Origin of the sequence: Alloyangia pacifica, assembly GCF_003111685.1 — a bacterium.
GTDB lineage: Bacteria > Pseudomonadota > Alphaproteobacteria > Rhodobacterales > Rhodobacteraceae > Salipiger > Salipiger pacificus_A.
The window spans coordinates 974,123-1,029,028 of sequence record NZ_CP022190.1 but is presented as its reverse complement, the minus strand read 5'-3'; the positions used below and the strand labels follow the sequence as shown (position 1 = coordinate 1,029,028).

Sequence of the window (54,906 nt, the reverse complement as noted above, 5' to 3'; positions counted from 1 at the left end):
TTTGTAGGCCTTGGCGATATTGAAGGCGATGTTGGTGGCGAGCGAGGTTTTCCCCATCGACGGGCGCCCGGCAAGGATCAAAAGGTCCGAGGGGTGCAGCCCGCCCAGCTTCTTGTCCATGTCGATGAGCCCGGTGGAGACCCCCGCCAGGCCGCCTTCGCGCTGGTAGGCGGCGTTGGCCACGTTCACCGCATCGGTCACGGCGCGCAGGAAGGACTGGAAGCCGCCCTCGGTCTGGCCCTGCTCGGCCAGCTTGTAGAGCGCTTGCTCGGCCTGCACGATCTGCTCGCGCGGCTCGGATTTCACGTCGACCTTGGTGGCCCGGTCCGAGATGTCGCGGCCGAGCCGGATGAGGTCGCGGCGCACGGCCAGATCGTAGATCATCTGCGCGTAGTCGCGCACGGCGAAGCTCGAGACCGCGGCGCCCGCAAGGCGGGCGAGATAGGCTGGCCCGCCCAGCTCCTTGAGGCCCTCGTCATCCTCCATGAACGCCTTCAGCGTCACCGGCGATGCGAGGTTGTTCTTTGCGATGCGCGCGGCAGCGATCTCGAAGATACGGCGGTGGACGGGGTCGTAGAAATGCTGCGGCCCGAGAATGGCCGCGACCCTGTCGTAGACGTCGTTGTTGGTCAGGATCGCACCAAGCAGCTGCTGCTCGGCCTCGATCGAATGCGGCATCGTGTCGGCCTGCTCGACCTCGACACCGGTCGCGTTGAATACGCTCTGATCGTTCATGCCTGTCCCCTTGGCCCTGACCCTACGGCCCCGTCGTTGCGGCCGATTGCCATGGGCCCGACGTTGTTTTCTGTCCCTGTGATCTCCCCACCGGCTCCCCCGAGTCCCGCAGGTGCGAGCGTCTTAACGCGCCGCGGGAGGCGGACCAATCTGGAAATCTCTGTGGACTATTTCGGGATAACCGGAAATGCGTCCGGCGCCCCGTGCTGCTCTTGAAGATATCGTAGCAGAGCCGGGAATTTTCGCAACATTTGGTGGAAGCACGCGAGCGGGGCGCCAAGGCCCCGCCCGCGAGAAATCTGCTTATGCGCCGTTTTCCGCCTGCCATTTGCGCGGGTCTTCGAGGAAGGCCTCGACCGCCGCCAGCGTCGCCGGCTCGAAGCCGCCGCGCGCCTTGGCCTCGGCCAGAACGTCGTGCCACGTGCACAGATAGTGCAGCTCTACGCCATGATCGCCGAGGGTCTTCGTCGTCTCGGGGAAGATGCCGTAGTAGAAGATCACCGCGGTATGCGCGCAGGTGGCGCCGGTCTCGCGGATGGCGTCGACGAAGCTGAGCTTGGAGCCGCCGTCGGTGGTCAGATCCTCGACCAGAAGCACCCGCTGGCCCTCGGTCATCTTGCCCTCGATGCGGGCGTTGCGGCCGTAGCCCTTGGGTTTCTTGCGCACGTAGGTCATCGGCAGCGCCAGCCGCTCGGCCACCAGTGCCGCAAAGGGGATGCCCGCGGTCTCGCCGCCGGCGATGTTGTCGAAGGCTTCGAAGCCGGCATTGCGCATGACGGTGACGGTCAGGAAATCCATCAGCGTCGAGCGGATGCGCGGATGCGAGATCGGCGTGCGGCAGTCGATGTAGACCGGCGAGGGCAGGCCGGAGGCGAGCTTGAAGGGCTCGTCGCCCATGAAATGCACCGCGCCGATTTCCCAGAGCATCCGGGCCGTCAGCCGGGCCATTTCTTCTTGCGAGGGATAGGACGAGGGGATCATGGGGCAGCTCCTTTGAAAAACCGCGCCCGCCTTAGCGCGAAAGCGCGGGTTCGGGAAGGGCGCATGGCACGGCACCGCGCTCTTTCGGCTTTTCCCGAAACGGATGGGGGCAGGGGGCAGAGCGCCCCCTGCGCAAAGCTCAGGCCTCGACCCGCCAGTGCAGCGGCATGCCGGGGTCAAAGACGGTCACCGGTCCGGCGCCAGTGTCGATCTTGGCGGGATAGGCGACGGGTTCACCCTTGGTCAATGTCACCGTCTCCTCGCTCACCGGCAGGCGGTAGAAGGCCGGCCCGTTGCGCGACGCGAAGGCCTCGAGCCGGTCCAGTGCGCCGTCCTGCTCGAAGACCTCGGCAAGGATCGACAGGGTGTTGGTCGCAGTGAAGCAGCCGGCGCAGCCACAGGCGCTTTCCTTGGCCGGATCTGCATGGGGCGCGCTGTCGGTGCCGAGGAAGAAGCTGGCATCGCCCGAGGTCGCGGCCTCGCGCAGCGCCAGCCGATGCTCCTCGCGCTTGGCAACGGGCAGGCAGTAATAGTGCGGCTTGATGCCGCCGACGAGGATGTGGTTGCGGTTGATCACCAGGTGGTGCGTGGTGATCGTCGCACCGAGATCGTCGCCGCCGGACCGGGCATAGTCGACGCCCTGCTTTGTGGTGATGTGCTCCATGACCACGCGCAGGCCCGGGGTGGCGCGGCGGATCGGGTCGAGCACGCGATCGATGAACACCGCCTCGCGGTCGAAGATGTCGACGTCGCTGTCCACCACTTCGCCGTGTACGCAGAGCGGGATGCCCTTCTCGGCCATCAGCTCGAGCACCGGGCGCACCTTGTCGAAGTCGCGCACGCCCGAGGCGGAGTTGGTCGTCGCACCCGCCGGGTAAAGCTTCAGCGCGGTGATGATGCCCGCGTCATAGGCCGCGGCGACATCCGCAGGATCGGTTGTCTCGGTCAGGTAGAGGGTCATCAGCGGGGTGAAGCGGCTGCCCTCGGGCAGCGCCTTGAGGATGCGACCCCTGTAGGCGGCGGCCTGATCGCCGGTCACCACGGGGGGCACGAGGTTGGGCATGATGATCGCCCGGCCGAAGTGGCGGGCGGATTCGGGGGCGATGCCGGCCAGCATCTCGCCATCGCGGAGGTGCAGGTGCCAGTCGTCGGGGCGGCGGAGCGTGATCTGGGTCATGCCCCGCGCGTTAGCACGCGCGCGCGCGCCGGGCCAGATGGCATGCGCAAGGCTGGGTGCGGAAGCCGGTGTCAGGCTCTCGCCGCGCCCGCCGGGCGTGCCACCGAGACCTGGGCGAAACCAACCGGCTCGCCGCTGAAACCTTTGCAACCCGACTGTGGGCGCGCCACGGCCCGCTTTGGGGTAAGGTGACCAGAGGGAAGCTTCACAGGGAGAGAGACCATGGACGCATCGACACCCGCAGAAACCATCGGCCGCGGCCGGCTCTACGACAGTATCGTCGACACCGTGGGCAACACGCCCGCCGTGCGGATCAACCACCTCGCGCCCGAGGGGGTCGAGATCTACGTGAAGGCCGAATTCTTCAACCCGGCCGCCTCGGTCAAGGACCGGCTGGCAATGAGCATCATCGAGACCGCCGAGAAAAACGGCACGCTGAAGCCTGGCCAGACCGTGGTCGAGGCGACCTCCGGCAACACCGGCATCGGGCTTGCCATGGTCTGCGCCGCCAAGGGCTACCCGCTGGTGGTGACCATGGCCGACAGCTTCTCGATCGAACGGCGCAAGCTGATGCGGATGCTGGGCGCCAAGGTGGTTCTGACGCCGCGCGCCGAGAAGGGCTTCGGCATGTACCGAAAGGCGGCGGAACTGGCGGAGGCGAACCGCTGGTTCCTCGCCCGCCAGTTCGAGACCGAGGCCAATGCGGCGGTGCATGAGGCGACCACCGGGCGCGAGATCGTCAATGACTTCGCCGGCACGCGGCTCGACTATTTTGTCACCGGCTATGGCACCGGCGGCACGGTCACCGGCGTTGCGCGCGTGCTGCGCAAGGAGCGGCCCGAGACCAGGATCGTGCTGTCGGAGCCCGCAAACGCGCAGCTCGTCGGCAGCGGCATCGCGCAGGGCCGGACCGCCGACGGGGCACCCTCGGAAAGCCACAGCGCCTTCGAGCCGCATCCGATCCAGGGCTGGACGCCCGACTTCATACCTGCCGTGCTGCAGGAGGGGCTCGACGCGGGCTGCTACGACGAGCTGATCCCGGTCGCGGGGGCCGACGGCATCGCCTGGGCAAAGAAGCTGGCGATGAAGGAGGGCATTCTCACGGGTGTCTCCGGCGGCTCCACCTTCGCCATCGCCATGCAGCTGGCCGAGAAGGCCGAGCCCGGCACGGTGATCCTCGCCATGCTGCCAGATACCGGCGAGCGCTACATGTCCACGCCGCTCTTCGAGGGCATCGTCGAGGACATGGACGAGGCGGAAAAGGCGCTGTCCCTCTCCACCCCGTCAAGCCAGATGGCTTGAGTTGGACAGAAAAGGCGCGAGACTGCCGCGCCCTTCTACGCGTTTGAAATACGCACCTCCGACCGCTGCTGACCGCGGACGCGCCGCCTGTCAGTGCCGCGTGGCGGTCAGCGCCACGTTCACCTGCACGTCGAAGCTGAGCTGCTCCGGATCGGCCATGCTCTCGCCAATGGCGTAGTTGCGGCGGTCGAGCGTGGTGCTGCCCTGCATGGTGGCCGTCTCGCCCTCGAGGGTCAGCTCGAAGGGCAGGGTGACCGGCACCTCGGCGCCCTTCAGCGTAAGCGCGCCCTGTGCTTCGTAGCCGGTTTCGCCGCGCAGGATCTCGGCCTGAAAAGTGGCGGTGGGGTAGTCCTCGGCGGCAAGGAAATCCGCGCCCAGGGCCTGCTTGCTCACCGAGCCGAGGGTCAGCGTCGGGATAGCGATCTGCACGGTGACGTCGCCGGCCTTGCCGGGGGTCTCGCGCGGCTCGAAGGCGATCTCGGCGGTCCAGTCGGCGAAGCTGCCCTCGATCTCTTTGCCCATCTGCACGAGGCTGATGCCGAGCGTGCCCTCGGTCACCTGCCAGTCGGATTGTGCGGCCTCGAGCTTCGGAGTCTCGGCGGCGTCCTCGCTGGCGAAGAGACCCGCGGCAGCCCCGCCACCGAGGAGGGCGGCCCAGGCGGCGACGGCCAGAAGCAGCGGGCGGACGACGCGGTGCCCGGCAGAGGGCGTGCCGGCGGAGGCGCCCTTCAGCATGCGCGCCAGCGTGCCGTCGCGGTCGATGATGACATGTTTCAGCGCCCCGGCGACGTGCAGCGCCAGCGCGGCGACCAGCAGCCATTGCGACAGGAAGTGCACCGAGGCGGCGGTCTCTGCCAGGTTGTCGGAATTTGGCACGAAGGGCAGGTCCTGCCCGAAGGGCCAGAGGATCGGCGCGAAGCCCTCGGTGGCAGCGTGCTCGATCCAGCCCGAGAGCGGCACGATCACCAGCGTCGAGTAGAGCAGCCAATGCACCGTTTCGGCGGCGAAGTTCTCGGCCCTGCGCTCTGGGTGCAGCGGCGCGGGTTTCGGCTGGCTCAGCGCCCAGAGAATGCGGACCAAGGCGAGGAAGAAAAGCGTCACGCCGATGGTCTTGTGCACCGAGAAGAGCTGCGCCTTGGTGGCGAGCTCGGCCTCGGTGGCCCAGGGCGAAAGATGGGCGATCCAACCGAGCGGGATCATGATCAAAATGCCGAGCGCGGTCAGCCAGTGCAAGCTGCGGGTGACGGCACCATAGGCGGTCTTGGTGTTGGCGAGGGACATCGGCGGTCTCCGGGCTCGGGATAAGGTTTTGCCGAAGATCGGCGATGCCGCGCCGCAGCGCAATTTGCGCGGATGCACAGACCCCGTGCGCGCGGCAGCCCGCCGAGGCTCAATAATGGTACCCGAGCGCCGCTTCGAGGCCAGGCTCGAGACGGCTGCGCAGGAAGTCCAGTTCTTCAGCGCAGAGTTGCCCGGGCGGCTCGGGGCGCGGCTCGTCCACCGCGGGTTTGAACCGGCTGCCGAGGCGCTTGTGCACCGGGCATGAGGGGCAACTTCGGGCAGGTTGAAACCGGCGCGGAGGTCGGCGAGGAAGTTCTTCGGGCGCGCCTGCACAGCCTCGAGCGGGCAGAAGAGCAGGGCGCAGCCGCGGTTGAAGAAGCTGGTGAGCCCCATGAGCTGCACGCTCCGCGGGGCAAAGTGATCGGGAAAAGGCCCGCCGCTGCATCTCGGGCGGGCAATGCCAAGGCTTGGCATGCATGGAGCGCGCCCAGTCAACCGCGTTGCGGGTGACGCAGACGACGAGCGCGTCCGGCGGCACCGCGGTCATCTGCGGAAACCCGTGTTTCCAGCCGAGCTCCCCGGTCGGCGAGAGCGGCGTGTTGCGCCCGATCAGCCGCTTGACGAAATTGGTGCCCGAGCTGCGCTCGCCGAACACTTGGTAGCGGGTGATGCCGGGTGCGGGGCGTACGATTTCACGCGGCCGCGTCGGAGGATGCACCGCAGCTGGTCGCCGCGCGGTGAAACCGGATATTGACAGTTCGAGCGGTCCGAGCCGGATCGGCAATACGTCTTGCCGGAAAGAGTCCACGGGTTCTTCTGAGCCAAGGCCTCATACGGGGGGCCGTGATCCGGCTGGGTCCCTCATCCTGTGGCTCGGGGCAAGCCCCTAGGCTCAATTGCCGAGCGAGGAGACGAAAGTGGTGGCGCGGATGTCGAGGCCGGCAGTGGCGCGCACCGAGGTGCCGGCCGAGGCGATCACGTTGCGCGAATTCTCGTCGAGCAGGCCGAGGCCGGCCACATAGGTCTGCGAGGGGATCATGCTCATCACCGTGGCGGCGCCGATTCCGACAAGGATGCCGGCCGAATTGCTGCGGGCCGAGCCGCGGCGGCTGACCATGCGCAGCAGGTGCATCATCACCATGACGCCGGAGACCGCGAGCAGCGCGGAGAGGGCGCCGAAGACATAGACGTGGTATTCGCGTGGGAGGCTGCCTTGGAGCAGGCTTGCCTCGATGGTTTGCTGGTTGCGGGCCACCGCGATGACCACGCCAGCCCAGAGGAAGCCGACGATGCCCGAGACGATCGGGCGCTTGGAGGTGCGTGCGACCTTGCTTGCGTCGCTTGCGCCGTACCGGGCGAACTCAGGATCGATGCGCCGGATGCGGGCTTCGAAATCTGCGTGCGTCATTTTCCGGACTGCGTAGGCTCTCATGATCCTAGCTCCTTCTGCCAGATGCCGCCGGCCTTCTGCCAGCAGAGGGCTGTGCAAGCTCTCGTCGGAATCGACGCTAGGAATGGATTGTGGCGAAATGTGGCGGCGAATGTGGCTTGGACCGGATATCTTCTTGGCGAAGTCTGGCATCCGTTCGGGCCGCCCACCTATCCGTTCGGATTGGTGTGCCGCGAAGCCCTAAAAACAAGGGGTTTGAGAAATGTCGTCCATTTGACAGGCATTTATGAATTTATCGTAAACGCAGATGGTTGGCGGGGCGGAAAACAGCCGCCCCGCCGGAGAAAGGCTCATGAATCAGGCAGCGCTGGCCATGGCGTCGAGGATTCGCGCCCAGCTGCGAATCCCCTTGTGGAAGGATTCGAGGTCATACTTCTCGTTCGGCGAATGCAGCTGGTCGTCATCCTTGCCCCAGCCCACCAGCATGGCATCCATGCCGAGGATGTTCTGGAAGTAGCCGGCAATGGGGATCGACCCGCCGCAACCTGCATAGGCCGCCGGATCGTCCCATTCGTCGCCGAGCGCCTTGCGGGCCGCCTCGAAGCCGGGGTGGGTGGTCTGCATCTCGGAGGCCGGCGAACAACTGTGGTCCTTCCATTCGACCGAGCAGTCCGAGGGCACCTGCGCCTCGACCCAGGCGCGGAAGTTCTTTCGGATGGCCGCCGGGTCCTGCGTGCCGACAAGGCGGAAGCTGATCTTGGCAGAGGCCTCGGCGGGCAGCACGGTTTTGAAGCCCGCGCCAGTGTAGCCGCCCCAGATACCATTGATCTCGGCGGTGGGCCGCGACCAGATCATCTCGATCGGAAGGTGGTCCTTCTCGCCGGCAGGCTGCGACAGGCCGACGCCGCCAAGGAAGGCCGCGTCGTCGAAATTCAATGCCTTCCACTGCTCGAGGATTTCCGGGGGCAGCTCGGGCACGCCTTCGTAGATTTCGGGCACCTGAATGGTGCCGTTCTCGTCGAAGAGCCCGCCGAGGATCTTGGTGAGTACGCGGATCGGGTTCATCGCGACGCCGCCGTACATGCCGGAATGCAAATCCTTGTCAGCCGCCTTGATGGTCAGCTCCTCGCCCAGGAGCCCGCGCAGTCGCGTGATGATCGCCGGGGTCTTCGACTGGAAGAGGCCGGTGTCGCAGATCAGCGCGATCTCGGCCTGTTTCAGCTCCTCGGCGTTCTCCTTCATGAAGGGGATGAGGGACGGCGAGCCGCTTTCTTCTTCGCCCTCGAAGAAGAAGGTGATCTTGCAGGGCAGGGTGCCATGCACGGCCTTCCAGGCGCGGCAGGCCTCGATGAAGGTCATCAGCTGACCCTTGTCGTCCGAGGAGCCGCGGCCGCGGATCACCTTGCCCTTGGCCGTGTCCTCGATCGCCGGATCGAACGGGTCGCGGTTCCACAGGTTGAGCGGGTCTACTGGCTGCACATCATAGTGTCCGTAGAACAGCACATGCGGGCCCGGCCCGTCGACGTGCCCGACGACCATCGGATGGCCCGGAGTGGGGCGCTTGCTGGCCTCAACGCCGATGCTGGCGAGATCCGCCACGAGCCAGTCCGCGGCCTTGTCGCAGGCCTCCTTGTAGGCGGGATCGGTCGAGATCGAAGGGATTCGCAGAAGCTCGAGCAGGCGGTCGAGCGCGACCGGAAGATCGGCATCGATCTTTGTGAGGACGGTGTCGAGGGACACGTTTTCTTGAGCCATTTGGGTGTTCCTTCTTGCGAGTTGCGCGGAGCGTATCACCGGGCCCGCCGCTGTCCAGACCGCAAGATCTCGGAGGCCAGCCCGGCAGCAAGCCGCCTCAGCGCCCCTGAAAATCAGGGGTTGGGGCGCGAAATGTCTGCGCCGGAGGCCAGTCGTGTGCCTTGCCTGGCGGTGCAGCGACCTGGCGCCTATTGGGCGCAACAGGGCACTATGGGAAACCTGACCTTGAAACCTTAGTCCAAAAGTCTTGATTTAAATCAAGGGCGCGACCGTTAGTCTCATTCTAAAGCGTGGACATGGGGCGGCCCGGACGGTATCCATTCACGACCATGAATGCGGCCCCTTAGACCGTATAAGTGCTGCGCAGAACGCGGCCTCTGCAAGATGAAGGAAGGAGATACCGGTGGACTACACCGCGAAGCTCGACGAAGCCCTGGACCGTCTCCACGCCGAGGGGCGCTATCGCACCTTCATCGACATCGAGCGCAAGAACGGCCGTTTTCCGCACGCCACCTGGCGCAAGCCGGACGGCAGCGAGATGCCGATCACTGTCTGGTGCGGAAACGACTACCTGGGAATGGGCCAGCACCCTGTAGTGCTCGCGGCCATGCACGAAGCCATCGACGCCACCGGTGCCGGCTCGGGTGGCACGCGCAACATCTCGGGCACGACCGTCTATCACAAGCGGCTCGAGGCCGAACTGGCCGATCTGCACCAGAAAGAGGCGGCTCTGGTCTTCTCCTCGGCCTATATCGCCAACGATGCCACGCTCTCGACCCTGCCGAAGCTCTTTCCCGGGCTGATCATCTATTCGGACGAGCTGAACCACGCCTCGATGATCGAGGGGATCAAGCGCAACGGCGGTGCCAAGCGCATCTTCCGCCACAACGACGTGCAGCACCTGCGCGAGTTGATGGAGGCCGACGATCCCGCCGCGCCGAAGCTCATTGCGTTTGAATCGGTCTACTCGATGGACGGCGACTTCGGCCCAATCGAGGCGCTCTGCGATCTGGCCGATGAGTTCGGCGCGCTGACCTATCTTGACGAGGTGCATGCGGTGGGCATGTACGGCCCGCGCGGCGGCGGTGTTGCCGAGCGCGACAACCTGCTGCACCGGCTCGACATCATCAACGGCACCCTCGGCAAGGCCTTCGGCGTGTTCGGCGGCTATATCGCAGCGTCCGAGAAGATGTGTGACGCGGTGCGCTCCTATGCACCAGGCTTCATCTTCACGACTTCGATCCCGCCGGCGGTTGCAGCGGGGGCGGCGGCCTCGATTGCCCATCTCAAGCAGGACCAGGCGCTGCGCGAGCGGCACCAGACCCAGGCGAAGATCCTCAAGCTGCGGCTGAAGGGCCTGGGCATGCCGATCATCGACCACGGCTCGCACATCGTGCCGGTGATCGTCGGCAACCCGGTGCACACCAAGAAGCTCTCGGACATGCTGCTCGAGGGCTACGGCATCTATGTGCAGCCGATCAACTTCCCGACCGTGCCGCGTGGCACCGAGCGGCTCCGCTTCACCCCCTCGCCGGTGCATGGTCCGAACGAGATGAACAAGCTGATCCAGGCCATGGATGCGCTCTGGTCGCATTGTGCGCTCAACCGGCAGGACATGAGCGCCTGAACCGCGCGGTCCATCGCGATCTTAGGCGCTAACGCTGCGCTATTTCGGCCCCGCGGTTTCCAAAATCGCGGGGTCTCGCTTTGTTCCGGAACCGGCCGCCGCGGAATGGGGAAAAGCCACGCATCCTGCGCAGAAGGGCGCCGATGACCCCCTGATTTTGTGTAATTTCAGTTGTTCTGTGCTAACGTAGCCTCAATAAAGGCCGCGACCCGAATCGCGAGCCCGTGATTTGGCAGGCGCAGTCTGAGACGGTGGAGCACAAGGCGGAACGCATGATTGGGCGTAATTCCCCTCGCATGTCCGAAGACGAAATGAACGCGGATGAAGGTCCGCGCGGCTTCGACGACTTCACGCTCGAGCTTGGCGATGTCATGCGCGGCGAGCGTGCCACCATGGGCAAATCGCTCCTCGACGTGCAGCGCGAGCTGCGCATCAAGGCCAGCTACATCGCGGCGATCGAGAACTGCGATCCCTCGGCCTTTGACACGCCCGGCTTCATCGCCGGCTACGTGCGCTCCTATGCTCGCTACCTCGGTATGGACCCCGACGAGTGCTACCGGCTCTTCTGCGAGGAGAGCGGCTTTGCCGTCGCCCATGGCATGTCCGAGAAGGCCTCGACGATCCGTAAGGGGCAGGGCAACTTCCCGGCCCCGGCGGCGCGCGACATCTTCGAACAGCCCCGCATGCCCTTCGTGCCGGCGGGCGACTCCTTCTTCTCGCGTATCGAGCCCGGCGCCATCGGCTCGTTGCTGGTGCTGATCGCCCTGCTCGGGGGCATCGGGTATGGCGGCTTCGCCGTGCTGCGCGAGGTGCAGCGGGTGCAGATTGCGCCGGTTGACCAGACGCCGCTGGTGCTGAGCGACCTCGACCCGGTGCAGGCCACCGTCACGCCGCCCGCAGAGGGCGACGAACAGGTGGCGAGCGCCGACGGCGCGGGTCCCTTCTCGCCTCCGTCGAACGAGGCGCTGGATCGGCTCTACCGGCCCAAGGCGCTGGACGTCCCGGTTCTGGTGGCGCGCGACGCGCCGATCTCGTCGCTGGACCCCGCGACCGTGGGCGCCTTTGCCGAGGCCGCGCGCAACCAGTTGCCGCAGGTGGACACCGCCACTGCCGAGGCCGCGCTGCAGGTGGCCAGCCTTCCCGCGCCGCTGCCGGCGCAGACCGCGCTCAACGCGAGCACCGTCACGCTGGTCGCCGTGCGCCCGGCCTGGGTGCGCGTGCGCGGCGCGAACGGCTCCGTGCTCTATGAGCGGGTTATGGAGCCGGGCGACACCTGGACCGTGCCCGAGGGCCAGACCGAGGCCAGCCTCACCGTCGGCGAGTCGGGCGCGCTCTATCTCGCCACAAACGGACAGACCCTTGGCCCGCTCGGTCCAAAGGGCCAAGTGACCCGAGATGTGGCGCTGCTGCCCGAGGTGGTGACCGCCGCCTACAAGCCCGCCGAGCCTGCAAAGGACGGCGATCTTCAGCGCGTTCTGGCGAAGCTGAACCAAACGCTGGTGCCCGCGCCCGCACAGACCCAACTCGCACAGGCCGCCCCCTCGGTGAGCCAGTCCGGCGCGCCCAAGGTTCTGCAGGACAGCGCCCCCGGGGTGACGATGATCGCAGTGCGCCCGGCTTGGGTGCGCGTGCGGTCGGCGGACGGCTCGGTGATCTTCGAGAAGACCATGCGCGCGGGCGACACATGGACAGCCCCCGCCATGCAGGACCCGGCCAACGTGCGGGTCGGAGAGTCCGGTGCAGTCTACTTCGCGGTGAACGGGCAGACCTACGGTCCGGTCGGCGCCGCCGGCACGGTGACCAAGAACCTGCCGCTTTCGGTCGAGCATCTGACTTCGGCCTTCAAGGTCGCTGATCTCAGCCGGGATGCCGATCTGTCGCGGGTCGTGGCCGAGCTGAGCAGCGATCTGGTCCAGACTGACTGAGCCCATCCTCACGCCTTTGCGCTTTTCCATCTGCACTCTGCCGCCGCTGGCCTCTGGTTTCGCCCGGCCGCGGACGCTATGTTGAGGCCGAATACCAACGTTTGCCCTCAGGAGGCGTCCAGCTCATGAGCCACAACCCGATCCGCCCTTGGCGCAGCATCGAGCGCCGCAAGTCCCGGCAGATCATGGTGGGCAACGTGCCGGTGGGCGGGGATGCACCGATCTCGGTGCAGACCATGACCAACACCGTCACCACCGATGTCCGCGGCACCATCGAACAGGTGCAGCGCGCCGCCGAGGCCGGGGCCGATATCGTCCGCGTCTCTGTGCCCGACGAGGCCAGCTCGAAGGCGCTGAAGGAGATCGTTCGAGAAAGCCCGGTGCCGATCGTCGCCGACATCCATTTCCATTACAAGCGCGGCATCGAGAGCGCCTTGGCCGGCGCCGCTTGCCTGCGCATCAACCCCGGCAACATCGGCAGCCCCGAGCGGGTGCGCGAGGTGATCGCGGCTGCCCGCGACAACGGCTGCTCGATGCGCATCGGGGTGAACGGCGGTTCTCTGGAGAAGCACCTGCTCGAGAAATACGGCGAGCCATGCCCCGAGGCGATGGTTGAGTCCGCGCTCGATCACATCCGCATTCTCGAGGACAACGACTTCCACGAGTTCAAGATCTCGGTGAAGGCTTCGGACGTGTTCCTCTCGGCTGCGGCCTACATGGGCCTTGCCGAGGCGACCGACAAACCGATCCATCTCGGCATCACCGAGGCGGGCGGTCTGACTTCTGGCACGATCAAGAGCGCCATTGGCCTCGGCCAGCTTCTCTGGATGGGCATCGGCGACACGCTGCGTGTCTCGCTCTCGGCCGACCCGGTCGAAGAGGTGAAGGTGGGCTACGAGATCCTCAAGTCTCTCGGGCTGCGCCACCGCGGCGTCAACATCATCTCCTGCCCGTCCTGTGCGCGGCAGGGCTTCGACGTGATCAAGACCGTCGAGGCGCTGGAGCAGCGGCTCGAGCACATCAAGACGCCGATGTCGCTGTCGATCATCGGCTGCGTGGTGAACGGACCGGGCGAGGCGCTGATGACCGACGTCGGTTTCACCGGCGGCGGCGCGGGCTCGGGCATGGTCTACCTGGCGGGCAAGGCCAGCCACAAGATGTCCAACGACCAGATGATCGACCACATCGTCGAGGAGGTCGAGAAGAAGGCGGCGCAGATCGACGCTGCGGAGGTCGCCAAAGCACAAGCCGCGGAATAGGCCCGGTGCACAAGTCCGGCGCATCGGGCGGGATGATCCCGCCTTTCGGAAAGTTGCTGGACTTCACCGAAGTGCGGGCGCTCGAGGGGTTGCGCTCGCAGGGGATTCTCAGCATCGCCATGGTCGCGGGAGCATCGCTGGCCATTTGGGCCTTTATGGATGTCCCTCTGCTGCTGCCTTGGCTCGGAGTGATGCTGCTCACCCTCGGCCTGCATTCCTACGCCTTCAGCGCGCTCCCGGATCAAGGGTACCGGCGCCAGCTCCTGCTGCCGATCGCGACGCTGCTGCTGTCGGGGGCGGTCTATATTGCGGGCGGGATGATCCTCTGGGTGCAGGACACGCCGAGTCTGCGAATACTGTCGCTGCTCTTCGTCTTCTTGGCGCTGCTCAACACGCTGACCTGTCGGGTGCGGATGCGGCTCTTGCTGGTGCTGGACTTGGCGCTCAGGGGGGTCGGGGTGCTGGCGCGCGCCGCCTGGCTCTGGATCACCGATCCGGGCAGCGCGGACACGCTTCTGGTGAGCGCCGCGCTGGTGATCTGCTACCTTTATTTCGTCCGCGTGGCCTGGTCCGTGATGCGCACGCGCGAGGCGCTGGATGTGGCAAGCGACCAAGCCCTAGTGGCGGCGCGCGGCCGCGCCATGGAGCAGCTGACCGGCGGTGTTGCGCATGACTTCAACAATCTCCTGACCGTGGTGCTTGGCAACATGGAGCTGGCGCGCCTGTCACCCAGTCCCGCCGAGCGCGACGCGCTGATGGCCGAGGCGGAGCGCGCCGCCCGTCGCGGCGCCGCGCGGACGGCGCAGCTCTTGGCCATGGCGAGCTGCGCGCGGCTCAAGCCGGTCTCGATGTCACCCGAAGAGGCGCTTCGCAACCTTACCGAACGCGCGGCGGAGCTGCTCGGGCCAAGGTATGAGCTGACGGTGGACGTGGGGCCCGCGCTGCCGGAAATCCGCGTCGACGGGCCGAACCTGCAGACCTGCCTGCTCGAGCTGATCTCGAATGCCCGCGACGCGATGCCGGATGGCGGACAGATTGCGCTGCGGGCCGGAGCAGCGCCGCGCGCAGGACGTCCCGGCGTCTGCTTCGAGCTTAGCGACACCGGCCCCGGCATCCCCGCCGATCTCATGCCGCTGGTCTGCGAGCCCTATTTCACCACCAAGCCGGTTGGGCAGGGGTCGGGGCTGGGGCTGGCGATGCTGCGGGGCTTCGCCGAGCAGTCGGGCGGCGATTTCGAGCTGCGCACGCCGCGCTCCGGGGCGGGCACTTGCGCACGCCTCTGGTTTCCCGCTGCCAAGGATCCGGCCAAGACCGCGCCGGGACCGACAAACGCCGGTCCGCGGGCGAAGGCGGCAAAGGCCGCCTCTCCTGCCGAGTAGACTCAGCTCTCTTCGCGCACCTGTTTGACGATCTGCCGCATGCCGTCGATCGGAACGTAGCCGCGCAGCATCTGGTCGCCGAACACGAAGGTCGGCGTGCCGCTGATCTGCAGCCGCTGCGCCAGCTCGTGGGTCTCGCCGATGCGGCGATCGACCTCGGGATCGCTCATCTTGGCAAGGATCGCGTCCGCATCGAGCCCCAGCGTGGTCGCAAGCTTCGACAGCACGGGTTCCGACGGCTCTTGCTTGAGCGAGATCAGCGCGTCGTGCATCTGCTTGTAGGCGTCCGGGCCCGCCACCAGCATGGTCGCCAGCGCGAAGCGCGACGAGGTCATGCTGTCCTGACCAAGGATGGGGAATTCCTTGATGATGATGCGGATGTTGCCATCGCTCTTCACCAGTTCCTCGACCTCGGGGAAGGCCTTGCGGCAGTAGCCGCACCGGTAGTCCGAGAACTCCACGATGGTCACGTCGCCGTCGGGGTTGCCGCCGACCCAGCTGTAGCCGTCGTCAAAGAGCATGTCCGCGTTTGAGGAGACCAACTGGTCGTCGGCCGCGGCCTGCTGCTCGGCCTGCTTGGTCTCGAGCGCGTTGACGGCCTCCATGATCACCTCGGGGTTGTCGAGCAGGTACTCGCGCACCTCTGCCCGGAAAGCCTCGCGCTGCTCGGGGGTCAGCTTCTGGAGGTCGAGGTCCTGTGCCAGCGCCGGGGGCGCCATGAGGCCGGTGGCCACGGCCAGCGAAGCGGCGGCGCGGCGAAAGGCGGTGCGTCGGGTCGTAGGGGTCTGCATCTTGTCTCCGTCGGTCAGGGCGCCCGCTCGGGCGGTATCTCAGCGTTTCCTTGCGGCGCGCTCCGATGCGTCTAGCACATCCTGCGCGCGGTTCCACGGGGCGGATCCACGCGGCAGCAGATCCACCGCGCGTTTGGCATGAATTCCGGCATCCTGCATGCGACCTTCCAGCGCGTAGCGCTGCGCCGTCGCCTCGGACGCCATGCCGTTGTTCCCGGCCCGGGCATAGGCGACCGAGAGATCACGCAGGATGCGCGGATCGGCCCAATCCCGGCCGCGTGCCTCCTCCAGCGTCGCCAGCGCCGCCGCGAATTGTCCGGAGGCAAGCTGCGCCCGGCCAAGCCCGCCGAGCACCTGCGGGTTGCGCGGGGCAAGGTCGCGCGCCTGCGCGTAGACCCGGGCGGAGTCGGCGGGGCGGCGGCCCTCGAGCAGAATCTGGCCCTTGAGGTCGTGGTAGTAGGGATCCTTGGGGCGCAGGGCGAGAGCGCCATCGATGGCCTTGAGCGCACCGGGCAGGTCGGTCTGCCGGTGCCGCGCCACCGCTTCGCGCATGAGCGCGATGTCTCGGCTGCCGCTGTCGCCAAGACGCCCCAGCGTCCAGCCCGGCGCGCGCAGGAAGGCCGACAGCTTGCCCCGGGCGCGGAGGAACCAGTAATCGGTGTTGGGGTCGTTGCGCTCGGGAACCTTCGCCGCTGCGACCAGCCCCTGCGTCGCGCGGAAGCGGTCGCGGGTCAGCGGGTGGCTCTGCATGTAGGGATCCTGCCGGCCGACGTTCAGCGCCTCCTGCCCGAGGAAGATCTCCTGCACCTGCAAAGCCCCGCGCGGGTCGATCCCGGCCTGCACCAGGGTACGGATCGAGGCGATGTCCGCCGAGCTTTCCTCGGCGCGGCTGTGGCCGAGGAAACTGCGCATGGCCGTGCTCTGCGCGCCGATCGCAAGCCCCGCCGCGGCATCGGCCCTGCCGGTGGCGGCGCCCGCCGCCGCCGCCAGCACGAGACCGAGCCCCGCCGCGTTGCGCGCGGCCCGCATGTTGTCCATGCGCCGGGTGATATGTCCGCCGGTGATATGCGCCGCCTCATGGGCGATCACCGCCTGCAGGGACTTGGCATTGGGGAGCTTCAAGATCAGCCCGGAATTTATGAAAATGCGCGTCGAGTCGGCGACGAAGGCGTTCATCCGGTCGTCCTTGATCACCAGCACATCGACTTGCCCGTGGCTCAGCCCGGCGGCGCGCAGCACCGGTGCGGCGATCTCGGTCAGGGCGTGCTCTAGGTCGGCGTCGCGCAAGAGCGTCGCAGCACGCGCGGCGGGTGCCGCAAGCAGAAACGCAAGCGCGCAGAGCGTGGTGATGAGGCGCAGCGCGGCGCGCGGTCCCGGCATTGACCCTCCTCCGGAAGCTTCGTACTCCGCCCGAAGACGATGTGCCGAGCCACCATGGGAGAGAGACATGCGAAACTCAAGTCGGGGGGCGGTCGATCCCTTCATCGTGATGGACGTGATGGAGCAGGCCCGGGCCGCCGAGGCCGCAGGCCGCCACATCATCCACATGGAAGTCGGCCAGCCCAGCTCTCCTGCGCCCGAGGCAGCCCGCAAGGCGCTGGCCGCCGCGATGGAGAGCGATGCGCTCGGCTACACGGTGGCGCTTGGCATTCCCGAGCTGCGGGCGCGCATCGCCCGGCTCTACGGCGAATGGTACGATGTCGATCTCAACCCGAACCGCGTCGTGGTGACGCCCGGGTCCTCTGGCGGTTTCATCCTCGCGTTCTCGGCGCTTTTCGACGCCGGGGACCGCGTGGCGCTCGGCGCGCCCGGCTACCCGTCCTACCGGCAGATCCTCAAGGCACTCGATCTGCGCCCGGTCGAAGTGCAGACCGCCCCCGAGAACCGCTACCAGCTCACCCCCGGGGATCTGGCGGGTGTGGCGTACGAGGGGGCCATGGTTGCCTCGCCGGGCAATCCCACTGGCACGATGCTGGGCAAGCCCGAGCTGGCGGCGCTGATCGAAGCGGTGCAGGCGCGCGGAGCGTCTTTCCTGTCCGACGAGATCTACCACGGCATCGATTACGACAAGAAGCCCGTCACGGCCCTGCAGGTGTCGGACGATGTCTGCGTGATCAACTCCTTCTCGAAGTACTTCTCGATGACCGGCTGGCGGGTCGGCTGGCTGGTGGTGCCCGAGGCCCAGGTGCGGCAGGTCGAACGGCTGGCGCAGAACCTCTTCATCTGCGCGCCCAACGCCTCGCAGGTGGCGGCGCTCGCGGCAATGGATGCCACCGACGAGCTGCAGGCCAACCTCGCGGTCTACGCGAAGAACCGCGCGTTGATGATGGAGGGGCTGCCAAAGGCCGGCTTCGACCGCATTGCGCCGCCTGACGGGGCCTTCTACGTCTACGCCGACGTCAGCCACCTGACCGACGACAGCCGCGCCTTCGCCGCAGAGATTCTCGACAAGGCCGGGGTGGCGGTGACGCCCGGGCTCGATTTCGACCCGGCGCGCGGGGCGGGGACCCTGCGCTTCTCCTACGCCCGCGGTACCGCGGAGATCGAGGAAGGGCTGGCCCGCCTCAAGACCTTCATGGAGGCGCGGGTCTGACGTCTTCATGATGCCCGCGGGTCGTGTGACCGCCTGCATGGGGCGGGGCGCGCGCCTGTCGGCATGTGCCCATGTGCCCTCCATGCCACGTGCGAATCCGCTGCCGCGCTGCTAGTGTGCCTGCCAACAACAAGAAGACAGACAGGCAGATGGGCAGTTTATTCCGGATCATCACGGCAGCGGCGCTCTGCGCCCTGCTTGGCGCCGGCGCGCAAGCGCAGAATCTCGCGCTTGGCGGGCAGGCGCGCTTCATCGAAGGTGCCGCAGCCGATGCCGGCTGGGGCAGGGGCGCGGAGTTGACGCTTTCGATCAGCCAGGGCGTGCCCTGGCGTGCCTTCACCCTGATCGATCCGCCGCGGCTGGTGCTCGACTTCCGCGAGGTGGATTGGACCGGCGCCGACCCCGAGGCCATGAACCGCTCCGCGGCGGTCAAGTCCCTGCACATGGGCCCCTTCCGCTCTGGCTGGTCGCGGCTTGTGGCCGAGCTTGCCGGGCCGATGCGCCTTGATCGCGCCGAGATGAAGGTCTCCGAGGAGACCGGCGGGGCCGCTCTCGCCCTGCGTCTCGCCCCCACCAGCGCGGAGGCGATGGCCTCCCGCTCCGGCCTGCCCCGCGATCCGCGTTGGGACCTGCCCGAGCCGCGTGCCAAGGCCGCCCCGCGCCGCGCAGAGGGCGCGCCGCTGCGCATCGTTCTCGACCCGGGGCACGGGGGCATCGATCCGGGCGCGCAGCGCGACGGGCACAACGAGGCCGACCTCATGCTCATCTTCGCGCGCGACCTGCGCGACGTGCTGCGTCGCGCAGGCTACGAGGTGCTGATGACCCGCGACGCGGATGTCTTCGTCTCGCTCGAGGGGCGGGTGGCCCTGGCGCATGACGCCAGCGCCGATCTTTTCCTGTCGTTGCATGCCGATGCGATCGAGCAGGGCGTGGCCCATGGTGCCACGGTCTACACGCTTGCCGACGCCGCCTCAGACGCCGCGTCGGCGGCGCTCGCCGAGCGCCACGACCGGGACGACATCCTCGCGGGGCTCGACCTTTCGGGCTCGGACGACCGGGTGGCGAATGTTCTGATGGACCTTGCCCGTCTCGAGAACGCCCCGCGCGGCAAGGCGCTGGCGGCGCATCTGGTCGCCGGGATCCGCAACGCGGTGGGACAGGTGCACAAGCGCCCGCAGCGGCAGGCGGGATTCTCGGTGCTCAAGGCCGCCGACATTCCCTCGGCCCTGATCGAGGTCGGATTCCTGTCGACCGAGGAGGACCTGCGGCACCTGCAGGACCGCGCCTGGCGCGCCTCGATGGCAGCGGGCATCCGTGACGGCATTGCCGCCTGGGAAATCGAGGATGAGGCGCTGTCGCGACTGCGCCGGAAGTAGGTGCCGCTCGCGGGACAGGCAAATTCGCGCGGCGGCGGGGCTTTATGTAAACCAAGGTCCGATCGCGCGAGCCCCGGTTCGGCGACGGAGGAGGTGCGGCCATGAGACAGCACAGGTCACGGCGCGCGCATGTGCAAAGCCAAGGACCCTGCGCGCGTGGCCGCGCGTGACCCGTCCTCACAAGGCTCGGAAAACACGTGCGTCCTTGGGGCAGGCGCCGAGGAAACTTCGTCGCAAAGAACGCCGCGGCACGCCGGATTTGCGATTGCGGAGCGTTTCGCTTTGCCGTAAGACCCGCCCTAGGCACCCGTAGCTCAGCTGGATAGAGCGCTGCCCTCCGAAGGCAGAGGCCATAGGTTCGAATCCTATCGGGTGCGCCATCTCCATTTTCCCGCTACAGATTTCCTCTAAAGCTTTGAAAGGCAATGAAATTTCTGGTGTTCGAAAACCGTTTTCTCGCTCATAAGCTAGACGGTCTGCAAATGCCAGTTTCAGGACCGTTTGACGGTGTTCGATGCCGCCATTTTCCCATATTTTCCAGGGGTTTGACAGGAATGTCATCGAGTGTTCGAACGTATCCTCGTAGGTGGCAAGCGGAGTCCCGCATTTGTCGAGCCGCTCACGGATAACCATGCGATCCGTCTCAAGGTCTCCGATCCTCTTTTCGTAAGCACGAACAACGGAATCGCTGTTCGCTTCGACGAGGCGATCCACGAGCTGTTCGATCTTGCGTTCGAACTGCGACAACTCGGCCTTCATCGACTTGCTCTGCTCTTTCATCGCGTGTTCACGCTGCTCCCAAAGGTCCCGAAAGAGGGCAGTGGCGAACCCGAAGAGTTCTTCGGTTGGCTTCAGCGATTTGAGCAACGCCTCAAACTCTTGTTCGACGACCTCGCGTCGGATGGACTTGCCTTTCTCTGAACAATCGTAAGCGCTGTCACCGCAGCACGCGTGATCAGCGTGACGGGTTGAAGTTCCATGGCAGGAGCTCGTCGATCCTGCTGGCGGGGTGACCGGCGGCGATGGCTTCGAGGGTCGCCTTCAAATAGGCGAAGGGTTCCACGCCGTTGATCTTCGCGGTGGCGATTAGGGAAGCGATGCGGGCCCAAGTGCGGCCGCCCTCGTCATGTCCGGCGAAGAGCGCATTCTTTCGCGTCAGGGCAATCGGACGGATCAAGTTCTCGATGGAATTGGAGTCGATCTCGACGCGGCCGCCATGCAGGAAGGTCTGCACACCGGCCCACTGGCGATGGATGTAGGTCAGCTTCTCTCCGAGGCGCGACTTGGCTGAGATCCGCAGGCGCTGTGCCTGCAGCCAGTCGCCGAACTCGGCGACGAGGGGCGCGCTGCGGGCTTGGCGGGCCGACAGGCGCTGGCCAGGCCCCATGCTGCGGATCTCGGCCTCGATGCGATAGAGCTCGGCGATCCGGCGTAGTCCCTCGGCAGCGATTTCCGAGCCGTCGCGGTCGAAGACTTCCTTCAGCTTGCGACGCGCATGGGCCCAACAATGCGCAACCGTGATCGGCGCGCCGCCCTTGCGGGAGGGGCGTGTGAGGCGGTCATAGCCGGTATAGCCGTCCAATTGCAGGATGCCGTCGAAGCCCTGCAGGATTTGTTCCGCGTGCGCCCCCGCGCGACTGGGATGGTAGGTGAAGACTACGCCGGGCGGGTCCTCTCCGCCCCAACCGCGATCATCACGCGCCAGGGCCCAGAGGTAGCCGGTCTTGGTTCGGCCACGGCCCGGGTCGAGGACCGGGGCCGTAGTCTCGTCCATGAAGAGCTTGCCGGATGACTTGAGATGCTCGGTCAGCCTGTCGACCACGGGGCTGAGATGGAAGGCTGCTGTCCCGGCCCAGTGGCGTTGTTGCACAAAGGGGCGAGGGATTCACCTCGTGAATCCAATGTAGTAGCCGGAAGGTATGAGCAGACCTCCGAAGACGACCTACAAGACCACCAACTGGCAAAGCTACAATCAGGCGCTGAGGCAGCGCGGATCACTGACCGTTTGGTTCGATCCCTCGATGCATTGGGAAGCCATTCCGTCGGGGCGTCGCGGCCGTCAGCAGGCCTATAGCGACGCTGCGATCCAGGCCTGCCTCACCCTCAAGACACTCCTCGGGCTGCCGCTCCGCCAAGCGACCGGTTTCGTGGCGAGCCTGCTCGAACTGTCCGGGCTCGGCTGGTCCGTGCCGGACTTCAGCACTCTGTCACGTCGCCAGAAGACTTTGAGCGTGACGATCCCGTATCGCGGTTCCAAGGGGCCGCTGCATCTGCTCGTGGACAGCACCGGCATCAAGGTGGAAGGCGAAGGCGAGTGGCACACGCGCAAGCATGGCGGCTCGAAACGAAGGGTCTGGCGCAAGCTCCACCTCGGGATCGATGAGGAAACGCTGGAGATCCGGGCGGTCGAGGTCACCTCCAGCAATGTCGGCGACGCGCCGATGCTGCCGGACCTGCTTGCCCAGCTGCCCCCGGATCAGGAGATCGCCACCGTTACAGCAGACGGTGCCTACGACACGCGCGCCTGCCACGACGCCATCGCTGACCGCGGTGCGGCAGCAATCATTCCGCCCCGCCGCAACGCGAGACCCTGGAAGCCGGACACGGCAGGAGCCCGAGCGCGCAACGAGATACTGCGGACGTCAAAGCATCTTGGCCGGGCGCTGTGGCGGAACTGGAGCGGCTACCACCGACGTAGCAGGGTGGAGACGAAAATGAACTGCGTAAAGCTACTCGGACAGAAGCTGATGTCCCGCGACTTCGACCGCCAGGTTGCCGAAGTTCAGCTCTGTGCGGCGGTGATGAACCGCTTCACTGCCCTCGGCATCCCGGTCACCGTGGCCCTGGGATAAGTGTGTCCGGGGAAAGGGGAACTGCGGTAATCATCTGATTTGTGCAACAGCGCCATGTGACGATGGGACGGTTTATGTTGGTCTAAGCTCGGACGGTAATGTTGAAATGTTTGCAATGCCACAAGATCTAGGTAATCGCTTATTGAACAGCGGCAATAGCGCCAATTATGCAGTCACTTCTGCGACAGACTTGGTGACAGGACTAGATAATACTAAAGTTATTACTACTGTGGACGCGGACAGCGGCTTGGCTGGGTTTCAAGTGCATGTGGCCGCTCAATATTGCTATGATCTAGAGTCGCATGGCGCTGATGATTGGTATTTGCCAGCTCGATCAGAGCTAGCAACAATTTGTACCTCGGGAAATAGCATTCCTGGTCTAGTTGTTAGCGGCTATCCAGAAAATATCTATTGGTCATCGTCTGAATCCAATGCGACGAACGCTAGATATATTAGAATGGATACATGTGCATTTGGCGGGGGGCCAAAGCAAAATGCCTATAAGGTTCGCTGCGTGCGCAAAGGACCTGCGCCGCGCTGCGCAAATCCCTATGGAATGGAAGGTGATGTGATGTACAACACTACTCACAGTGTTCTTCAGTTCTGCGATGGGGCACGCTGGATTGCGATTGGAAAAACTGCCCCTTAGTTAACACTATCGCTCAGGCTCCGGACCTCTGTCTTCGGAAGTGCGCTTGTTTTGGCGAAGGCGCCGCAACCGCTCTTCGGTGCGATCCTGGGGCCGGGAAGGCGTCGATGACCGTGCGCGCAAGTCGTCGAGACGTTCCGCGTTGATGTCCTTTTGAACGTCCGGCTTCCTTGGTGCGGGCTGCGGCTGAACAGGTGGCGTTCTTGGCTTGGCATGTTCGAAGGAGGGCATTGCCCTTGGTTCCTGTCCACGCTTCATCAGACGATAGTTAGCCGCATCGAAGTGCAAGTCACGCAAGGCTTGAGCGTGCCGTGATCGCATCGCTCTGATTTCGAACTGGAGGGCGTGGCGTTCCTGAAGCTGTACCGCGATCATGGCTTGCCGCTGTTCCTGATCGCGCCGCAACGCCCAAAGGGCTTCGATTTCATTCTGCTTTTCCAGCTTTGCGCGCTGGCCGCTAAGGCGATCCCAAAGCCCGCCAAAGCCTTTGCGGAAACGCTCGGCGCGATTACGTGCCTCTTGCTCGGCCCGCGCTTTCTGACCGAGATCGAGCTTCATGCGCTCATGCGCATGGCTGCGCGCCATCGCAAGGCGGCGCTCTTCCAGCAGCTCCTTGTCGGCGGCAGCGGAGGTGCGAGCCTCGTCCATGTGCGATTTGATGCGCGGCAGGATGTCTTCGCCGATCCGCTTTCTTGTGTCTTCGACGCTTCGCAAGTCTGCCGGGTCGCCGACCCGGGATTTCAAGTCCTTCGCCTTGATCCCCGTCGCACGCGCGATGGAGATGACTTCGCCCTCGAAGGTGACAGCGACATGCCCGCGCCGATCCCCTTTGGCGAGATAGAGCCCACGCTCTTCGAGCGCATGGGCGAAAGTGCGACCGGAGTCAGACGTCGCCCAGGCTTCTTGGATCATCTCTTTCAGGTCTCCGGCATGACGACCCATGCGTCTGGCTTGCTGCCATTCATCCAGAGAGAAGTTGCGCGGATCGCGGTCTTTCGGATCGATCAGGCCGCGCGGCATCTGCCAGCCGTTTTCGAGGTAGAGCTGACGCGAGACCTCCCGCAGCTTGTTCTTGTAAAACGACATCGGCTTGGCCGTCATGGTCTCGGCATCGATCCGGCTCCAAACGGCATGGCAGTGCCGACGCCCTTCCTTTTCATGGAAGATCACGATGCGCGGCTGGCCGGTAAGACCGTTCTTTTCTTCAATGGCCGAGAGGGCCGTTTCGAAGGTCTCAACGCGGACATTTTCCGTTTCGGGCGGGTTCAAAGAGACTGAGAAGAGATACTGGCTGCACTTCGTGCCTTTCGCTGTGGCTTCCGCCTCGCGAAGAGCGCCGATGACATCTTCGGCGACGAAGCCTCGTATCTCATGCAGTTCGACGTGCTCATTTTCTTCGGTCTTCAGCAGATGAAGCCCGAGCTGTTTTGCACTTCCGCGCTGTGAGCCTTTCAAGATCATGACGGCTCACTGTCCGTTCGGTGTCCGAGCGCCCGCAGCAGTTCGCGGCGCATCAGTGCGATGTCCGCACAGGCGCGGCGGATATCGCGTTCCGTATCCGGCATCATCGGCAGCGTGCCGATGTTCGCAGCCTCGGCGAGTTGATTTAGGTTGTTCGCGAGCTTGGACTTGCCGAGCATCGCGAGCACCTGGGCGAGCTTTTGTTCGTCCTTGATCGGACGGCGCTTGCGGGAGCGGCCACGCCGCCCGCCGCCGCCTTTGCCATCGAAAACCTTGCGCTTGATGTACGAGCCAAGCGGTTCGCTTCCGGCAAGCTCTTCGAGCCTTGCGCGCTCCTCAAAGGTCAGTCGTAGAGAGAAAGGAGGGCGTTTGCTTGTCATCCGGCCACCCCGCAGGCGCCTTCTTCGAGGTCATCTGCGGAAGTGAGGAGGGCCTTAAGCACCTGATTCCATTGGAAGAGAACATTGAATAAGGTGTTCGAACTTTCTCCTCCTAGGTGCGCCATAATCTTTTGATCTGTAGAAACTCCCCAGCCTCTCGAAGCGGAAGGTCGTGTGGGCGCTTTGGCGCCCTGTTTCCGCCCGTGCTTCAAGGCCCGACACTGCGACAATCAACACGCGTGCGGCCTTTGCGGTGCAGGTTAGGCGTTCGTCCCGGGCAAGCAGCGCTTGAGAGCGCGCTTACCTGGAAAAGCCCTGGAGGGCCGCAAAGACCGAGCTCAGCTGCGCAGGCGCCAGCCGGTGCGGAATATCCACCAAATCACCGCAAGACAGAGCCCGGTGAAGGCGGCGATGGCCAGCAGGCTCAGGCCAATCGGCACGTCGGCCGTCTCGAAGAAGGCCCAACGGAAGCCCGAAATAAGGTAGACCACCGGGTTGAACAGCGTGATCGTCTGCCAGATCGGCGGGAGCATGGAGATCGAGTAGAAGCTGCCCCCAAGGAAGATCAGGGGCGTGACCACAAGCAGCGGCACCAGTTGCAGCTGCTCGAAGTTGCCCGCCCAGATGCCGATGATGAAGCCGAGCAGCGAGAAGCTGATGCAGGTGAGCAGCAGGAAGGCCACCATGGCCAGCGGGTGCGCCACGTGAAGATCGACGAAAAGGTTGGCCGTGGCGAGGATCACCACGCCGATGAACAGCGCCTTGGTCGCCGCCGCCCCGACATACCCGATGACGATCTCGAGAAAGTTCACCGGGGCCGAGAGCAGCTCGTAGATCGTGCCGATGAACTTCGGAAAGTAGATGCCGAAGCTGGCATTGGAAATCGCCTGGGTGATGACCGAGAGCATCACCAGCCCGGGCACGATGAAGGCGCCGTAGCTGACGCCTTCGACCTCGTCGATGCGCGAGCCGATGGCGGCGCCGAAGACCACGAAATAGAGAGACGTCGAGATCACCGGCGAGATGAAGCTCTGCAGCAGCGTGCGGAAGAAGCGGGTCATCTCGTAGCGGTAGATGGCCCAGACACCATAGAGGTTCATGCCTCAGACTCCTCTTTGTGGACCATGCTGACGAAGATCTCCTCAAGCGAGCTCTGCCGCGTCGAGACGTCGCGCACGGCGATGCCCTCGGCGGCGAGATCGGCCATGAGCCGGGCGATCCCGCTGCGCTCGGCGGTGCTGTCGTAGCTGTGCACCAGCATGTCGCCTTGCTCCTCCAGATCGAGGCCGCGGCCTTGCAGCACCGGCGGCAGGGCGCTGAGCGGCGCATCGAGCGAGATGCGCAGCTCTTTGCGGCCGAGCCGTGTCATCAGGCTCTGCTTTTCCTCGACCAGCAGGATGCGGCCGTGGTTGATCACCCCGATGCGGTCGGCGATGGCTTCGGCTTCCTCGATGTAATGGGTGGTCAGGATAATCGTGGTGCCCTGCGCCTTGAGACCGGCGACGATTTCCCACATGTCCCGGCGCAGCTCGACATCGACGCCGGCGGTGGGTTCGTCGAGGAACAGCACCCTGGGCTCATGCGCCAGCGCCTTGGCAATCAGCACGCGGCGTTTCATCCCGCCCGAGAGCGCTCGGATCGGCGTGTCCTTCTTGTCCCAGAGCGAGAGGCGGCGGAGCACGTCCTCGATCAGCGCGTCGTCGCGCTTCAGCCCGAAGAGCCCGCGTGAGAAGCGCACGGTATTGATCACCTTCTCGAAGGGTTCGAGGTTGATTTCCTGGGGCACCAGGCCGACCAGCCTGCGCGTCTCGCGGTAGTCGGTGATCACGTCGTGCCCGCCGACCCGGATGTGCCCGCCGGTGGGGGTGACCAGCCCGCAGATGATCGAGATCAGCGTCGTCTTGCCCGCGCCGTTGGGGCCAAGGAGCGCGAGGATTTCGCCTTCCTCGATGGCCAGGTCGACGCCCTTCAGGGCCTCGAAACCGCCGTCGTATTTCTTTGTGACCTGTGCCACCTCGACCATGGGCATGGGATGATCTCCGCGTGATGTGAGCGCAAACCTAGGTCCGCCAGCGCAAAGCGCAACGTGCGATACCGCAGGGATGACTGTGCGGCGGAGGCCTGCTGCCTGTTTCCGTCAGGATCGGCGGCAAGACCCTGTCGAAGAGGTGTGCCACGTCCTCAATTCGCCAAGCCCTTAAAAGGGCACTGGGGTTGCGAGGTTGCATATGGCGCTTGCGCGCGGGCCGCGCTAGAGCCGTGTCATGACACTCGCCGCATCACCCACCAGCCTTCACCGCCCCGGCCTTGGAATCGCGCTGATCTGCGCGGGCGTTGCGGGGATCTCGATCAACGACATGCTGATCAAGCTGCTCTCGGGCGGCTATCCTCTGCACCAGATCGTCGCGACGCGCGCGGCGGTCGGCCTGTGCATCATCCTCGTCATGCTCAAGCTCGAGGGCGGCTGGAAACTCCTGCGCAGCGATACGCCGCTGCTGCACCTGGCGCGCGGTGTTCTGGTGGTGCTCGCCAACATGAGCTTCTACGCCTCGGTGGCGATCATCCCGCTGGGGCAGGCGACGGCCCTCTTCTTCGTGGCGCCGCTCTTCATCACGCTGCTCTCGGTGCCAATCTTGGGCGAGAAGGTGGGGCCGTGGCGGCTCGGCGCGGTGTTTGTCGGTTTTCTTGGCGTGGTGGTCATGCAGCAGCCCTGGGCAGAGGCGCCTGCGGGGGCCGAGGCCTCGCGGCTGGTGCTGTTGCTGCCGGTGATCTCGGCGCTGCTCTATGCGCTTCTTCAGGTGCTCACGCGCAAGCTTGGTGTCACCACCCGGGCTTCGGCGCTGGCGGTGCACCTGCAGCTGATGTTCCTTGTGGTCTCGGCGGGGTTCTACCTCGTGGCGGGCGACGGGCGCTACATGGACGCCTTCGAGAGCGAGGCCGCCCGCTTCCTGCTGCGCCCCTGGGTGCTGCCGAGCGCAAGCGACGCGCTGGTCTTTCTGACGCTTGGCTGCATTTCGGGCTTTGTCGGCTACGCGCTGAGTGCCTCCTACCGGATGGCCGACGCGGCGGTCATCGCGCCCTTCGAATACGTCGGGCTGCCGCTGGCGATCTTCTGGGGCTGGGCGATGTTCGGCGAATGGCCGGTTCCCGCGACCTGGATCGGCTGCGCGCTGATCGTCGGGGCGGGGCTTGTGGTCTTCCTGCGCGAGCGGGCACGGGCCCGTCCGCAACCGGGACGGCGGCGCGGAAGCACCGCCGTCCGGCGCTGAGGTCAGATCAGGCCGTCACAGTGCTGCGCACGGTGTCGATCATCAGTTGAACGTTCTCGGGGTCGGCGTCGGGGGTGATGCCGTGGCCGAGATTGAAGATGTGCGGCCCCTTCGAGAAGGCCTTCACCACCCGCTGCGTCTCGCGCACCAGCGCGTCGCCGCCGGTGACCATGTGCGATGAGGCAAGGTTGCCCTGCACGCAGCCCGCGACTTGCACGTGCTCGGCGGCCCATTCGGGGCTCACACTGTCGTCGACCGCGACGCAATCGGCGCCGGTGGCCTGATGGAAGCCGATGTAGCCTTCGCCCGCCTGGCGCGGGAAGGCGATGACCGGCAGGCCGGGGAAGCGCGCCTTCATCTCCTGGGTGATGATGCGGGCGGGCTCCAGCGCGTACTTGCGGAAATCATCCCCCTCGAGCGATCCGGCCCAGCTGTCGAAAAGCTTCACCACCTCGGCGCCGGCCTCGACCTGCTTGGTCAAATACTCGATGGTGCCCTGCGTCAGTACGTCGAGGATTCCCTCAAAGAGCTTGCGGTTTTCGGCTTTCAGCGCATGCGCCGGGCCCTGGTCCTTGGTGCCGCGCCCGGCGATCATGTAGGTGGCGACGGTCCAGGGCGCCCCGGCAAAGCCGATCAGCGTGGTCTCGGACGGCAGCTCGCGCGAGAGGATCTTCACCGTCTCGTAGACCGGGTTGAGGGTGTCATGGATCGCGCCCACAGGCTTCAGCGCGGCGAGGTCGGCGTCGGTCTGGATGGTCGAGAGACGCGGACCCTCGCCGGTGACGAACCACAGGTCGAGCCCCAGCGCCTGCGGCAGCAGCAGGATGTCGGCGAAGAGGATCGCCGCGTCGAAGTTGTAGCGGCGGAGCGGCTGCAGCGTCACCTCGGCGGCAAGCTCGGGGTTGTAGCACAGCGACAGGAAGTCCCCGGCCTGGGCGCGGGTGGCGCGGTACTCGGGCAGGTAGCGCCCGGCCTGGCGCATCATCCAGATCGGCGGGGTGGGCAGCGTCTCGCCGGCCAGCGCGCGCAGGATCGTCTTGGTCATGGGAACCCCCGACTGTCTCGTGTCATTCAAGTCTCTCTCTTGGGGGCGGCAATATGTCAAAACGGCCCCCATTGCCACAGCTCCTCCCGCGACATAAAGCTCGGCCCATGACAATCGAGACCCCCATCGCCCTGCCTTCGCCCGACGCCCCCCTCAAGATCGGCACCCGCGGCTCACCGCTGGCGCTGGCGCAGGCGCATGAGACCCGCGACCGGCTGGCGGCGCATTTCGACCTGCCCGCCGAGGCCTTCGAAATCGTCGTGATCAAGACCACCGGCGACGACCGCGCGATGATCGCCGCGGACCGGCCTCTGAAGGAGATCGGCAACAAGGGGCTGTTCACGAAAGAGATCGAGGAGCAGCTGATGTCTGGCGGCATCGACATCGCCGTGCACTCGATGAAGGACATGCCGACCGAACAGCCCGAGGGGCTGATCCTCGATTGCTACCTGCCGCGCGAGGACGTGCGCGACTGCTTCATCTCGCCCTCGCATTCGGCCATCGCCGAGCTGCCCGAGGGGACGGTTGTCGGCACCTCGTCGCTGCGCCGCCGGGCGCAGCTGCTGAGCCGCCGTCCCGACCTGCAGGTCGTCGAGTTCCGCGGCAACGTGCAGACGCGGCTGAAAAAACTCGAAGACGGCGTCGCCGCCTGCAGCTTCCTTGCGATGGCTGGACTTAACCGGATGAACATGGCCGGCGCGCACATGACGCCCATCGCCCCCGAGGATATGCTGCCCGCCGTGGCGCAGGGCGCCATCGGTATCGAGCGGCGCACCGACGATGCGCGGGTGGCCGAGATGCTGAACGCGATCCACGACCGGCCGACCCAGTTCCGGCTCGACGCCGAGCGGTCCTTCCTGCGCACTCTCGACGGCAGCTGCGAGACGCCGATTGCGGGGCTGGCGCTGCTCGACGGCGATGCGCTCTGGCTGCGCGGCGAGATCCTGCGCCCCGACGGCAGCGAGGCCCTGTCGGGCGAGCGCCGCGGTCCGATCACCGAGGGCGTGCGCATGGGGGCCGATCTGGCGCGCGAACTGCTGGAGCGGGCGGGCGAGGGGTTTTTCGACTGGAAGGCGGGCTGACAGGATCAGACTGGGCGCGGGCCGGATGCGGTTTGCGCCCAGTCTCTTGTCTCTGGCTTATCTCTCCGGGCAGTCCTCGCCGAGCGGCGTGCCGTCATAGGCCTTGTCGCCGCATTCGTTGATCTCTTCCCAGATGTAGCCGCGGCCGTCCTCGGTGATCGCCACAACCCGGTCGATGCCGAACTCGATGTTGCGCCGCGAGGTGTAGACATGCGCCGTGCCCGCGGCGATCTGCGCGCCGATGGCCTCTGCGTCAAAGCAGCCGAACCAGTCGGGCGCATTGCGCGGCTCGGCGCCCTCGTAGCGTTCGAACACCGGGTCGAGCGTGTCCGGCCGCTCCGACGTGGTGAAGCAGGCGCGGTATCGGATCGGCGAGGAAGAGGCGTCAATCCCCTCGAAATCGCGGAACGGGATGTCGCGCGGCTCGCCGCGGTCCTGCGGGGTGAGCACGACGCGCGCCTCGTCCTCGGGCAGCGGAGCGTAGAAATAGTAGACCTGCGCGTAGTAGACGACCGCGCCAAAGATCAGCGCGGCCGCGACGATGAAAATGCCAAGGACCTTGCCGCTCACGCGGCACTCTCCGCGGCCTCGGGGGTCCAGCCGCCCGCCTCGGTGCTGACGAAGGCGTCGGCGCATTTCTTCGCGAGCGTGCGCACCCGGCCGATATAGGCCTGACGCTCGGTGACCGAGATCACGCCGCGCGCGTCGAGCAGGTTGAACAGGTGCGACGCCTTGATGCACTGATCGTAGGCCGGGTGGGCCATGACGATGCGCCTGCCGGTCTTGGGATCGTCATGGGTCCGCGCGAGGATCGCCTCGCACTCGGCCTCGGCCTCCTCGAAGTGGCGCAGCAGCACCTCGGTGTTGGCCACGTCGAAGTTCCAGCGCGAGTACTCTTCCTCGGTCTGGCGGAAGACATCTCCGTATTTCAGCGCGATGGGCGCATCCGGGTCGTTGAACGGCATCTCCATCACGTGGTCGATCCCGAGCACGTACATCGCCAGACGCTCGAGCCCGTAGGTCAGCTCGCCCGACACCGGGTGGCAGTCATGGCCGCCGACCTGCTGGAAGTAGGTGAACTGCGATACTTCCATGCCGTCGCACCAGACCTCCCAGCCAAGGCCCCAGGCGCCGAGCGTCGGGCTTTCCCAGTCGTCCTCGACGAAGCGGATGTCGTGCAGCGCCATGTCGATGCCGATCGCCTCGAGGGAGCCGAGGTAGAGTGCCTGCAGATCCGGCGGGCTGGGTTTGATCAGCACCTGGTACTGGTAGTAGTGCTGCAGCCGGTTCGGGTTCTCGCCGTAGCGCCCGTCGGTGGGGCGGCGCGAGGGCTGCACATAGGCCGCGGCCCAGGGCTTCGAGCCGAGCGCGCGCAGCGTGGTGGCCGGGTGGAAGGTCCCGGCGCCCACCTCCATGTCGTAGGGCTGCAGCACGGCGCAGCCCTTGGCGGCCCAATAGGTCTGCAGCCGCAGGATGATCTCCTGGAAACTGCGCGGCTTGCTGCTGTCGCTGCGGATCTCGCTCATGGCATCTTTCCCCTTGCGCGCCGCCTGTGCGGGCGCCCGTCGTCCAATGGTCGGCTGCCTGATTATGCGTGCAACGGTCAAGCGTCAATGCGCCAGCCTGACCATCTTTTGAGATGACGCGAGCGGGGGGTCTGTTACAGAGTCCTCGCAGAAAACAAGAGACGATCACAAGACCGGGGCCCGAGGAGCGAGTGAAGCCATGTTCAGATCCATTCTTTTAGCAGGCACTGCGGCCATCATGCTGGCGCAGGGCGTTGCGGCGCAGCAGGGCGACGTGGTCTATATCCAGATCGAGGCCCAGCCCAGCCTGAACGAGGCCGAGGCGCGCCTACGCGACTATGCGGGCGGGTTGCGCGACGTGAACGGCTTCTCGCTGGGTGGCGGCTGGTACGGCATTGCGCTCGGGCCCTATGATCCCGAGGTCGCCGCCGAGCAACTGCGGAACCTGCGCGCCGCGGGACGCATCCCGCGCGATTCCTATCTTGCCGCTGCGGGCGAATACGGTCGGCAGTTCTGGCCGGTTGGCGCCGGTATCTCCGGCAGCGCCAACCAGCCGGCGGTCACCGCCGCGCCGCTTGATCCGGCGCCGACCGGGCAGGCGAGTGCGGAGCAGACCGCCGCGCTCGCGGATGGGCTCGCACAGGACCTCGACGAAACGCCTCGGGAGGCCGCCACCGCCCCCGCGGCAGCGCCCGAGATTCCCGAAGAGACCGTCTCAGAGGCGCGCCGCAGCGAAGCGCAGCTCAGCGCCGCCGAGCGCCAGCAGCTGCAGGTCGCCCTGCGCTGGTCGGGCCATTACGACAGCGCCATTGACGGTGCCTTCGGCAATGGCACCCGCATGGCCATGGGCGCCTGGCAGCGCGACAACGGCTACGAGGTCACCGGCATCCTCACCGCCCGCCAGCGCGCCGACCTTCTGGGCGAATACAACGCGGTGCTCGAAGGGACCGGCATGCAGCAGGTCAGCGATGCCCGCGCCGGCATCGCCATTGAGCTGCCGATGGGCATGCTGGAGTTCGACCGCCACGAGGCGCCTTTCGCCATCTACAAGGGCAACGGCGCGCTCGAGGGCGCACAGGCTTTGCTGATCAGCCAGCCCGGCGACCGGAAGACGCTGAACGGGCTCTACGAGATCCTGCAGACGCTGGCGATTGTCCCGGTGAACGGCGCGCGCAGCCTGCGCCGCGACGGCTTCACGCTCACCGGCGAGAATGCGCGGATCACCAGCCACACCGAAGCGGTGTTGCAGGACGGGCAGATCAAGGGCTGGACGCTGGTCTGGCCGGCTGGCGACGACGCCCGCTTCGAGCGCGTCGTCAACGTGATGAAGACCAGCTTCCGCGTCACGCAAGGCGTGCTTGACCCGGCCTCTGTCAGCGATGACGGCCAATCGCTCGATCTGGTCTCCGGCCTGCCGATCCGCAAGCCGCGCGAGACCGTGGCGGGCTTCTTCGTCGACGCGCGCGGCACGGTGCTGACCTCTGCCGCCGCCGTGGCGGGCTGCGGCCGGCTCACCCTCGATGGCAGCTACGACGCGCAACTCCTCCAAAGTGATGCGGGGCTCGGCGTGGCGCTGCTGCGACCAACGGCAGCACTCGCGCCGCGCGGTGTCGCCCGACTGCGCACCGACATGCCCCGGATCAACTCCGAGGTCGCTGTCGCGGGCTTCCCCTACGGCGGCGTGCTCAGTGCGCCGACGCTCACCTTCGGCGCGCTGGAGGACAGCAAGGGCCTTGGCGGCGAGGAGACTCTGGCGCGGCTGGCGGTCGAGACGACGCCGGGAGACGCGGGCGGGCCGGTGCTCGATGGGGGTGGGGCTGTGGTCGGTGTGCTGATGCCGCGCGACGCGGGGGCCAAGCAGCTGCCCGAGAACGTGGCCTTCGCCACCGAGGCTTCGGCGCTTCTGGCCTTCCTGCAGGGCGCTGGCATCCCCGGCACCGCCTCGCAGGGCGAGGGGATCATGGCGCCCGAAGATCTCACCGCCGCCGCCCGCGACATGACCGTGGCTGTCAACTGCTGGGAATGATCGGGGCGGGCGTCTGCCCGAGGGCAGTTTCCCGCAAACATGCCTGCGGAATGCGAAGAGGGGGGCGGCGCCCCCCTCTTTTTCTTTCCGAAAACTGGCCCGCGCTTCAGGCCGCGGTCACCCGCCAGATGATGTCGCCCACGTCGTCGGCCATCAGCAGCGACTTGCCGTCCGGCCCGATGCAGACCCCGACCGGCCGACCATAGGAAACGCTTTCGTCCTCGGCCAGGAAACCCGAGAGGATGTCGCGCGCCGGCCCCGAGGGCTTGCCGTTCTCGAAGGGCACGAAGACCAGCTTGTAGCCGCTCAGCGTCGAGCGGTTCCACGAGCCATGCTGGCCGATCACCATGCCGTCCGGGAAGCCGGGCAGGGTGCCCTCGGGCATCCAGCACAGGCCCAGCGAGGCGGTGTGCCCCCCAAGCGCGTAGTCGGGCTGGATCGCGCGGGCGACCCGCGCCGCATCCTGCGGCACGCGGTCGTCGACGATCTGCCCCCAGTAGCAGAAGGGCCAGCCGTAGAAGCCGCCGTCCTGCACCGAGGTGAGATAGTCCGGCGGCGTCTCGTCGCCGAGCCCGTCGCGCTCGTTCACCACGGTCCAGAGCGCGCCCGTCGTCGGCTCCCAGGCCATGCCCACGGGGTTGCGCAGACCCGAGGCAAAGACACGGGACTCGCCGGTCGCCAGGTCCAGCTCCCAGATCGCGGCTCGGCCTTCCTCGGCCTCCATGCCCTCGTCGGCGATGTTGCTGAGCGAGCCGACGCCGGCGTAAATCTTCGTCCGGTCGGGTGAGACGATCAAGCTGCGGGTCCAGTGGCCGTGCGGCTTGAAATCGACCAGCTTGCGGCCTTCGCCGGTGAGCCGGACCGCGCCCTCCTCGTAGGGGAAGGCGACGATGCCGTCGGTGTTGCCGACGTAAAAGGTGCCCTCTACCAGGGCCATGCCGAAGGGCTGGTTCTGGTTCTCGAGAAAGATCTCTCGCTGTTCGGCAACGCCGTCGCCATCCGCGTCGCGCCAGAGCGTGATCCGGTTGGCGCTGGTGCCGAGCGCCCGGGCGCGGCGCATGGTGGCATGCATGGCGCGGTCGAAGAGCGTCTTCGGCGGGCGGCCCTGCTGCATCGCCTCGGCGACCAGCACGTCGCCGTTGGGCAAAACCTCGATCCAGCGCGGGTGCAGAAGCTCCGAGGCAAAGGCGTTGACCTTCAACCCCGGCGCGGGGGTTGGTGTGTGGCCCGGCTCCCAGCCTTTCGCGGTCGGCATCTTGAGGGTCATGATTCCCTGTTTCTTGGCCTCCGGTATGCTAGGATTTGAGCCGAATGCCTGTGTGCCCGGCGCGCTTGCGCGCCGAAGTAGAACCATCGTGCCGCCGATCATCGCGGTCACGCGTGCCATGAAATCCATGTCAGCCCCCAGTCAATGTTTGCGCGAACATAGCGCAGGCAGGGCAAAGGGCAAAGGGGTCCCGCGACGTTTGCACGCACCCGCACTGGGGAAGTATTCCCTAGGGTCAACTACTTGCGGCCATTGTATGCGCCGTCATTTTCTTTAACGAGCGGCCCTGTAATCGGCCTAGAGGAGAGACGCCAATGACCAACCGCATCCGCACCGCGCTTCTGGGCACCGCCCTTGCCGGCCTTGCCGCGACCTCGACCATGGCCGAGGAATGGCGCCTCAACAACTTCCTGCCCGAAACCCGGCCGGAGACCGCGCAGATCGAGCAATTCGCCGACGAGGTGAACACGGCGCTCGCAGACCGAGACTTCAAGCTGACGGTCTATAGCGGCGGTTCGCTGGGCCTCAAGAACACCGATCTTCTGCGCGTGCTGCCGCGCGGCGCGGTGGAAATGAGCCTGATGTGGTCGAACTACCTCGGCCGCGACGCGCCGGCGCTGAGCTCGGTCTTCGTGCAGGGGGCGATCAGCACAGTTGACGAGCTGAAAGCGGTGCTGCCGGTGGCGCAGGAGATCTACGAGGAAGAATACACCGATTGGGGCGTGACCACCGTCGGCTTCGTGGCGATCCCGACGCTCTCGGTTTCGGTCTTCTGCCGCGACGAGCCGATCCAAACGCTCGAGGACCTCAAGGGCGTTAAGCTGCGGGTCTGGGCGCGCGAGCAGGTCGAGACCTTCACCAAGCTCGGCGTCGCCGCGCAGATCATCCCGCAGGAAGAGACCTATGTGGCGCTGAAGACCGGCGTTGTGGATTGCGCGCTCTACCCGGCGCTCTACGCCAGCACGATCTCGCTGCAGGAGGTGACGAACTACGCCTCTTTCCTCTATCCGATGGCCTCGGCGCCCTACACGCTGGGCGTCGCCACGGACACCTGGGAGTCCACCGACCCCGAGATCCAGACGGCGATCACCACGGCGGCGGATGCGCTCTGGGAGCACACCAACCAGTACGACAAGGACGCCGAGGCCGAGATGGCCGCGCGCGAAAAGCTCGGCGAGATGGGCGTTACCTGGGGTGAGGACTTCCCCGAGGAAGACCGCGCGCAGTTCATGGAGGCCGTGTCCGAGACCTGGCAGATGCTGGCCGAGGAAGCCGGCGGCAACGCCATGGACTATCGCGCCCGCGTGCTCGAAGCGCTTGGCCGCTGATCCGCAGCGATGGGGGCGCTGAAACACATGCTGTCGCGGGGGCTGGAGCTTCTGGCCCTCGCCATGGCGCTGCTGGCCGCCGTGGCCATGGTGGGGATCGTCGGGATTATCACCACCAGCGTCATCATGCGGCGGTTCTTCAACAGCCCGGTGCATATCACCGAGGACATGGTGGGCCTGATGTTGAGCGCCATGCTCTTTCTCGCCATGCCGCTGGTGACCCTGAGAGCCGAACACGTGCGTGTCTCGATCGTCGCCGATGCCCTGCAGAGCCGCATCCCGAGGCTGCTGCGCACCGCCGCGATGCTGGTGGGGGTGGTCTTTTTCGGCTGGATCCTACTCGAGTCGATCCCCTGGTTCGAATTCGCCTGGAAACGGACCCTCAAGTCCGAGACCGCCCGCGTGCTGCTCTATCCGTGGATGGCGGCGCTGCCGCTGTCGGTGGCGGTGACATGGGTGATCTTCGCCGGGCGGCTGCTCGGCCTGCTTGCGCCGGAACGGCCGCACGCCCCGGAGGAGTTGCAGTGACCAAGCCCCCCGCAAAGGACAGGTAACCCATGTTCTGGACCACGCTGATCGGCGTCATGGTGTTCTGCGCCTCGACCGGAGTCGCGCTTGGCGCGGCGCTCGGCCTCACCGGGCTGGTGCTCCTGCACGTCTATTCCAACGGTGCGACCTCTTTGGCGGTGGATGCGATCTGGAGCGTTTTCAACTCCTTCACCCTCAGCGCCGTGCCGCTGTTCATTCTGCTGGGGGAAATCTTGCTGCACAGCGGGGTGAGCAACCGCGCCTATTCCGCCTTTGCACCGCTCTTCCGCCGTGTGCCCGGCGGGCTGCTGCACACCAATATCGCGGTCTGCACGCTTTTCGGCGCGGTCAGCGGCTCGAGCATGTCGACAGCCGCCGCCGTGGGGTCTGTCGCCTATCCCGAAATGGTCCGGCGCGGTTATGACAAGGACGTCATCGTCGGCAGCCTCGCGGGGGGTGGCACGCTGGGGCTGCTGATCCCGCCGAGCCTGTCGTTCCTGATCTATGGCGCGCTCACCGAGACCTCGATCGGGCGGCTCTTCATGGCGGGCATCCTGCCGGGGCTGATGATCGGGCTCATGTTCATGGGCTACATCCTCGTCAAGGCGCTGCGCCATCCACAGATCGCTCCGCGCGACGAGAGCGGGCTGCCACTGCGCGACATCCTGCGCGGCTTCAGCCAGGTCTGGCCGCTGCTGATCCTGATCTTCGCGGTGATCGGCAGCATCATCGGCGGCATCGCCACCCCGACCGAGGCCGCAGGGCTCGGCGTGGTGCTGGCGACGGTCATCTCCTTCCTTTGGGGCGACCTCACGCTGCGCAAGCTGCTTGACGCGATCTTCCATTCGACGCTGCTTTTCGCCGCGATCGGCTTTGTGGTGCTTGGTGCGACGATCCTCGCGCAGTCGGTCAGTATCCTCGGCATCCCGCAGAAGATTCTGAGTGCTGTCGCGGAGAGCGGGTTGGGGCAGTACAGCATCCTCATGATCGTGGTGCTGATCTACCTGCTGCTCGGCTGTTTCTTCGACGGGCTGTCGCTGATGATCATGACGCTTCCGGTGGTCTTCCCGCTGCTGACCGGGCTCGGCTATGATCCGATCTGGGTCGGCGTGCTGATCACCATCGTCATCGAGATCGGCCAGGTGACGCCGCCGGTGGGGCTCAACCTCTCGGTGCTGTCGAGCCTGACCAAGAACGAGATCAGCCTTGGCCGGGTGGCGACGGCGACCGTACCCTACTGGCTCATTCATCTTTTCGCGCTGGTGGTGCTGACGATCTTCCCGGTCATCGCGCTCTACCTGCCCAACCTGTTGTTCTGAGGAAAGGTTTTCTCCCATGGCCCTGAAACTCCGTCCCAAGCGCTTCGGCCCGGTCTCGGTGCTCTTCGACCCCGAAGGTTCGGTGCGCTTCGTCTCGGGTGAGGGCGGTGAGCCGCTGCCCCATCCTCCCTATGACAAGCCGGTGCTGACCCTGATGGCCTCGGTGGCGCATTGCCTCGTGGAGTCGCTGCGTATCGTCGCCAAGCGCGACGAGGTGGCTCTGCCCGCCTATGCAATCACCGTGATCGCCGAGAAGGCCATCGACGCGCCGGGGCGCCTGCAGTCCATGGTCTGCCGCATCGAGGGCGAGCTCGACGCCGAGATGCTGCGCGAGGCCAAGTCCATGTGCACCGTCAGCAATACGCTGAACTGCAAGATCACCCTCGAGTGAGACCGCCATGTGCCCCCGGCGCGGCTTGTGAAGCCTTGCCGGATGGGGCATGTGACATCATCTTCGTGGCAACGGAAAGGATCGTGTCATGGACTACAGCAAGATGGGCGGCGGACGCCCGGGCTCGAACAAGCCCAAGTTCAGTGCGGAAGACCTCAAGCGCGAGGGCAAGGCCGGCACTGGCGGCAAGGCCAGCAAGGAAGAACTCCTCGCGCGCATGAAGGCACAGAACGCGGCAAAGAAGAAGGACTGACCCTTCAGGGCGGTCCCGGGGCGGTTCGGGGGAAGTCCGGGCGCGGCCCAAAGCGCGCGCGTCTCGCGCGACTCACATTGCCGGACCCCAAAAGAAAAAGGCGCGGGAAGTCCCGCGCCTTTCGTCTGTTCGGGAGGCCCCGATCAGTTCTTTGCCTTGTCGACCATCTTGCCGGCCGAGATCCAGGGCATCATGCCGCGCAGCTTGGCGCCGGTGGCTTCGATCTCGTGCTCGTCGTTGGCACGGCGCGAGGCCTTGAGGGTCGGCTGACCCACGGCGTTCTCGAGCATGAAGTCGCGGACGAACTTACCCTGCTGGATGTCGGTGAGGACTTCCTTCATCGCCTTCTTGGTCTGCTCGTAGGGCAGGATGCGCGGGCCGGTGACATACTGGCCGTACTCGGCGGTGTTCGAGATCGAGTAGTCCATGTTGGCGATGCCGCCCTCATAGATCAGGTCGACGATCAGCTTCACTTCGTGCAGGCACTCGAAGTAGGCCATTTCCGGCGCGTAGCCGGCTTCCACAAGCGTCTCGAAGCCGCAGCGGATCAGCTCGACAAGGCCGCCGCAGAGCACGGCCTGCTCGCCGAAGAGGTCGGTCTCGCACTCTTCGCGGAAGTTGGTCTCGATGATGCCCGAGCGGCCGCCGCCGATGGCCGAGCAGTAGGACAGGCCGATCTCAAGCGCCTTGCCCGAGGCGTCGTTGTGAACCGCCACGAGGCAGGGCACGCCGCCGCCCTTGGTGTATTCGCCGCGCACGGTGTGGCCCGGGCCCTTCGGCGCCATCATGATGACGTCGACGCCGTCTTTCGGCTCGATCAGGCCGAAGTGCACGTTGAGGCCGTGGGCGAAGGCGATGGCGGAGCCTTCCTTCAGGTTGTCATGCACGTACTTCTTGTAGGTCTCTGCCTGCAGCTCGTCGGGCATGGTGAACATGATCAGGTCGCACCAGGCCGCAGCTTCCGCGATGCCCATGACCTGCAGGCCTTCGGCTTCGGCCTTCTTGGCCGAGGGCGAGCCTTCGCGCAGGGCGACGACGAGGTTCTTGGCACCCGAGTCGCGCAGGTTCAGCGCGTGGGCGTGGCCCTGGGAGCCGTAGCCCAGGATGGCCACTTTCTTGTCCTTGATCAGGTTGATGTCGCAATCACGATCATAATAGACGCGCATGGGTCTTTTCCTTCCTTGGTGCAGCCTTGCTGCGGGTCTTGGTACGGGCGGTTTGTTGCGCCGCGTGGTTATGAGACGCAATTTACGTAGCTCGCGGCGATAAGGCTTGCGTTTTTCTTGAGTATTCTGCGGAAAGATGAAAGATCATTCTCAGAATGACTAATTAACGGCGAAATCATGCTAGACGACACAGACCGGCGCATCCTGCGCCAGTTCCAGGCCGTACCTGACCTGCCCGGGGCCGAACTGGCCGAGCGGGCAGGGGTCACGCCCTCGACTCTGGCGCGGCGGCTGGCAGCCATGCGCGAGAAAGGCGTGCTGCGCGGCACCCGCGGGGTGATCCACTGGCCGGCGCTTGGCTACGAGCTCGAGGTCTCGCTGCGCGTGGCACTGGACAAGACCGTCGCCAGCGCCTTCGACGAGTTCCTCGCGGCAGCGCGGCAGGTGCCCGAGGTGATCGAGATCCAGACCTTTCTCGGCTCGATTGACGTCCGCCTCGCGGTGATCGCGCGGGACCTGACCCATTACCAGCAGCTCTACCGGGGCCGGATCCTTACCTTGCCGCATATCTCGGACATCGAGGCGCTGATGCATGTGGCGCTGGTCAAATCCGACGAAACGGTTCCGCTATGATCGACATGGACGATACCGACCGCGCGCTGGTGCTGGCGCTGGCCAAGGACGCGGGCGCGAGCGCAGGCGCGCTGGGGCGCGAGCTCGGACTGTCGCAGCCTGCCTGTTGGCGGCGCATCCAGCGCCTGCGCGAGGCGGGCGTGTTCCGCAAGCCGCGGCTCGATCTCGACCTCGAGGCACTGGGGTTCGGCGTGACGGTCTTTCTCGGCGTGAAGCTGGCCACGAAGGGGCGGGTCAGCCTCGAGGACTTCGAGCGTGCTGTTTCGGCCATTCCCGAAGTGCAGATCGTCGAGCACGTGCTGGGCGCCTTCGACTACCGCCTGCGGGTGGTGGCGCGCGACATTCCCGATTTCGAGCGGGTGCTGCGGCGGCGGATCATGACCCTGCCTGGAGTGGGGCGGGTCGAGGCCAATGTGGTGCTGACCGAGGAGCGGCGGCCCGGGCCGCTCTGATCCCGCGCCGGGTCTGCTCTGTGTCTGCTCTGTGTCTGCTCTGGGTCCCGCGACCATCGGAGGTTTTGCCAATCGCCGCGCAACGCGCTAACCCCTTGCGCAACAGCAAAGGAGTATGCCCATGGCGCTGCGCAAGGATGTGGACCCCAGCGGTCTCGACGAATTCTCGGTGGTCTTTACGGATCGCTCGCTCAACCACATGTCGGGGGCCTTCCAGCAGGTGATGCGCGACATCACGGCAGGGCTGCGCGAGGTCTATGGTGCCGACGGGGTGGCGATCGTACCCGGCGGCGGCACCTACGGCATGGAGGCCGTCGCGCGCCAGTTTGGACGCGGCGCCAAGGCGCTGGTGGTGCGCAACGGCTGGTTCTCCTTCCGCTGGAGCCAGATCTTCGAGGCCGGCGGCTTCGGCGGCGAGGTCACCGTGATGAAGGCCCGGGCCACCGGCAACGGCGCACAGGCGCCCTTCGCCCCGGCGCCGATTGAAGAGGTGACCGCCAGGATCCGCGAAGAGCAGCCCCACATCGTCTTCGCCCCGCACGTTGAGACCGCCGCCGGGATCATCCTGCCCGACGACTACGTCACCGCCCTCGCTGCGGCCGCGCATGAGGTCGGCGCGCTGATGGTGCTCGACTGCATCGCCTCGGGCTGCGTCTGGGTCGACATGAAGGCGACCGGCGTCGACGTTCTGCTTTCCGCGCCGCAGAAGGGCTGGAGTTCGACCCCTTGCGCAGGCCTCGTGATGATGTCCGAGCGCGCGCTGGCGCGTCTGGACGAGACCACCTCGGACAGTTTTGCGCTCGATCTGAAGAAGTGGCGCCAGATCACCGCGGCCTACGAAGCGGGCGGCCATGCCTATCACGCCACCATGCCCACCGATGGCCTGCGCATGTTCCGTGACGCGATGGAGGAAACGCGGGAGTTCGGCTTTGCCGAGGCCAAGGCCGCGCAAGTCGAGTTGGGCCGCAAGGTGCGCGAGATGCTGGCGTCGAAGGGCGTGGTCTCGGTGGCCGCCGAGGGCTTTGGCGCGCCGGGGGTGGTGGTCAGCTACACCTCCGACCCCGAGGTGCAGTCGGGCCGCGCCTTTGCCGAGAGGGGTACGCAGATCGCCGCCGGCGTGCCCCTGCAGGTGGACGAGCCCGCGGGCTTCTCGACCTTCCGCCTTGGTCTTTTCGGCCTCGACAAGCTCAAGGACGTCGACGCCACCGTCGCGCGGCTGGACAAGGTGCTCGGCGAAGTTCTCTGAGATGCGCCGGGATGCGCCCTTAGGCGCATCCCGTTTACAGGCCGTAGTGCCGGTGGGGTCTCGGCAGTCGGGCAAGCTTATCTCCGGCGCGGCGCCGTTGGGCCGCCGGGGGAGTGCCCGGCTCACAATGAGTCCGGGATCGTTCCGGAGATCGATCAACGACGGCGGCGCAGGGATCGCGCCGCCGCGCATCACATGCGGCGGCTCAGCCCAAGGCGAAATCGCGGCGCTTGCGTTCCTTGATCTCGATCGAGAAGCCCGGGGCAGAGGGGGCCAGGTAGGCCCCGTTCCGCACCACGCAGGGATCGGTGAAATGCGTGTGCAGGTGGTCGACGTACTCGGTGCGCCGGTCGTCCTTTTCGCCGCAGACGGCGATATAGTCGATCATGCTCAGGTGCTGGACGTATTCGCAAAGCCCGACGCCGCCCGCGTGCGGCCAGACCGGCAGCCCGGCCTTGGCGGCCATCAGCTGCACGGCAAAGACCTCGTTGAGCCCGCCGAGCCGGCAGGCATCAATCTGCACCACGTCGATCGCGCCCGAGGCGATGAACTGCTTGAACATCACACGGTTCTGGCACATCTCGCCGGTCGCCACCTTCACCGGCGAGATGCGCTCACGGATCGCCTTGTGGCCGAGGATGTCGTCGGGGCTCGTCGGCTCCTCGATGAACCACGGCCTGGCAAAGGACAGGCGGTTCACCCAGTCGATCGCCTGGGGCACCTCCCAGACCTGGTTGGCATCGATCATCAGCGTGACCTCGGGGCCCAGTTCCTCGCGGAAGATCGTAAGGCGCCGGATGTCGTCGTCGAGATCGCGGCCGACCTTCATCTTCACATGCGTGAAGCCCTGCGCGCCGGCCTCGCGGCAGAGCCGCCGCAGCTTGTCGTCAGGATAGCCGAGCCAGCCCGCCGAGGTGGTGTAGCAGGGGTAGCCCTCGTCGAGCAGCGTGGCGATGCGGTCGGGCTTGCCGCGCGCGGCTTCCTGCAACAGCTCCAGCGCCTGCGCGCGGTCGAGAAAGTCGGTCATGTAGCGGTAGTCGGGGATGCGGGCGAGGTCCTCGGGGCTCATCTCCGACACGAAACGCCAGACGGGCTTTCCCGCCTCGCGCGCCATGAGGTCCCAGACCGCGTTGACCAGCGCCCCGGTTGCGAGGTGGATGACGCCCTTCTCCGGGCCGACCCAGCGCAGCTGGCTGTCGCCGGTGATCTCGCGCCAGAAGGCGCCGGGGTCGGCGCGGATGTCGTCGGTGTCGCGCCCGATCACCTGCCCCTTCAGCGCCTGGATCGCCGCCACGCAAAGCTCGTTGCCGCGCCCGATGGTGAAGGTCAGCCCGTGACCCTCGTGCCCGCCGTCTGTTTCAAGCGTCACGTAGGCCGCCGAGTAGACGGGATCGGGGTTCATCGCATCGGAGCCGTCGAGGCCGCCTTCCGAGGGGAACCGCAGGTCCCATGTTTTCAGGCCGGTAATACGCGTCATGCCTCAGCCTCCTTTTTCTGAACGTTGTGGATGTGGTCTCGGGCCAGCAGCAACGCGTCCCACGGGTTGTCCCCCTCCACGGTCTCATAGCGCTTGCCGGACTGCGGGCGCCCGGGGTCATCCTGCGCGCGCGCGGCGGTGACGCGGGTCCGGGTGGGATCGGCGATGACGACGGGGCGGACGAAGCGCAGCGGGTCGTGACCGCAGGAGAAGGCGAGCAGGTTGATCTCTGTCGCCGTCAACCCGACGCCGATGGAGAAGATCATCGCGTCACGACAGATAGGGCCACCGAATTCTGAGGTCGCCCTGGACTCGGCGTCCATGTGATGAGGGAAAAAATCGCCGCTTCCCCCGGCGTGGACGAAAAAAACGGTCTCGGGCAGCGTGCGGCCATAGCGCTCGCGGACCTCGCCGACCTCGATCTCTGCAAGGTGGCGGGGGCGGCGCTTTCCAACGCGCGCACCTCTGCCGAAGCGGTCGTCAGATCGTCCATGGTTCTCCTTCCTGAGAATCCGCGAGAGGCAGTCGCTCACTTGTGGATAGTCTATTCATATACAAATAGAACGGGCGCTACCTGTCAAGGAATTCCACTGGAGACGCAGGTCGTATTCTTATATGAATGATCCAATTCACAGAGAGCAGCATGACCGACACCAATGACCGCTACCGCGCACCGGCGCTGGACAAGGGGCTCGATATTCTCGAGCTGCTTGCCGGGATCGAGGGTGGGCTCACCCAGGCCGAGATCGCCAAGGCGCTCGGCCGTTCGCCAAACGAGTTCTACCGGATGCTCGAGCGGCTCGCTCGCCGCGGCTATGTCGCCCGGGTCGAGGGGGACCGCTACGCGCTGACCCTCAAGATGTTCGGCATGGCGCAGTTCCACGCACCGACCCGGCGGTTGGCGTCCCTCGCGACACCGCTGCTGCGCGATCTGGCCGCCCGCACGCGTCAGGCGAACCAGCTCGTTGTCTTTGATCGCGGCAGCGCCGTGGTCATCGCCCAGCAGGAGGCGCCGGGCTACTGGGGCATCTCGATCCGCGTTGGCAGCCACTTAAGTCTTTTTGACACTGGCTCGGGCAACGTGCTGCTGGCCTTTGCCAGCCCCGAGCGGAGGCGGGCCATGGTGGCCGAGAACAGCGACACCGGCGCCCCGGCCCGCGAGATCCCCGCCGAACTGGAGGCCCGCTTCGAGATCGTTCGCGCCCGCGGGTACGAGGTGAAACCCTCGGCGCAGACAGTGGGAGTCACCAACCTCTCGGCCCCGGTGCTGGCGCCGAGCGGCGAGGCCATCGCTGCCGTCACCATTCCCTACCTGCCTCTGGTCGACCGCGAATCCGCGCCCAGCCCCGAGCAGGCAACCGAGGCGCTGGTCGAGACAACGGCTGAACTGTCGCGATTTGCCGGATATGGGGTGGAGGGGGAGACATTTGCATCTGAATGATCCATTCTTGAGTGAATGACTCGCTCACGGAGGAGCAGATGCAAGACCCCGCCATTCTGGACAGCCACCTTCACCTCGTGCGCCGGGACCGGCTCGATTACCCGTGGCTGTCCGGTGCCCCGGAGCTCGACCGGGATTGGCTGCTCGAGACTTACGCCGAGGAGGCCCGGCGCATCGGAATCGGCGGCGCGATCCACATGGAGGTGGATGTCGCCGACGCGCGTCTGGAAGACGAAACCGCCTGGATCGAAGAGCTCGCCGCCAGCGGCACCTTCCCGATCCGCGGCGCGATTGCAGCGTGCCGCCCCGAGGCGCCGGACTTCCCGGCTTACCTCGAACGCTCGGCCGCGCGTGCGCTGGTTGTCGGCTTCCGCCGCGTGCTGCACGTGGTGCCCGACGAGGTCTCGCAGGGCGATCTCTTCCGGCAGAACCTCCGCCTGCTCTCTGGTCCCGATCTGCCCTTCGATCTCTGCGTGCTCGCCCGGCAACTGCCGCTGGCGATCCAACTGGTGGACGCCGCGCCCAACACCCGTTTCGTGCTCGACCATTGCGGCGTGCCGGATATCGCGGGCGGGCAATGGGACACCTGGGCGCGCGATCTCGCCGAGATCGCCAAACGACCCAACGTGTCGGCCAAGATCTCGGGTGTCGTCGCCTATGGCGGCGCGGGCTGGACGCTGGACGAACTGGCCCGCTGGGTCAGCTACACCGCCGAGACCTTCGGCCCCGAGCGCCTCTGCTGGGGCGGCGACTGGCCGGTGAACACGCTGGGCGGCGGGCTCTCCACCTGGGTGGCCGCCACCCGCGCGATCTTTGCCGGCTGCAGCGCCGAGGAGCGCGCCGCGCTCTATGCCGGGAACGCGGCGCGTATCTGGAAACTCTGAGCCTCGGAAGGTCACAGCGAAGAGCTTGTCGAGGTCGTCTCTGGCGACCTCGACCTTCCCATGCTTCAGAGCGCCGTTGATGCGCTCCGAGCCTTCCTGCCGGAACGGCGTGTGGCCATGGTGGCGGGGGCACGGGCTCGCGGTCATCTGGCGCTCATTCTTTCGGGGAGATTTATCCTCGCATACGACTGAATGCGTCGCTCTAGGTGCGTCCGGCCCGATGGCGCGGGGCTCATAGGAACGCACGCGGACCCCGTAGTCGGGCCCCGCGTGCGGACTGCGTTCAGAAGGCCCTGTCAGCCCAGATCACCCGCGAAGATCACCAGCTCGCGCGTCGCCGCCCTCAGGGCGAAGGCGCGTGCGGCCTGGTACTCGGGGTCGTCGTAGCAGGCCTTGGCCAGGGCGAGGCTCTCGAACTCCACCAGCAGGATTCGCGATTTGTCCCCCGCCTCGACCAGCGCGGGCGCGTCGTCGCCGCGGCGCACCCTGGCGCCGTATCTTGCCGCGATGGGCGCCCAGAGGCGCCCGTAGTCCGCCTGCGCGTCGGCGTCGGTCACGTCGGTGCCGAGCACCAGCCAATAGCCTTTCATCGGGGTCATCCTTCCCTGTTCAGATCGTGTCGCGGCAGGTCTAGCGCGGCGGGTCCAGCGCGGGAAGGGCCGGGCGGCAGGAGGGCGCAGACAAAGACCTCACGCATCCGCAGCGTGTCTTCGGGCATCCGGTCGATCGTCACCCCCGGCGGGCGGTCATCGCGAGGCCCGGGGCGAGCCCGCTTCGGGTAAGATGCCCTGCGACCAGTCGGCGCAGGCCGCCGCGACCCGATCGGCGTGATGGTCCCGGCGTGAAACGAATGAAACAGCCCGCGCAATCGGCCTGAAACGCGCGGCCGTCAGAACTTCTGTCCATCGGAAGGGCTCAGCGCCCAACGAGTTCACCAGACCCCAAATGGACAGGAGTTCAGACATGACCACCCAGACCCTCGAGAAGCCCGCGAAGACCGCCATGAACGGCGTCGACGTCCCCACCTTCCTCGCCACGCTCGGCGTGGTCGGCGAGACCCCCGAGATTGCACTGTTCACGTTCCGCGCCGCCGGAGAGTGGCTCTCGGCGACCCACAGCCGCACCGCCTTCACCGGCTTCCACGGCGCCATGCAGGATATGCAGCATCGCCGCGACTACGCCGTCGAATGCGATCACCCGCAGGTGCTCTGCGGGGCCGACAACGGCGTGACCCCGGTCGAACTGCTGCTTGCCGCGCTGGCTTCCTGCATCACCGCGGGCATCGGCAATATCGCCTCGATCCGCCAGGTGAAGCTGCACGCGGTCGAGACGAAGATCGAGGGCGACATCAACCTCAACGGCATCCTCGGCCTCGACAAGTCCGCCCGCAACGGCTTCACCGGCGTGCGCATGGCGGTCTCCATCCGCGGCGATGCTCCGCAGGAGACACTGCGCGAGATCGTCGAGCAGTCGGTCGCCCGCTCCGCGGTCTTTGACGTGCTGAGCAACGGTGTGCCGGTCTCGGTCGAGATGGCCCCCTGAGCCCCCGCGACGCCTCCGTGACAGACCGCCCGCGCCATCCGGGGCGCGGGCCAGCGCTTTCAACCCTGCCTCCAGAGGAGAGACCCATGCCCCGATTCAACGCCCCCGCCGTCAAGCCCGGTTACGGCTCCGGCTTCGACCACGTCGCCCTGCGCGACACCATCGACGACTTCCGCACTTGGTGGGACCGCAGCTGCCTGCTCGTCCACGCGCCGACGATCCCATCGAAGGAGAGTTCGATGCCGATGGCTGCCTGAGCCCTGCAGAGCCCCCTTTCCACGCCTCCCTTGGTCCTCCCTGACGGCCCGCCGCCCTGCGCTGCGGGCCGTTTGCTTTGCGGCGGGGGAGCGGCGGGCTGAAACAGTCGAAACATCAAACCCCCTATCGCGAGGCATGGGCGAAACGCGGGGCGGGCAGTCTTCGGAAAACCGCAACGGAGAAACCCGATGAGCACTGCCACCAACGTCCTGATCCTCGGCGCCGGCCAGGCCGGTCTCGCCCTCAGCTGGTCCCTGTCGCGCCGCGGCATCGACCACATCTTGCTCGAGCGCGGACGGGTTGGCGAACGCTGGCATTCCGAGCGTTGGCCGGGGCTGCACCTGCTGACACCCAACTGGATGAACCGCCTGCCGGGTCCCTGGTCCGAGGATGCCCCCGAGGACTTCATGTCCGCCGCCGCGTTTGCCGCCCGCCTCGAGAGCTACCGCGCGGCGATCTCGGCCCCGGTGGTCACGGGCTGCGAGGTGCAGTCGGTGACGCGCGAGAACGGCCGCTTCCGGATTGTCGCGGGCGGGCGGCAGTGGTTCTCCCGGGCGGTGGTCATCGCAACCGGCGCCTGCGACCTGCCGGCGGTCCCGGTCTGGGCCGAGGCCCTGCCGAAGGAGATCACCCAGGTCGTGCCGACGCGCTACAAAGGCGCCGAGGCTCTGCCCGAGGGCGGCGTGCTGGTCGTCGGTGCCTCGGCCACCGGGGTGCAACTGGCCGCCGAGATTCAAGCCTCGGGGCGCCCGGTGACACTGGCGGTGGGCCGCCATGTCCGCGCGCCGCGCCGTTACCGGGGTCGCGAGGTCTTCGAGCTGCTCTCGCAAAGCGGCTTTCTCGGTGCCTCGCGTCCCGAGAACGCCGACCCTGCCCATCTGATGGCGCTGCCCTCGCTGCAGCTCACCGGCTCCGGCGGTGGCGGGGCACTCGGTCTCGACCACCTGCGGGCCATGGGCGTGCGGCTGGTGGGGCGGGCGCTGCGGGCGGAGGGATCCGTGCTGCAGCTCGACCCTGAACTCGGAGCCGAGCTCGACGCGGGCGAGCGGCGGCGGCGCAAGCTGCTGACCCAGCTCGAGACCCATCTCGTCGCGACCGGGAGCCTGTTGCCCGCTGATCCGGAAGCCTGGCGGGCGCCGGATCTCCCGCGCGCCGGGCCACAGAGTCTCGACCTCTCGGCGCAGGGCATCCGCACGGTCGTCTGGGCGACCGGTTTCCGCCGCAGCTACCCGTGGCTGCACCTGCCGGTGCTGAACGCCGCGGGCGAGCTGGACACCAACCGCGGGATCACCGCCGTGCCCGGGCTCTACGCGCTCGGACTGCCGTTCCTGCGCCACCGGGCCTCGGCCTTCATCCATGGGGTCGGACGCGATGCCGAAGACCTCGCCCCGATCATCGCCGCCGGCTTGCGCCGGGGCAATCAACTTGCCGCCTGACAAAAGGAATATCCACATGACCACAGAAACTTACGACGTCCTCATCGTGGGCGCCCGCTGCGCTGGCGCGGCCACGGCCCTGCAGCTCGCGCGGAGCGGCGTCCGGGTCCTGCTGATCGACGGTGCCCGTGCTGGCACCGACACAATGTCCACCCATGCGCTGATGCGCGGGGCGGTCATGTTGCTGGAGCGCTGGGGCCTCGCCGAACCGCTCCGCGCGGCGGGAACCCCGCAGATCGCGCGCACGAGTTTCATCTATGGCGCCGAGACCCTCGACATCGCCCTCCGCCCCGAGCACTGCGTCAAGACCCTGATGGCGCCGCGCCGCCACCTGCTCGACCGGATGCTGGCCGAGGCCGCTGCCGAGGCGGGCGCGGAGCTGCGCTATGAGACACGCTGCGCGGCGCTGATCCATGACCCGCAAGGCCGGGTCACCGGCGCGCGGCTGACCCTGGCCGATGGCACCACGCGCGAGGTCTCGGCCGGGCTGGTCATCGGCGCCGACGGCAAGCGTTCGCGCGTGGCGCGGCTTGTCGGGGCCGAGGTCACGCGGCAGGCGCGCCACACGGTGGCCTGCGCCTACCAATATTTCTCGGGACTGCCCAACCGTGGCTTCCGCTGGCATTTCACCAACGGCGCCGCGGGCGGGATTATCCCAACCAATGACGGCGGAAGCTGTGCCTTCGTCGCGCTCCCGGAAGACTCCCACGCCGCGCTGCGCAGCGCCCCGGTGCAGGCGCTTGCGGCGCGCCACATGCCGCGGATGGCCGAGGACATGGCCGGAGCCGAGCCCGCCGAGGCGCGGGTGATCTTCGCGGGGCTCAAGGGCTACATGCGCCGCTGCGCTGGCCCGGGCTGGACGCTGGTGGGCGACGCCAGCTGGTTCCGCGACCCGATCACCGCCCATGGCATCACCGACGCCTTCCGGGATTCCGAGCTGCTGGCGGAGGCCGTGAAATCGGGCTCCCTAAGCAGCTACGAGTCCCTGCGGGATCGGCTCTCGTTGCCGATCTTCGAGCTTTCCGACCGTATCGCCAGCCTCGACTGGACGCTGGATGAACTGGCCGATCTGCACAAGCAGCTGAACCGCGCGATGAAGGCGAACCAGGCATGGATTGCCGGGGCGCGCGACGAGGTGCGGCGCGTCGCCTGAGCGGCGGGGATGGCCCGGTGGGGCCATCCCTTCCGCGCGGTGCACCTCTCGGCCCGACCGCCGCTGCGCTGAAACACTCGAAACAAATCCGTCCCCGCCACGACACGCGGCTGAAACGGGGGGCGCTGACGCTGGGGGTTCCCCGCCGGACGAAAACCTTGCCACAGAGGTGCAAGATCCCGCATGTTTGTAGAACATTTCAGATCAGCAGATTTCTATAGCGAAAAGCCGCGCGCTCCGGGGGAGATGGCCATGGAGAAGTCCCTGTTCGACAAGTACGGCGGCTTTTCTGTCGTCAGCAAGATCGTCCTCGACCTCTACGACCGGCTGCTCGACGACGATGACGTCGGCCCGTTCTTCGACGAGATCGACATGGCCCGCATCGTCGATCACCAGACCAAGTTCGTCTCGTCGCTGATGGGCGGCCCGGCCTCCTATACCGATGACCAGATCCGCAAGATGCACGCCCACCTCGAGATTCATCAGCGGCATTTCGACAAGCTGCAAAGCTTGCTGCGCGCGACGCTCGCGGATCACGGCGTCGCCCCCGAGGATCAGGTTGCGATCCTTGCTGCCTTCGAGGCGCGGCGCAACCTGGTGACGGAGTAGCGCCATGACCATCGCCGCGATCAACGAGCAGCTGCTGAGGGCGATCGGGGTCGGGGTGGCGCTGCTCGATCTGCAGAGCCTGCGCCTGCGCTTCTGCAACGACACCTTCCGCGGCTGGTTCGGCGAAATCGAGGTGGGTTCGAAGCTGCTCGAGCAGTTCCAGGATTTCGACACCGAGGCGCTGCGTGCCGCGCTCGCCGCCGAGGGGCGCTACACCACCGAGACGACCTTTCGGCTGCGCCGCCGGACGATGACCGTGGCGATGGATTTCAACCGCGCGCTCGACGAGGACGAGCCGATCGCGGTGCTGGTGTGCCAGAACATCTCGCGCATCAAGGAGCTGGAGTCGATGATCGACAGCTACTCCATGATGGTCGAGCGCAACACCCGCGAGATCAAGCGCGAGAAGGAGCAGGTCGAGAAGCTGCTGCTCAACATGATGCCGCGCTCGGTCTACGAGGAATACAAGACCTTCGGCATCGTCACCCCGCGGCTCTACGATCCGGTCTCGGTGGTCTGCATCGACTTCGTCGGCTTTTCCGAGATGGTCAGCGCGCATGAGCCGGGGGTGATCGTCTCGGAGCTCAACGACATCTACACCGCCTTCGACCGCATCGGCGAGCAGTTCGGCTGCGCGCGGATCCGGGCGGTGGGGGATCTCTACATCGGCGTCGCCGGCTTGCCCGATCCCACCGAGGACCACGCGCAGGCCGCGGCCAATGCCGCCATCCGCTTCATGCGATACCTGAACCAGCGCAACGGCAGTCACCCGATCCAATGGTCATGCCGCGTCGGCATCGCCGCGGGGGCGGTGGTCGGCTCGGTGGTCGGCGTGCAGAAATACATCTACGACGTCTTCGGCCCGGCGGTGATCACCGCCGGACAGCTGCGCTACAAGGCCGAGCCGATGACCATTTCCGGCAACCGCGCGGTGGTCGAGCGGCTCGGTGATGCGTTCACCGCCGCCGAGGCGGGCAGCATCACGCGCTCGGACGGCAGCGAAGAGACGGTTTTCCGCATCGCCGCCGAGATGCGCGCGCCGCAGGAGCGCTGAGATGGCGGTGCGCTTCGACCCTTCGGTGCCGGAACCGGCGGAGGGCGCGGCGCGGCGTCCCGCTGACATGCTGGCCGAGGTGATCGATGCGCTGTCCGAGGGTCTCGCTATCTTCGACGAGAATGCAGGGTTGCTGCGCTTCAACCGTGGCTTTGCCGAGATGAACCCGTCGGTGGCGAACCTTCTGGCCGAAGGGGTGGGCTGGTCGCTCCTGCTGCGTGAATGGGTCCTGCGGGGAGGTCTGAGCGCGGCGGACGCCGAGCGGCTCAGCTTCATGGAAGCGCGGCTCGCGGGCGGCGATTGGATGGTCACCCCGCTCGAGATCGAGGCCGGCGACCGCGTCACCGAGATCCTGCTGCGCAGCACCGCGGCGGGTGGCTTCGTGCTGGTGCAGACGGACATCACCGAGCGCCGCGCCTTCGAGGAGACCGAGCGCGCCGCCGACCAGCTTGTGCGCAAGGTGCTGGAAAGTTGCCCGGCCAATATCATCATGTCCCGCGTCGGCGACGGCGAGGTGATCTATCGCTCACCCGCCGCCACCGAGCTTCTTGGCAGCGCCGAGCACACCCACGCGCATTTCGCCTCGCGCGCCGAGCGGGCCGATTTCATCACCGCCGTGCTGCCCGACGGGCGCGTTGACGACATGCCGGTCACCGGCATCCGCGCCGACGGGGGGCGGTTCCCGAGCCTCGTGTCGGCACGGCTGATCCAGTACCGGGGCGAGGATGTGCTGGTCTCGTCCACCGTCGATGTCTCAAAGGAGGTGGACCTGCGCCGCCGCCTTGCCGCGCAGCGCGAGCAGATTTTCCAGGCCGAGAAAATGTCGGCCCTCGGCGAGCTTCTGGCCGGTGTGGCGCACGAGCTGAACAACCCGCTGTCGGTGGTGGTTGGTCATGCGCTGATGCTGCGCGACGAGGAAATCTCTGACGAAGTGCTGCGCCGGGTCGAAAAGATCTCGGACGCTGCCGAACGCTGCGCCCGGATCGTGAAGTCCTTTCTCGCCATGGCCCGTCAGCAGCCGGCGCGGCTGGTGCCCATGGACATCGCCGAGACCGTCGAGACCGCCGTGGGCGCGCTCTCGCAGAGCGCCGAGGGGCTGGCGGCGGAGGTCTCTCTGGACATCGCCCCCGACCTGCCGCCGGTGCGCGGCGACGCCCACCAGATCGCGCAGGTGGTCATCAACCTCGTGACCAATGCCGATCAGGCCATCGCCGAAAGCGGCACCGGAGGCCGGATCGACGTTTCGCTGACCCACCACCCCGAGGCGCAGATGGTCGAGCTTCGTGTCGCCGACGACGGTCCCGGCATCCCCAAGCACATTCGCAGCCGCATCTTCGACCCGCTCTTCACCACCAAGCCCGTCGGTGCGGGCACCGGCATCGGGCTGGCGCTCTGCCACCGTATCGTCACCGCCCATTCCGGCACCATCGCCCTCGCCGAGGGCGGGCCGGGCGCCACACTGGTGGTGCGCCTGCCAACCACCGAGGTGGACGCCGCGCCTGCCCCCGGCAGGGCGCCGTTGGAAAAGCCTGCCGGGCGCGGCGCGGTGCTGGTGGTCGACGACGAGGAGGACGTGTCGGACCTCATCCGCGAGATCCTCCTGCGCGACGGCTTCGAGGTGACCGTGGCGAACTCGGCCGAGGCGGCGCTCGCGCTGCTGGCGGTGCAGGACTTCGCGCTGATCCTCACCGATCTCAACATGCCCGGGCTTGGCGGGCGCGGCTTCTACGAGCGGCTCCTGCGCGACCGCCCTGCGATGGCCCGCCGCATGGGCTTTGTCACCGGCGACACGATGAGCCCGCAGGCGCGCGGCTTCCTCGACGGCGCCGGTCGGCCCTTCCTCGAAAAGCCCATTTCCCCCGAAGAGCTCCGCCGCCTCGCCCGCGCCATGCTGGAGGGCGGCGCATGAGTGATCACGTGCTCATCTGCGACGACGAGCAGGACCTGCGCGAGATGGTTGGCGAATACCTCGGCAAGCGCGGCTACCGCACGACGCTGGCGGGCGGCGCCGCGGAGCTGCGCGAGAAGCTGGCGCAGGAGCGGCCCGATCTCATCCTTCTCGACATCAACATGCCCGGCGAGGACGGGCTTTCCGTGCTGCGCAGCCTGCAGGGACCCGAGGCGCCCATGGTCATCATGCTGACCGCCGCCGGCGAGGTGATCGACCGCGTGGTCGGCCTCGAGATGGGGGCAGATGATTACCTTGCCAAACCCGTGGACCTGCGCGAGCTTGCCTCGCGGATCAAGGCGGTGCTGCGCCGCCAGACCACGGCCCCCGAGACGGCGCCGCGCGCACGCACCCGCTTCCGGTTCGGCAAGACCTGGCTCGACCTCGACGCGGCGAAGCTCTTCGACGAGGCGGGCATCGAGCTGCCGCTCACCGCGATGGAATTCAACCTTCTCAAGCTCTTCGCCCGCAATCGGGGGCGCGTGCTCAATCGTGACCAGATCCTCGAAGGGGCGCACGACCGGTCGTGGGATCCCTTTGACCGGTCGATCGACATCCGCATTTCGCGCCTCCGGAAGAAGATCGAGGTCAACCCGGCGAAGCCCGAGGTGATCCGCACGGTGCGCGGCGTAGGGTACATCTACGATCCGGGCTGACAGA

Annotated in this window: 52 protein-coding genes, 1 tRNA gene and 1 pseudogene (1 of these 54 running past the window's edge); 32 read left to right on the top strand and 22 right to left on the bottom strand. The window is 66.5% G+C overall.

All coding sequences use genetic code 11. The features are described from left to right. The 3 genes from CEW88_RS17725 to pyrC all read right to left on the bottom strand — a co-directional run. Window positions 1–735 carry the 5' end (the start) of a replicative DNA helicase gene (locus CEW88_RS17725; RefSeq protein ID WP_092428583.1) on the bottom strand. It extends 753 nt beyond the left edge of the window, so 735 of the gene's 1,488 nt are visible here — the first part of the coding sequence; it begins with the start codon at window positions 733–735; the stop codon falls past the left edge of the window. Between the two features lie 303 nt (window positions 736–1,038). Further along, window positions 1,039–1,716 (bottom strand): orotate phosphoribosyltransferase, encoded by a 678-nt coding sequence (locus CEW88_RS17720; protein ID WP_108969360.1) that lies wholly within the window; start codon window positions 1,714–1,716, stop codon window positions 1,039–1,041. Between the two features lie 139 nt (window positions 1,717–1,855). Continuing rightward, on the bottom strand, window positions 1,856–2,893 hold the full coding sequence (gene pyrC / locus CEW88_RS17715) for a dihydroorotase (RefSeq protein ID WP_108969359.1): 1,038 nt from the start codon (window positions 2,891–2,893) through the stop codon (window positions 1,856–1,858). A gap of 222 nt (window positions 2,894–3,115) precedes the next feature. Here pyrC and cysK point away from each other — a divergent pair, with 222 nt between their 5' ends. Further along, entirely contained in the window at window positions 3,116–4,195 is a 1,080-nt protein-coding gene (gene cysK / locus CEW88_RS17710; protein ID WP_108969357.1) for a cysteine synthase A, read from the top strand. Between the two features lie 90 nt (window positions 4,196–4,285). Here the strand turns inward: cysK and CEW88_RS17705 are convergent, their stop codons facing one another. The 4 genes from CEW88_RS17705 to CEW88_RS17690 all read right to left on the bottom strand — a co-directional run bounded on the left by CEW88_RS17705 (window position 4,286) and on the right by CEW88_RS17690 (window position 8,621). After that, window positions 4,286–5,476 (bottom strand): cytochrome b/b6 domain-containing protein, encoded by a 1,191-nt coding sequence (locus tag CEW88_RS17705; RefSeq protein WP_108969355.1) that lies wholly within the window; start codon window positions 5,474–5,476, stop codon window positions 4,286–4,288. A gap of 109 nt (window positions 5,477–5,585) precedes the next feature. Then, window positions 5,586–6,284 (bottom strand): hypothetical protein, encoded by a 699-nt coding sequence (locus CEW88_RS17700; RefSeq protein ID WP_254694477.1) that lies wholly within the window; start codon window positions 6,282–6,284, stop codon window positions 5,586–5,588. An 84-nt stretch (window positions 6,285–6,368) separates the two neighbouring features. Continuing rightward, the gene (locus tag CEW88_RS17695; RefSeq protein WP_254694476.1) at window positions 6,369–6,884 is read right to left on the bottom strand and encodes a hypothetical protein; all 516 of its coding nucleotides are present in this window, start codon (window positions 6,882–6,884) and stop codon (window positions 6,369–6,371) included. A 339-nt stretch (window positions 6,885–7,223) separates the two neighbouring features. Continuing rightward, window positions 7,224–8,621 (bottom strand): M20/M25/M40 family metallo-hydrolase, encoded by a 1,398-nt coding sequence (locus CEW88_RS17690; protein ID WP_193989076.1) that lies wholly within the window; start codon window positions 8,619–8,621, stop codon window positions 7,224–7,226. A 403-nt stretch (window positions 8,622–9,024) separates the two neighbouring features. Between CEW88_RS17690 and hemA the strand changes: the two genes are divergently transcribed. The 4 genes from hemA (at window position 9,025) to CEW88_RS17670 (ending at window position 14,811) form a co-directional block, all read left to right on the top strand. After that, window positions 9,025–10,248 (top strand): 5-aminolevulinate synthase, encoded by a 1,224-nt coding sequence (gene hemA, locus CEW88_RS17685; protein WP_108969351.1) that lies wholly within the window; start codon window positions 9,025–9,027, stop codon window positions 10,246–10,248. A gap of 311 nt (window positions 10,249–10,559) precedes the next feature. After that, a complete protein-coding gene (locus tag CEW88_RS17680; RefSeq protein ID WP_254694475.1) occupies window positions 10,560–12,173 on the top strand; it encodes a helix-turn-helix domain-containing protein in 1,614 nt (537 codons plus the stop codon). Window positions 12,174–12,298: 125 nt separating this feature from the next. Beyond that, a complete protein-coding gene (gene ispG / locus CEW88_RS17675) occupies window positions 12,299–13,432 on the top strand; it encodes a flavodoxin-dependent (E)-4-hydroxy-3-methylbut-2-enyl-diphosphate synthase (RefSeq protein ID WP_108969349.1) in 1,134 nt (377 codons plus the stop codon). Window positions 13,433–13,437: 5 nt separating this feature from the next. Continuing rightward, window positions 13,438–14,811 (top strand): ATP-binding protein, encoded by a 1,374-nt coding sequence (locus tag CEW88_RS17670; protein ID WP_159099653.1) that lies wholly within the window; start codon window positions 13,438–13,440, stop codon window positions 14,809–14,811. A gap of 2 nt (window positions 14,812–14,813) precedes the next feature. On the opposite strand, the gene CEW88_RS17665 is transcribed toward CEW88_RS17670, so the two are convergent. Further along, window positions 14,814–15,602 carry a DsbA family protein gene (locus CEW88_RS17665; RefSeq protein ID WP_108969346.1) on the bottom strand — a complete coding sequence of 263 codons (789 nt, stop codon included), beginning with the start codon at window positions 15,600–15,602 and terminating at the stop codon, window positions 14,814–14,816. A gap of 39 nt (window positions 15,603–15,641) precedes the next feature. Then, complete coding sequence (locus CEW88_RS17660; RefSeq protein ID WP_254694474.1) at window positions 15,642–16,982, bottom strand: M48 family metalloprotease; 1,341 nt, start codon at window positions 16,980–16,982, stop codon at window positions 15,642–15,644. Between the two features lie 67 nt (window positions 16,983–17,049). Between CEW88_RS17660 and CEW88_RS17655 the strand changes: the two genes are divergently transcribed. From CEW88_RS17655 to CEW88_RS24765, 4 genes are all read left to right on the top strand, one after another. Beyond that, the gene (locus CEW88_RS17655; RefSeq protein WP_108969344.1) at window positions 17,050–18,195 is read left to right on the top strand and encodes a pyridoxal phosphate-dependent aminotransferase; all 1,146 of its coding nucleotides are present in this window, start codon (window positions 17,050–17,052) and stop codon (window positions 18,193–18,195) included. 149 nt (window positions 18,196–18,344) lie between these two features. After that, entirely contained in the window at window positions 18,345–19,571 is a 1,227-nt protein-coding gene (locus CEW88_RS17650) for an N-acetylmuramoyl-L-alanine amidase (RefSeq protein ID WP_108969342.1), read from the top strand. 303 nt (window positions 19,572–19,874) lie between these two features. Continuing rightward, window positions 19,875–19,951, top strand: a tRNA-Arg gene (locus CEW88_RS17645). A 184-nt stretch (window positions 19,952–20,135) separates the two neighbouring features. Next, entirely contained in the window at window positions 20,136–20,492 is a 357-nt protein-coding gene (locus CEW88_RS24765) for a hypothetical protein (protein WP_193989075.1), read from the top strand. Between the two features lie 34 nt (window positions 20,493–20,526). Here the strand turns inward: CEW88_RS24765 and tnpC are convergent. After that, window positions 20,527–21,426: pseudogene (gene tnpC, locus CEW88_RS17635) on the bottom strand (IS66 family transposase); the annotation flags it as partial. Window positions 21,427–21,490: 64 nt separating this feature from the next. Between tnpC and CEW88_RS17630 the strand changes: the two are divergent. Together CEW88_RS17630 and CEW88_RS25235 are read left to right on the top strand one after the other, a co-directional pair. Then, entirely contained in the window at window positions 21,491–22,423 is a 933-nt protein-coding gene (locus tag CEW88_RS17630; RefSeq protein WP_108969340.1) for an IS5 family transposase, read from the top strand. 106 nt (window positions 22,424–22,529) lie between these two features. After that, on the top strand, window positions 22,530–23,072 hold the full coding sequence (locus CEW88_RS25235) for an Lcl domain-containing protein (RefSeq protein WP_108969338.1): 543 nt from the start codon (window positions 22,530–22,532) through the stop codon (window positions 23,070–23,072). 6 nt (window positions 23,073–23,078) lie between these two features. Here CEW88_RS25235 and CEW88_RS17620 read toward each other — a convergent pair whose 3' ends face one another. From CEW88_RS17620 to CEW88_RS17605, 4 genes are all read right to left on the bottom strand, one after another. Then, window positions 23,079–24,533: a relaxase/mobilization nuclease domain-containing protein gene (locus CEW88_RS17620; protein WP_108969336.1), complete on the bottom strand. Its 1,455-nt coding sequence runs from the start codon at window positions 24,531–24,533 to the stop codon at window positions 23,079–23,081. Next, the gene (locus CEW88_RS17615; RefSeq protein ID WP_108969334.1) at window positions 24,530–24,913 is read right to left on the bottom strand and encodes a hypothetical protein; all 384 of its coding nucleotides are present in this window, start codon (window positions 24,911–24,913) and stop codon (window positions 24,530–24,532) included. The genes CEW88_RS17620 and CEW88_RS17615 overlap by 4 nt, the downstream gene beginning before the upstream one ends. Before the next feature lie 338 nt (window positions 24,914–25,251). Further along, a complete protein-coding gene (locus tag CEW88_RS17610; protein WP_108969332.1) occupies window positions 25,252–26,013 on the bottom strand; it encodes an ABC transporter permease in 762 nt (253 codons plus the stop codon). Then, window positions 26,010–26,942: an ABC transporter ATP-binding protein gene (locus tag CEW88_RS17605; protein WP_108969330.1), complete on the bottom strand. Its 933-nt coding sequence runs from the start codon at window positions 26,940–26,942 to the stop codon at window positions 26,010–26,012. The genes CEW88_RS17610 and CEW88_RS17605 overlap by 4 nt, the downstream gene beginning before the upstream one ends. A 235-nt stretch (window positions 26,943–27,177) precedes the next feature. On the opposite strand from CEW88_RS17605, the gene CEW88_RS17600 reads away from it, so the two are divergent. After that, window positions 27,178–28,182, top strand: a complete 1,005-nt coding sequence (locus CEW88_RS17600) for a DMT family transporter (RefSeq protein ID WP_108969328.1) — start codon at window positions 27,178–27,180, stop codon at window positions 28,180–28,182. Window positions 28,183–28,189: 7 nt separating this feature from the next. Here CEW88_RS17600 and hemE read toward each other — a convergent pair whose 3' ends face one another. Further along, window positions 28,190–29,227, bottom strand: a complete 1,038-nt coding sequence (gene hemE / locus CEW88_RS17595; protein ID WP_108969326.1) for a uroporphyrinogen decarboxylase — start codon at window positions 29,225–29,227, stop codon at window positions 28,190–28,192. A 107-nt stretch (window positions 29,228–29,334) separates the two neighbouring features. On the opposite strand from hemE, the gene hemC reads away from it, so the two are divergent. Further along, window positions 29,335–30,309: a hydroxymethylbilane synthase gene (gene hemC / locus CEW88_RS17590; RefSeq protein WP_108969324.1), complete on the top strand. Its 975-nt coding sequence runs from the start codon at window positions 29,335–29,337 to the stop codon at window positions 30,307–30,309. 57 nt (window positions 30,310–30,366) lie between these two features. Here the strand turns inward: hemC and CEW88_RS17585 are convergent, their stop codons facing one another. Beyond that, the gene (locus CEW88_RS17585) at window positions 30,367–30,879 is read right to left on the bottom strand and encodes a DUF6446 family protein (protein ID WP_108969322.1); all 513 of its coding nucleotides are present in this window, start codon (window positions 30,877–30,879) and stop codon (window positions 30,367–30,369) included. Then, complete coding sequence (locus CEW88_RS17580) at window positions 30,876–31,835, bottom strand: glycine--tRNA ligase subunit alpha (protein WP_108969320.1); 960 nt, start codon at window positions 31,833–31,835, stop codon at window positions 30,876–30,878. Before CEW88_RS17580 ends, CEW88_RS17585 begins: the two co-directional genes overlap by 4 nt. Before the next feature lie 199 nt (window positions 31,836–32,034). On the opposite strand from CEW88_RS17580, the gene CEW88_RS17575 reads away from it, so the two are divergent. Continuing rightward, the gene (locus CEW88_RS17575) at window positions 32,035–33,861 is read left to right on the top strand and encodes a serine protease (protein ID WP_108969318.1); all 1,827 of its coding nucleotides are present in this window, start codon (window positions 32,035–32,037) and stop codon (window positions 33,859–33,861) included. A gap of 106 nt (window positions 33,862–33,967) precedes the next feature. On the opposite strand, the gene CEW88_RS17570 is transcribed toward CEW88_RS17575, so the two are convergent. Continuing rightward, window positions 33,968–35,257 (bottom strand): PQQ-dependent sugar dehydrogenase, encoded by a 1,290-nt coding sequence (locus CEW88_RS17570; protein WP_108969316.1) that lies wholly within the window; start codon window positions 35,255–35,257, stop codon window positions 33,968–33,970. 185 nt (window positions 35,258–35,442) lie between these two features. Between CEW88_RS17570 and dctP the strand changes: the two genes are divergently transcribed. The 5 genes from dctP (at window position 35,443) to CEW88_RS24760 (ending at window position 38,947) form a co-directional block, all read left to right on the top strand. Beyond that, window positions 35,443–36,456 (top strand): TRAP transporter substrate-binding protein DctP, encoded by a 1,014-nt coding sequence (dctP, locus tag CEW88_RS17565; protein WP_108969314.1) that lies wholly within the window; start codon window positions 35,443–35,445, stop codon window positions 36,454–36,456. Window positions 36,457–36,465: 9 nt separating this feature from the next. After that, window positions 36,466–36,984 (top strand): TRAP transporter small permease, encoded by a 519-nt coding sequence (locus CEW88_RS17560; protein WP_254694473.1) that lies wholly within the window; start codon window positions 36,466–36,468, stop codon window positions 36,982–36,984. A 29-nt stretch (window positions 36,985–37,013) separates the two neighbouring features. Further along, window positions 37,014–38,303, top strand: a complete 1,290-nt coding sequence (locus CEW88_RS17555; protein WP_108969312.1) for a TRAP transporter large permease — start codon at window positions 37,014–37,016, stop codon at window positions 38,301–38,303. Window positions 38,304–38,319: 16 nt separating this feature from the next. Next, window positions 38,320–38,694, top strand: a complete 375-nt coding sequence (locus tag CEW88_RS17550) for an OsmC family protein (RefSeq protein ID WP_108969311.1) — start codon at window positions 38,320–38,322, stop codon at window positions 38,692–38,694. 88 nt (window positions 38,695–38,782) lie between these two features. Next, a complete protein-coding gene (locus CEW88_RS24760; RefSeq protein ID WP_193989074.1) occupies window positions 38,783–38,947 on the top strand; it encodes a hypothetical protein in 165 nt (54 codons plus the stop codon). A 143-nt stretch (window positions 38,948–39,090) separates the two neighbouring features. Here the strand turns inward: CEW88_RS24760 and ilvC are convergent, their stop codons facing one another. Then, window positions 39,091–40,113, bottom strand: coding sequence for a ketol-acid reductoisomerase (gene ilvC, locus CEW88_RS17545; RefSeq protein WP_108969309.1), 1,023 nt, complete (start codon window positions 40,111–40,113; stop codon window positions 39,091–39,093). A gap of 177 nt (window positions 40,114–40,290) precedes the next feature. Here ilvC and CEW88_RS17540 point away from each other — a divergent pair, with 177 nt between their 5' ends. The 3 genes from CEW88_RS17540 to CEW88_RS17530 all read left to right on the top strand — a co-directional run bounded on the left by CEW88_RS17540 (window position 40,291) and on the right by CEW88_RS17530 (window position 42,444). Further along, the gene (locus CEW88_RS17540; RefSeq protein ID WP_108969307.1) at window positions 40,291–40,746 is read left to right on the top strand and encodes an Lrp/AsnC family transcriptional regulator; all 456 of its coding nucleotides are present in this window, start codon (window positions 40,291–40,293) and stop codon (window positions 40,744–40,746) included. Next, on the top strand, window positions 40,743–41,198 hold the full coding sequence (locus CEW88_RS17535) for an Lrp/AsnC family transcriptional regulator (protein ID WP_108969306.1): 456 nt from the start codon (window positions 40,743–40,745) through the stop codon (window positions 41,196–41,198). The genes CEW88_RS17540 and CEW88_RS17535 overlap by 4 nt, the downstream gene beginning before the upstream one ends. Before the next feature lie 121 nt (window positions 41,199–41,319). Then, complete coding sequence (locus CEW88_RS17530) at window positions 41,320–42,444, top strand: aminotransferase class V-fold PLP-dependent enzyme (protein WP_108969304.1); 1,125 nt, start codon at window positions 41,320–41,322, stop codon at window positions 42,442–42,444. Between the two features lie 205 nt (window positions 42,445–42,649). On the opposite strand, the gene CEW88_RS17525 is transcribed toward CEW88_RS17530, so the two are convergent. Both CEW88_RS17525 and CEW88_RS17520 read right to left on the bottom strand, forming a co-directional pair. Then, complete coding sequence (locus tag CEW88_RS17525; protein WP_108969302.1) at window positions 42,650–43,921, bottom strand: L-fuconate dehydratase; 1,272 nt, start codon at window positions 43,919–43,921, stop codon at window positions 42,650–42,652. Continuing rightward, window positions 43,918–44,454 carry a MaoC/PaaZ C-terminal domain-containing protein gene (locus CEW88_RS17520; RefSeq protein WP_254694472.1) on the bottom strand — a complete coding sequence of 179 codons (537 nt, stop codon included), beginning with the start codon at window positions 44,452–44,454 and terminating at the stop codon, window positions 43,918–43,920. The genes CEW88_RS17525 and CEW88_RS17520 overlap by 4 nt, the downstream gene beginning before the upstream one ends. A gap of 110 nt (window positions 44,455–44,564) precedes the next feature. Here CEW88_RS17520 and CEW88_RS17515 point away from each other — a divergent pair, with 110 nt between their 5' ends. Together CEW88_RS17515 and CEW88_RS17510 are read left to right on the top strand one after the other, a co-directional pair. Beyond that, window positions 44,565–45,362 (top strand): IclR family transcriptional regulator, encoded by a 798-nt coding sequence (locus CEW88_RS17515; protein WP_193989073.1) that lies wholly within the window; start codon window positions 44,565–44,567, stop codon window positions 45,360–45,362. 38 nt (window positions 45,363–45,400) lie between these two features. Beyond that, window positions 45,401–46,246, top strand: coding sequence for an amidohydrolase family protein (locus CEW88_RS17510; RefSeq protein WP_108969903.1), 846 nt, complete (start codon window positions 45,401–45,403; stop codon window positions 46,244–46,246). Between the two features lie 296 nt (window positions 46,247–46,542). On the opposite strand, the gene CEW88_RS17505 is transcribed toward CEW88_RS17510, so the two are convergent. Continuing rightward, a complete protein-coding gene (locus CEW88_RS17505) occupies window positions 46,543–46,836 on the bottom strand; it encodes a DUF1330 domain-containing protein (RefSeq protein ID WP_108969299.1) in 294 nt (97 codons plus the stop codon). A gap of 373 nt (window positions 46,837–47,209) precedes the next feature. Between CEW88_RS17505 and CEW88_RS17500 the strand changes: the two genes are divergently transcribed. From CEW88_RS17500 to CEW88_RS17470, 8 genes are all read left to right on the top strand, one after another. Next, window positions 47,210–47,788, top strand: coding sequence for an OsmC family protein (locus CEW88_RS17500; RefSeq protein ID WP_108969297.1), 579 nt, complete (start codon window positions 47,210–47,212; stop codon window positions 47,786–47,788). Between the two features lie 86 nt (window positions 47,789–47,874). Continuing rightward, window positions 47,875–48,045, top strand: coding sequence for a hypothetical protein (locus CEW88_RS24550; RefSeq protein WP_159099651.1), 171 nt, complete (start codon window positions 47,875–47,877; stop codon window positions 48,043–48,045). Between the two features lie 189 nt (window positions 48,046–48,234). Then, window positions 48,235–49,482, top strand: coding sequence for a flavin-containing monooxygenase (locus CEW88_RS17495; protein ID WP_108969295.1), 1,248 nt, complete (start codon window positions 48,235–48,237; stop codon window positions 49,480–49,482). 16 nt (window positions 49,483–49,498) lie between these two features. Then, on the top strand, window positions 49,499–50,635 hold the full coding sequence (locus CEW88_RS17490; RefSeq protein ID WP_159099650.1) for an FAD-dependent oxidoreductase: 1,137 nt from the start codon (window positions 49,499–49,501) through the stop codon (window positions 50,633–50,635). 252 nt (window positions 50,636–50,887) lie between these two features. Beyond that, on the top strand, window positions 50,888–51,244 hold the full coding sequence (locus tag CEW88_RS17485) for a group I truncated hemoglobin (RefSeq protein WP_108969292.1): 357 nt from the start codon (window positions 50,888–50,890) through the stop codon (window positions 51,242–51,244). Window positions 51,245–51,248: 4 nt separating this feature from the next. Next, window positions 51,249–52,298: an adenylate/guanylate cyclase domain-containing protein gene (locus CEW88_RS17480; RefSeq protein ID WP_108969290.1), complete on the top strand. Its 1,050-nt coding sequence runs from the start codon at window positions 51,249–51,251 to the stop codon at window positions 52,296–52,298. A 1-nt stretch (window position 52,299) separates the two neighbouring features. After that, window positions 52,300–54,207 (top strand): hybrid sensor histidine kinase/response regulator, encoded by a 1,908-nt coding sequence (locus CEW88_RS17475; RefSeq protein ID WP_108969288.1) that lies wholly within the window; start codon window positions 52,300–52,302, stop codon window positions 54,205–54,207. Next, window positions 54,204–54,902 (top strand): response regulator, encoded by a 699-nt coding sequence (locus CEW88_RS17470; RefSeq protein ID WP_108969283.1) that lies wholly within the window; start codon window positions 54,204–54,206, stop codon window positions 54,900–54,902. The genes CEW88_RS17475 and CEW88_RS17470 overlap by 4 nt, the downstream gene beginning before the upstream one ends. The last annotated feature ends 4 nt before the right edge of the window (window positions 54,903–54,906 follow it).

What these genes read in the sequence shown, in the direction of transcription:
- CEW88_RS17515 (WP_193989073.1), top strand. Translation starts at nt 44,565, where the DNA reads ATGACCGACACCAATGACCGCTACCGCGCACCGGCGCTGGACAAGGGG.
- CEW88_RS17550 (WP_108969311.1), top strand. Translation starts at nt 38,320, where the DNA reads ATGGCCCTGAAACTCCGTCCCAAGCGCTTCGGCCCGGTCTCGGTGCTC.
- CEW88_RS17600 (WP_108969328.1), top strand. Translation starts at nt 27,178, where the DNA reads ATGACACTCGCCGCATCACCCACCAGCCTTCACCGCCCCGGCCTTGGA.
- CEW88_RS17535 (WP_108969306.1), top strand. Translation starts at nt 40,743, where the DNA reads ATGATCGACATGGACGATACCGACCGCGCGCTGGTGCTGGCGCTGGCC.
- CEW88_RS17570 (WP_108969316.1), bottom strand. Translation starts at nt 35,257, where the DNA reads ATGGATTTCATGGCACGCGTGACCGCGATGATCGGCGGCACGATGGTT.
- CEW88_RS17580 (WP_108969320.1), bottom strand. Translation starts at nt 31,835, where the DNA reads ATGAGCGAGATCCGCAGCGACAGCAGCAAGCCGCGCAGTTTCCAGGAG.
- CEW88_RS17695 (WP_254694476.1), bottom strand. Translation starts at nt 6,884, where the DNA reads ATGACGCACGCAGATTTCGAAGCCCGCATCCGGCGCATCGATCCTGAG.
- CEW88_RS17510 (WP_108969903.1), top strand. Translation starts at nt 45,401, where the DNA reads ATGCAAGACCCCGCCATTCTGGACAGCCACCTTCACCTCGTGCGCCGG.
- CEW88_RS17615 (WP_108969334.1), bottom strand. Translation starts at nt 24,913, where the DNA reads ATGACAAGCAAACGCCCTCCTTTCTCTCTACGACTGACCTTTGAGGAG.
- CEW88_RS17720 (WP_108969360.1), bottom strand. Translation starts at nt 1,716, where the DNA reads ATGATCCCCTCGTCCTATCCCTCGCAAGAAGAAATGGCCCGGCTGACG.
- CEW88_RS25235 (WP_108969338.1), top strand. Translation starts at nt 22,530, where the DNA reads ATGTTTGCAATGCCACAAGATCTAGGTAATCGCTTATTGAACAGCGGC.
- CEW88_RS17475 (WP_108969288.1), top strand. Translation starts at nt 52,300, where the DNA reads ATGGCGGTGCGCTTCGACCCTTCGGTGCCGGAACCGGCGGAGGGCGCG.
- CEW88_RS17505 (WP_108969299.1), bottom strand. Translation starts at nt 46,836, where the DNA reads ATGAAAGGCTATTGGCTGGTGCTCGGCACCGACGTGACCGACGCCGAC.
- CEW88_RS17605 (WP_108969330.1), bottom strand. Translation starts at nt 26,942, where the DNA reads ATGCCCATGGTCGAGGTGGCACAGGTCACAAAGAAATACGACGGCGGT.
- CEW88_RS17665 (WP_108969346.1), bottom strand. Translation starts at nt 15,602, where the DNA reads ATGCAGACCCCTACGACCCGACGCACCGCCTTTCGCCGCGCCGCCGCT.
- CEW88_RS17575 (WP_108969318.1), top strand. Translation starts at nt 32,035, where the DNA reads ATGTTCAGATCCATTCTTTTAGCAGGCACTGCGGCCATCATGCTGGCG.
- CEW88_RS17525 (WP_108969302.1), bottom strand. Translation starts at nt 43,921, where the DNA reads ATGACGCGTATTACCGGCCTGAAAACATGGGACCTGCGGTTCCCCTCG.
- CEW88_RS17560 (WP_254694473.1), top strand. Translation starts at nt 36,466, where the DNA reads ATGGGGGCGCTGAAACACATGCTGTCGCGGGGGCTGGAGCTTCTGGCC.
- CEW88_RS17610 (WP_108969332.1), bottom strand. Translation starts at nt 26,013, where the DNA reads ATGAACCTCTATGGTGTCTGGGCCATCTACCGCTACGAGATGACCCGC.
- CEW88_RS17705 (WP_108969355.1), bottom strand. Translation starts at nt 5,476, where the DNA reads ATGTCCCTCGCCAACACCAAGACCGCCTATGGTGCCGTCACCCGCAGC.
- CEW88_RS17555 (WP_108969312.1), top strand. Translation starts at nt 37,014, where the DNA reads ATGTTCTGGACCACGCTGATCGGCGTCATGGTGTTCTGCGCCTCGACC.
- CEW88_RS17470 (WP_108969283.1), top strand. Translation starts at nt 54,204, where the DNA reads ATGAGTGATCACGTGCTCATCTGCGACGACGAGCAGGACCTGCGCGAG.
- CEW88_RS17485 (WP_108969292.1), top strand. Translation starts at nt 50,888, where the DNA reads ATGGAGAAGTCCCTGTTCGACAAGTACGGCGGCTTTTCTGTCGTCAGC.
- hemC (WP_108969324.1), top strand. Translation starts at nt 29,335, where the DNA reads ATGACAATCGAGACCCCCATCGCCCTGCCTTCGCCCGACGCCCCCCTC.
- CEW88_RS17690 (WP_193989076.1), bottom strand. Translation starts at nt 8,621, where the DNA reads ATGGCTCAAGAAAACGTGTCCCTCGACACCGTCCTCACAAAGATCGAT.
- CEW88_RS17540 (WP_108969307.1), top strand. Translation starts at nt 40,291, where the DNA reads ATGCTAGACGACACAGACCGGCGCATCCTGCGCCAGTTCCAGGCCGTA.
- CEW88_RS17495 (WP_108969295.1), top strand. Translation starts at nt 48,235, where the DNA reads ATGAGCACTGCCACCAACGTCCTGATCCTCGGCGCCGGCCAGGCCGGT.
- hemE (WP_108969326.1), bottom strand. Translation starts at nt 29,227, where the DNA reads ATGACCAAGACGATCCTGCGCGCGCTGGCCGGCGAGACGCTGCCCACC.
- CEW88_RS17680 (WP_254694475.1), top strand. Translation starts at nt 10,560, where the DNA reads ATGAACGCGGATGAAGGTCCGCGCGGCTTCGACGACTTCACGCTCGAG.
- CEW88_RS17480 (WP_108969290.1), top strand. Translation starts at nt 51,249, where the DNA reads ATGACCATCGCCGCGATCAACGAGCAGCTGCTGAGGGCGATCGGGGTC.
- cysK (WP_108969357.1), top strand. Translation starts at nt 3,116, where the DNA reads ATGGACGCATCGACACCCGCAGAAACCATCGGCCGCGGCCGGCTCTAC.
- ispG (WP_108969349.1), top strand. Translation starts at nt 12,299, where the DNA reads ATGAGCCACAACCCGATCCGCCCTTGGCGCAGCATCGAGCGCCGCAAG.
- CEW88_RS17620 (WP_108969336.1), bottom strand. Translation starts at nt 24,533, where the DNA reads ATGATCTTGAAAGGCTCACAGCGCGGAAGTGCAAAACAGCTCGGGCTT.
- CEW88_RS17500 (WP_108969297.1), top strand. Translation starts at nt 47,210, where the DNA reads ATGACCACCCAGACCCTCGAGAAGCCCGCGAAGACCGCCATGAACGGC.
- CEW88_RS17490 (WP_159099650.1), top strand. Translation starts at nt 49,499, where the DNA reads ATGACCACAGAAACTTACGACGTCCTCATCGTGGGCGCCCGCTGCGCT.
- CEW88_RS17530 (WP_108969304.1), top strand. Translation starts at nt 41,320, where the DNA reads ATGGCGCTGCGCAAGGATGTGGACCCCAGCGGTCTCGACGAATTCTCG.
- CEW88_RS17650 (WP_108969342.1), top strand. Translation starts at nt 18,345, where the DNA reads ATGGGCAGTTTATTCCGGATCATCACGGCAGCGGCGCTCTGCGCCCTG.
- pyrC (WP_108969359.1), bottom strand. Translation starts at nt 2,893, where the DNA reads ATGACCCAGATCACGCTCCGCCGCCCCGACGACTGGCACCTGCACCTC.
- dctP (WP_108969314.1), top strand. Translation starts at nt 35,443, where the DNA reads ATGACCAACCGCATCCGCACCGCGCTTCTGGGCACCGCCCTTGCCGGC.
- CEW88_RS17660 (WP_254694474.1), bottom strand. Translation starts at nt 16,982, where the DNA reads ATGCCGGGACCGCGCGCCGCGCTGCGCCTCATCACCACGCTCTGCGCG.
- CEW88_RS24760 (WP_193989074.1), top strand. Translation starts at nt 38,783, where the DNA reads ATGGACTACAGCAAGATGGGCGGCGGACGCCCGGGCTCGAACAAGCCC.
- CEW88_RS17655 (WP_108969344.1), top strand. Translation starts at nt 17,050, where the DNA reads ATGCGAAACTCAAGTCGGGGGGCGGTCGATCCCTTCATCGTGATGGAC.
- ilvC (WP_108969309.1), bottom strand. Translation starts at nt 40,113, where the DNA reads ATGCGCGTCTATTATGATCGTGATTGCGACATCAACCTGATCAAGGAC.
- CEW88_RS24550 (WP_159099651.1), top strand. Translation starts at nt 47,875, where the DNA reads ATGCCCCGATTCAACGCCCCCGCCGTCAAGCCCGGTTACGGCTCCGGC.
- CEW88_RS17630 (WP_108969340.1), top strand. Translation starts at nt 21,491, where the DNA reads ATGAGCAGACCTCCGAAGACGACCTACAAGACCACCAACTGGCAAAGC.